Origin of the sequence: Variovorax sp. VNK109 (assembly GCF_049445855.1) — a bacterium.
Classification (GTDB): domain Bacteria; phylum Pseudomonadota; class Gammaproteobacteria; order Burkholderiales; family Burkholderiaceae_C; genus JAGOCV01.
The window spans coordinates 733151-790821 of sequence record NZ_JBMSDV010000001.1; the positions used below are offsets into that span (position 1 = coordinate 733151).

41 protein-coding genes are annotated in these 57671 nt (G+C 64.9%); 17 read left to right on the forward strand and 24 right to left on the reverse strand.

Annotated features, from left to right (window positions below):
• Positions 1–161: 161 nt before the first annotated feature.
• The 9 genes from ACO2Q9_RS03615 to ACO2Q9_RS03655 form a co-directional block, all read right to left on the reverse strand.
• Positions 162–530, reverse strand: a complete 369-nt coding sequence (locus tag ACO2Q9_RS03615) for a DUF596 domain-containing protein (RefSeq protein ID WP_423308396.1) — start codon at positions 528–530, stop codon at positions 162–164.
• On the reverse strand, positions 527–1597 hold the full coding sequence (locus ACO2Q9_RS03620; protein WP_423308398.1) for a hypothetical protein: 1071 nt from the start codon (positions 1595–1597) through the stop codon (positions 527–529). The genes ACO2Q9_RS03615 and ACO2Q9_RS03620 overlap by 4 nt, the downstream gene beginning before the upstream one ends.
• An 80-nt stretch (positions 1598–1677) precedes the next feature.
• On the reverse strand, positions 1678–2949 hold the full coding sequence (locus tag ACO2Q9_RS03625) for a hemagglutinin repeat-containing protein (protein ID WP_423308400.1): 1272 nt from the start codon (positions 2947–2949) through the stop codon (positions 1678–1680).
• Positions 2904–3515: a hypothetical protein gene (locus tag ACO2Q9_RS03630; RefSeq protein WP_423308402.1), complete on the reverse strand. Its 612-nt coding sequence runs from the start codon at positions 3513–3515 to the stop codon at positions 2904–2906. The genes ACO2Q9_RS03625 and ACO2Q9_RS03630 overlap by 46 nt, the downstream gene beginning before the upstream one ends.
• A 5-nt stretch (positions 3516–3520) precedes the next feature.
• Positions 3521–10330 (reverse strand): hemagglutinin repeat-containing protein, encoded by a 6810-nt coding sequence (locus tag ACO2Q9_RS03635; protein WP_423308404.1) that lies wholly within the window; start codon positions 10328–10330, stop codon positions 3521–3523.
• Positions 10331–10408: 78 nt separating this feature from the next.
• A complete protein-coding gene (locus ACO2Q9_RS03640) occupies positions 10409–11026 on the reverse strand; it encodes an outer membrane beta-barrel protein (RefSeq protein ID WP_423308406.1) in 618 nt (205 codons plus the stop codon).
• 66 nt (positions 11027–11092) lie between these two features.
• Positions 11093–12610 carry a ShlB/FhaC/HecB family hemolysin secretion/activation protein gene (locus tag ACO2Q9_RS03645; RefSeq protein ID WP_423308408.1) on the reverse strand — a complete coding sequence of 506 codons (1518 nt, stop codon included), beginning with the start codon at positions 12608–12610 and terminating at the stop codon, positions 11093–11095.
• Between the two features lie 328 nt (positions 12611–12938).
• Positions 12939–13394, reverse strand: a complete 456-nt coding sequence (locus ACO2Q9_RS03650; protein WP_423308410.1) for a DUF1854 domain-containing protein — start codon at positions 13392–13394, stop codon at positions 12939–12941.
• Entirely contained in the window at positions 13391–15682 is a 2292-nt protein-coding gene (locus ACO2Q9_RS03655; RefSeq protein ID WP_423309908.1) for an ABC transporter ATP-binding protein, read from the reverse strand. Before ACO2Q9_RS03655 ends, ACO2Q9_RS03650 begins: the two co-directional genes overlap by 4 nt.
• Positions 15683–15763: 81 nt before the next feature.
• Here ACO2Q9_RS03655 and cphA (ACO2Q9_RS03660) point away from each other — a divergent pair, with 81 nt between their 5' ends.
• The 3 genes from cphA (ACO2Q9_RS03660) to ACO2Q9_RS03670 all read left to right on the forward strand — a co-directional run bounded on the left by cphA (ACO2Q9_RS03660) (position 15764) and on the right by ACO2Q9_RS03670 (position 21482).
• On the forward strand, positions 15764–17965 hold the full coding sequence (gene cphA / locus ACO2Q9_RS03660; protein WP_423308412.1) for a cyanophycin synthetase: 2202 nt from the start codon (positions 15764–15766) through the stop codon (positions 17963–17965).
• A 1-nt stretch (position 17966) separates the two neighbouring features.
• Positions 17967–20561: a cyanophycin synthetase gene (gene cphA / locus ACO2Q9_RS03665; RefSeq protein WP_423308414.1), complete on the forward strand. Its 2595-nt coding sequence runs from the start codon at positions 17967–17969 to the stop codon at positions 20559–20561.
• 78 nt (positions 20562–20639) lie between these two features.
• Positions 20640–21482: an urease accessory protein UreD gene (locus ACO2Q9_RS03670; RefSeq protein WP_423308416.1), complete on the forward strand. Its 843-nt coding sequence runs from the start codon at positions 20640–20642 to the stop codon at positions 21480–21482.
• 7 nt (positions 21483–21489) lie between these two features.
• Here ACO2Q9_RS03670 and ACO2Q9_RS03675 read toward each other — a convergent pair whose 3' ends face one another.
• The 8 genes from ACO2Q9_RS03675 to urtA all read right to left on the reverse strand — a co-directional run bounded on the left by ACO2Q9_RS03675 (position 21490) and on the right by urtA (position 30217).
• The gene (locus tag ACO2Q9_RS03675) at positions 21490–22491 is read right to left on the reverse strand and encodes a transporter (RefSeq protein ID WP_423308418.1); all 1002 of its coding nucleotides are present in this window, start codon (positions 22489–22491) and stop codon (positions 21490–21492) included.
• A gap of 1 nt (position 22492) precedes the next feature.
• Positions 22493–23452: a polyphosphate kinase 2 gene (gene ppk2 / locus ACO2Q9_RS03680; RefSeq protein WP_423308420.1), complete on the reverse strand. Its 960-nt coding sequence runs from the start codon at positions 23450–23452 to the stop codon at positions 22493–22495.
• Positions 23453–23563: 111 nt separating this feature from the next.
• The gene (locus tag ACO2Q9_RS03685) at positions 23564–23959 is read right to left on the reverse strand and encodes an RcnB family protein (RefSeq protein WP_423308422.1); all 396 of its coding nucleotides are present in this window, start codon (positions 23957–23959) and stop codon (positions 23564–23566) included.
• Positions 23960–24117: 158 nt separating this feature from the next.
• Positions 24118–24810 (reverse strand): urea ABC transporter ATP-binding subunit UrtE, encoded by a 693-nt coding sequence (urtE, locus tag ACO2Q9_RS03690; RefSeq protein ID WP_423308424.1) that lies wholly within the window; start codon positions 24808–24810, stop codon positions 24118–24120.
• Positions 24811–25167: 357 nt separating this feature from the next.
• Positions 25168–26040 carry an urea ABC transporter ATP-binding protein UrtD gene (gene urtD / locus ACO2Q9_RS03695; RefSeq protein WP_423308426.1) on the reverse strand — a complete coding sequence of 291 codons (873 nt, stop codon included), beginning with the start codon at positions 26038–26040 and terminating at the stop codon, positions 25168–25170.
• Entirely contained in the window at positions 26037–27116 is a 1080-nt protein-coding gene (gene urtC / locus ACO2Q9_RS03700) for an urea ABC transporter permease subunit UrtC (protein WP_423309910.1), read from the reverse strand. The genes urtD and urtC overlap by 4 nt, the downstream gene beginning before the upstream one ends.
• Before the next feature lie 89 nt (positions 27117–27205).
• Positions 27206–28798, reverse strand: coding sequence for an urea ABC transporter permease subunit UrtB (gene urtB, locus ACO2Q9_RS03705; RefSeq protein WP_423308428.1), 1593 nt, complete (start codon positions 28796–28798; stop codon positions 27206–27208).
• Positions 28799–28945: 147 nt separating this feature from the next.
• Positions 28946–30217 (reverse strand): urea ABC transporter substrate-binding protein, encoded by a 1272-nt coding sequence (urtA, locus tag ACO2Q9_RS03710; protein WP_423308430.1) that lies wholly within the window; start codon positions 30215–30217, stop codon positions 28946–28948.
• Between the two features lie 208 nt (positions 30218–30425).
• Here urtA and ACO2Q9_RS03715 point away from each other — a divergent pair, with 208 nt between their 5' ends.
• Entirely contained in the window at positions 30426–32720 is a 2295-nt protein-coding gene (locus tag ACO2Q9_RS03715) for a molybdopterin cofactor-binding domain-containing protein (RefSeq protein ID WP_423309912.1), read from the forward strand.
• 240 nt (positions 32721–32960) lie between these two features.
• Entirely contained in the window at positions 32961–35687 is a 2727-nt protein-coding gene (locus ACO2Q9_RS03720; RefSeq protein ID WP_423308432.1) for a DUF1631 family protein, read from the forward strand.
• Positions 35688–35729: 42 nt separating this feature from the next.
• On the opposite strand, the gene ACO2Q9_RS03725 is transcribed toward ACO2Q9_RS03720, so the two are convergent.
• A complete protein-coding gene (locus ACO2Q9_RS03725; RefSeq protein ID WP_423308434.1) occupies positions 35730–36758 on the reverse strand; it encodes a response regulator in 1029 nt (342 codons plus the stop codon).
• Positions 36759–36763: 5 nt separating this feature from the next.
• Complete coding sequence (locus tag ACO2Q9_RS03730; RefSeq protein ID WP_423308437.1) at positions 36764–40345, reverse strand: ATP-binding protein; 3582 nt, start codon at positions 40343–40345, stop codon at positions 36764–36766.
• Positions 40346–40447: 102 nt separating this feature from the next.
• Between ACO2Q9_RS03730 and ACO2Q9_RS03735 the strand changes: the two genes are divergently transcribed.
• The 9 genes from ACO2Q9_RS03735 to ACO2Q9_RS03775 all read left to right on the forward strand — a co-directional run bounded on the left by ACO2Q9_RS03735 (position 40448) and on the right by ACO2Q9_RS03775 (position 48103).
• Entirely contained in the window at positions 40448–40750 is a 303-nt protein-coding gene (locus ACO2Q9_RS03735; RefSeq protein WP_423308439.1) for an urease subunit gamma, read from the forward strand.
• A gap of 35 nt (positions 40751–40785) precedes the next feature.
• Entirely contained in the window at positions 40786–41400 is a 615-nt protein-coding gene (locus ACO2Q9_RS03740) for a HupE/UreJ family protein (protein ID WP_423308441.1), read from the forward strand.
• A gap of 1 nt (position 41401) precedes the next feature.
• Positions 41402–41728, forward strand: coding sequence for an urease subunit beta (locus tag ACO2Q9_RS03745; protein ID WP_423308443.1), 327 nt, complete (start codon positions 41402–41404; stop codon positions 41726–41728).
• Entirely contained in the window at positions 41728–43446 is a 1719-nt protein-coding gene (gene ureC, locus ACO2Q9_RS03750; RefSeq protein ID WP_423308445.1) for an urease subunit alpha, read from the forward strand. Before ACO2Q9_RS03745 ends, ureC begins: the two co-directional genes overlap by 1 nt.
• 8 nt (positions 43447–43454) lie before the next feature.
• Positions 43455–44057 carry an urease accessory protein UreE gene (gene ureE, locus ACO2Q9_RS03755; RefSeq protein WP_423308447.1) on the forward strand — a complete coding sequence of 201 codons (603 nt, stop codon included), beginning with the start codon at positions 43455–43457 and terminating at the stop codon, positions 44055–44057.
• A gap of 17 nt (positions 44058–44074) precedes the next feature.
• Complete coding sequence (locus tag ACO2Q9_RS03760) at positions 44075–44743, forward strand: urease accessory protein UreF (protein WP_423308449.1); 669 nt, start codon at positions 44075–44077, stop codon at positions 44741–44743.
• Between the two features lie 18 nt (positions 44744–44761).
• Complete coding sequence (ureG, locus tag ACO2Q9_RS03765) at positions 44762–45412, forward strand: urease accessory protein UreG (protein WP_423308451.1); 651 nt, start codon at positions 44762–44764, stop codon at positions 45410–45412.
• A gap of 16 nt (positions 45413–45428) precedes the next feature.
• A complete protein-coding gene (gene nikR, locus ACO2Q9_RS03770; protein WP_423308453.1) occupies positions 45429–45935 on the forward strand; it encodes a nickel-responsive transcriptional regulator NikR in 507 nt (168 codons plus the stop codon).
• Positions 45936–46027: 92 nt separating this feature from the next.
• Positions 46028–48103, forward strand: a complete 2076-nt coding sequence (locus tag ACO2Q9_RS03775; protein ID WP_423308455.1) for a TonB-dependent receptor — start codon at positions 46028–46030, stop codon at positions 48101–48103.
• Here the strand turns inward: ACO2Q9_RS03775 and ACO2Q9_RS03780 are convergent.
• Both ACO2Q9_RS03780 and ACO2Q9_RS03785 read right to left on the reverse strand, forming a co-directional pair.
• Entirely contained in the window at positions 48100–50034 is a 1935-nt protein-coding gene (locus ACO2Q9_RS03780; RefSeq protein ID WP_423308457.1) for a PAS-domain containing protein, read from the reverse strand. The two genes, ACO2Q9_RS03775 and ACO2Q9_RS03780, sit on opposite strands and share 4 nt — an antisense overlap.
• A 129-nt stretch (positions 50035–50163) precedes the next feature.
• Positions 50164–51033, reverse strand: coding sequence for a helix-turn-helix domain-containing protein (locus tag ACO2Q9_RS03785; RefSeq protein WP_423308460.1), 870 nt, complete (start codon positions 51031–51033; stop codon positions 50164–50166).
• Between the two features lie 84 nt (positions 51034–51117).
• Here ACO2Q9_RS03785 and ACO2Q9_RS03790 point away from each other — a divergent pair, with 84 nt between their 5' ends.
• The 3 genes from ACO2Q9_RS03790 to ACO2Q9_RS03800 all read left to right on the forward strand — a co-directional run bounded on the left by ACO2Q9_RS03790 (position 51118) and on the right by ACO2Q9_RS03800 (position 54636).
• Entirely contained in the window at positions 51118–52128 is a 1011-nt protein-coding gene (locus ACO2Q9_RS03790; protein ID WP_423308462.1) for a Bug family tripartite tricarboxylate transporter substrate binding protein, read from the forward strand.
• Between the two features lie 40 nt (positions 52129–52168).
• Positions 52169–53593, forward strand: a complete 1425-nt coding sequence (locus tag ACO2Q9_RS03795) for an FAD-dependent oxidoreductase (RefSeq protein ID WP_423308464.1) — start codon at positions 52169–52171, stop codon at positions 53591–53593.
• A gap of 68 nt (positions 53594–53661) precedes the next feature.
• The gene (locus ACO2Q9_RS03800) at positions 53662–54636 is read left to right on the forward strand and encodes a Bug family tripartite tricarboxylate transporter substrate binding protein (protein ID WP_423308466.1); all 975 of its coding nucleotides are present in this window, start codon (positions 53662–53664) and stop codon (positions 54634–54636) included.
• A 48-nt stretch (positions 54637–54684) separates the two neighbouring features.
• Here ACO2Q9_RS03800 and ACO2Q9_RS03805 read toward each other — a convergent pair whose 3' ends face one another.
• The 3 genes from ACO2Q9_RS03805 to ACO2Q9_RS03815 form a co-directional block, all read right to left on the reverse strand.
• Entirely contained in the window at positions 54685–55260 is a 576-nt protein-coding gene (locus tag ACO2Q9_RS03805; RefSeq protein WP_423308468.1) for a recombinase family protein, read from the reverse strand.
• Between the two features lie 316 nt (positions 55261–55576).
• The gene (locus tag ACO2Q9_RS03810) at positions 55577–56809 is read right to left on the reverse strand and encodes a hypothetical protein (protein WP_423308470.1); all 1233 of its coding nucleotides are present in this window, start codon (positions 56807–56809) and stop codon (positions 55577–55579) included.
• Between the two features lie 127 nt (positions 56810–56936).
• Positions 56937–57341, reverse strand: coding sequence for a hypothetical protein (locus ACO2Q9_RS03815; protein WP_423308472.1), 405 nt, complete (start codon positions 57339–57341; stop codon positions 56937–56939).
• Between the last annotated feature and the right edge of the window lie 330 nt (positions 57342–57671).

The window sequence follows — 57671 nt, forward strand, 5'->3', positions numbered from 1 at the left end:
TTTCATCTCGAAAGCGGGCTCTTTTGCATTGGGCCGAAGGACATTGAGAGCCGGATTGTTTTTGACATCCACCGTCCACCTCCCCACATTGCTGCTGGAGACACTGCGCACGTTGATCGTCGTGCCGTTCGGGTCGCTCTCGGTAGCTCCAGATTGCTCGCTCAATCGGCAATGACGTAGTTGCCGTCTACATGGCGCCAAGCTACCCCTGCGGGACAATTCTCGTCAAAGAACCACCAGTAGAAATCCTCGTAGCCAGACGCCGCCTCACTAGCTGGCCAAGCCCGACGAAAAGCCTCCACCTGTTCCTCGATGCTGCCCTCAAGGAACACACCGTTCTTGTGCAGCTTGATCCGGCCTTCCCGGAGCAGGCGCTCAAACGCCCAGAGGAACACGTCACGATGTTCCTCGAACGTCGACCAGTGATAGGGAACGTTGGACCAAAGTAAGGCGAGAGAGCCTGAAGTCGAGTCGTCCGCATACTCTTTGAACAAGGCGTCGCTGATAGCCGAATTGAATGTGAAGCTCATTTGAATTTCATCTCGAAAGCGGGCTCTTTTGCATTGGGCCGAAGGACATTGAGAGCCGGATTGTTTTTGACATCCACCGTCCACCTCCCCACATTGCTGCTGGAGACACTGCGCACGTTGATCGTCGTGCCGTCGGCGAGCGTCGCCGACCAGCGCCCTTCCAGTGGAATTCCGTTTCGCATGACCGGTGAGATTGCTGCCCCACCGGCCAACTCCCCCGCATACGCGAACACCTGCCGCTCCAGTTCAGCAGGCGATAGTGCCGTCGTATCGAACACCTTGGTGGTCCCGTTCAGATTGCCTTCCGCTGTCGCCGCGTAGCTCTTGCCACCGATCGTCACGCTGTTCGCACTGCTCTGCCTGTTGAACAACTGCGTCAATTCTCCGACACGCTGTTCCTGCTGCAACAGCAGCTTCTGCTGGTTCACGGCTTTGAGCGTGGCCGTCAGTTCCTGCACAGCCGCCTTCTCTGCGGCGGTGAGCATCCGGCCTGCGCCCTGGCCCAGTCCTTCTGCCACGCTGGTGGGCGTGATGGCGCCGGTGGCAATACCCGCGCCGGTCTCTGCCGAGATCAGGCCGACCTGTACAGCCTTGTCGGGGTTGGTAAGCGCCCAGGTCAGCAGTGCCGGACTGACGCTGGCCAGCGCGATGACGCCCGAGGCCGCACCTGCACCCAGCGTGAGCGTGGTCAGAATCTCGCGGCTTTGCGTGTCCTTGGCATGTGCCGCAGCAATGGCATGCGCATCGGGCAATGCCTTGAGGCCCGCCTGGATGTATATGTCCGCCGTCTGTGGCAGTGAAGTTGCGTACATCAGGGTGTTGGCCTTCTGCGCCGGGGTGGCGAAGAACATGTAGCCCGGACCGCTCGCGCCTTCTGCGGGCAGCATGCCGTGGGCCTGAGACAGGAAGGCGCTGGCCGATGCATCCCACATACCCTCGGCACCGAATTGCACTTGCCGGTAGGCTTGCTGGGCGAGCCGGGCGACCGCTTCGTCCTCGCTGATGCCCTGTTGCTGGGCGTATCGCTTGGCGTTGTCCTTGATCCACTGGGCTTCTGTGGGGTGCAACTGGCGGCTGATGGCGTCAGCCGATAGCGGGGCGGCCGCAGCTCCGGCAGCGCCTCCAGCGCCGGCCGTCAGTCCCCCGATCAGGGTGTGGGCCAGCTGGAACGCCAGTTGGTGCTGTGCTTCAGGTAGTTGTTGACCGTGGCATTGAAGGCACTGGCCGCCCCTGCTCCATTGCCAACGGCTGCACCAACCAGTGCCCCCGCGCCTGCAATCAGCGTTGCGCGCAACTCGTCCGGGATATCCAGTGTTGCGATCTGGGTTGCAACTGCATCAATGGTCAACTGACTTGCAAATGCACCCGTAGCACCTTCGATTCCACCAGCCAGACCACCCACAAGCGCGTGCAAACCGACGCGGTAGATACCACCTTCAGCCCATTTGGCTGCTTCCTCGGGATCGACATCCTTGAGTTCGTTGAACTTCCTGGTCGCATAGTCCCCAATGGCCCTGGTGGCCTGCTTGCCGAACTCCATGGTGATGGCGACCTGGGCGTCGATCTCCTTCTGAACCTTGTCCTTCTCGAAGATCGGATCGATGCCGCTCCGGGCGTCTCCCGTCCGAACGCTCGTGTCTCCTGCAACACCCGAGATACCCGCCGTCGTCACGCTGCTGGCATTGCCGCTGTCTTCTCCGACACCCGCGCCCAGGCCGCTGACTCCGTAGTTCCCGTTGGACAGCTGCCCGACCCCGCCACTGATGCCAACCGCGTTGCCTTCGTAGCTGGCCGTGTTCTGGATGTCCGTCGCCGTGAGCGTGCCGCCGGTCGTGAAGCTGTTGCTGCTTTGGTCCACCGCCTGCTGCGTGCTGGCAATCACGCCGCCGTTGAGCGTCGTGTTGCCAGCCACACTCACCTGGAAGCCGCCGTCCCCCGCCTCGATGCCGCTTCGCTCGTTGACGCTGGCGTAGTCGCTGTCGATGCGGCTGTGACCAGCACTGAGGCTGGCGCCCGTGGGCACACCTGCGGGGCTGAAGGTGATGCTGCCTCCGCTGTTGCTGCTCCTGCTTTGGTAGGTGCTGGTGTCCTGCAGGCTTTCGATGCTGAGGTTGCCGCCCACGTTCGCCTGCGCCTGGTTGGCGCTGACGACAGCGCCGCTGAGCGTAGTGTCAGCACCACTCTGGATGACGATGGTGTTGCCGGCACTGACGTGGGTGTTGTCATACCAGGTGTCATTGCCCGCTTCACCGCCTCGGCCCCGGCTGGCAGCCACCGTCACGCCGTTCTGGGCGCCGAAGCTCACGCCCACACTGGCCGAGCTGGAACTGCTGCTGCCCGAGAGGTTGGCGTTGTTCTGAGCGGCCTGCAGGTTCACGTCGCCTTCGGTGGGTAGTCCGGTGGCAGGGGTAATCCCCACGGTTTCCATTGATACCAATGGTCGGGATTGCTACGTCGCCTGAACTCGTTGATGAAATCAGGCGGACCTACCAACGTGGTGTGGCCCTCACCTTCCCCTAGTTGAATAAGCCCAAACTGCAACGGCCAGGTGAAACAGAACAAAACTTCCCAGCCAAGCCAGAGCAAATCTAGCGGCTTAAGAATGTCACTCCAACCCGAGCGTGTCCAAAATCCTAAGCGAAGACATGCCAAGTCTTCTTTGGTGGGGTCAACTAGACGAGCCCCTAAGAACGAGTTGCTTGCTGACTTTCTAAGGTCCCGTCGTGAACTCGCCAGAACCTGACGAATCCCTCGCTCAGACAACATAGATGCCAGCAGAAGTTCGTCATCATCTTCCATCTGTCCATCAGTTTCTGCGTCAATGCCCGTCCATCCCAGCTTAGAAATTTCTTCAGCCTTGAATGTGAAGTCTGACTCGAATAGAGCTAGCAACTGTGCTGGGACTTGCTCGCCGAGATTCAGCCGTTCAATACATGAAGGAATGCGCCCCGCAACAGCCTCCGCAGAGCGAGGAGGAAATTCCAAGCAAATCATGGCTTTGTCCCAAAACGAATTTCACGCACCTTTCGCTCACCCCTTAAACGATTCCTATCGATTACCTCAATGGTGGGTCGACCGTCTTGGCTCGGCCGTACCGTCACAGTAGTTCCGTCTGGCAACGTACCTGATTGGCCCCAATTGCCATAGTCAGAATCGATAGAGTGCACTCCAGATAGCGGCAGCGAGTGGAATACTTGCTCGGCATCTGCCTGCGTTCCCTGTGGATACTCAGATATTTGTGTGGTCCCTGGTCTGGTCACAGTCGGCATTCCCCCCATAGCCCCAGTCAGTGCGTCTTCGATCGCCGACCTGTCGCCCGGCGGCACCGCCATCATGATGCCCGGCCCTTGCTGGACAGGCGTCGGACTTATCGTCGTATTGTTTCCTTCGGGTGCCTCGCCGATCTGGTTACCTCCGGTGTGATTCGGGGAATCGCTTCCCGGCGGAGTTGCTGGTGAAGGTGTGAGGGTTATACCTCCCGGACCGGGATCGGGCGTTCCCAGAGGCCCGTTGGCAACAGGCTGCGTGCCTGCACCGAACCCCGGAATCTGTGCCAAGTCCTCGGGCGTGAGCACGCTGGCCACCTTGGCCACCATCGCCGCGCCGCCCAGTTTCAATGTATTGAGACACGCGGGTGACATCAGGCACATCCGCGCAGCCGCAACCCCACCGGCCACCACCGCCTCGACCAGCAGCGGGATCGCCATGACGGCATTGTTCGATGCTTCATTGAATCCAGCCGCCGCGCCTGCTGTGCCGCCTACTGATGCCCCAAGACCCACGGCACTCAATTGAGTGAGCGCTTGCGCGGCTGGGGCGGGGATGCCTTGATCGATCAGGAACGCCTGGACATGAGGTGCTGCCGTGCTGCTCAGTCCCGCCGCAGCCGCGCCACCCAATCCGCCAGAGAGACCGCCAACAACGGCGTGCCCACCTGCACGACACGCACCATCAGGAGCCCAGCACTTCCTTTCTTCTTCGGTTGTTGCTTCGGCGAACCTTCTGTTCGCGTATGTTCCCCATGCACTGCTCGCCTGCCTCCCGAACTCCGCTGTGATCGTGACCTGGGCGTCGATCTCCTTCTGAACCTTGTCTTTGTCGAAGATCGGATCGATGCCGCTCTTTGCGTCTCCCGTCCGAACGCTCGTGTCTCCTGCAACACCCGAGATACCCGCCGTCGTCACGCTGCTGGCATTGCCACTGTCTTCTCCGACACCCGCTCCAAACCCGTTCAGTCCGTAGCTTCCGTTGGCCTGCTGTCCGACACCTCCGCTCACGCTTGCTGCGTTGCCTTCGTAGCTGGCCGTGTTCTGGATGTCATTCGTTGTGAGCGATCCACCCGTCGTGAAGCTGTTGTTGCCTTGGTCCACCGCCTGCTGCGTGCTGGCAATCACGCCGCCAGTCAGGGCGGTGTTGTTTGCCACGCTGATCTGGAACCCCCCATCCCCCGCCTCGATGCCGCTGCGCTCGTTGACGCTGGCGTAGGCGCTGTCGATGTTGCTGCGGCCTGCGCTGAGGCTGGCCCCCGTGGGCACACCTGCGGGGCTGAAGGTGATGCTGCCTCCGCTGTTGCTGCTCCTGCTTTGGTAGGTGCTGGTGTCCTGCAGGCTTTGGATGCTGAGGTTGCCGCCCACGTTCGCCTGCACCTGGTTTGCGCTGACGAGCGCGCCGCTCAAGGTGGTATCCGCACCGCTTTCGATGACGACCGTATTGCCGGCACTGACGTGGGTGTTGTCGTACCAGGTGTCGTTGCCTGCCTCATTGCCTCGGCCACGGCTTGCAGCCACCGTGACGCCGTTCTGGGCGCCGAAGCTCACGCCCACACTGGCCGAGCTGGAACTGCTGCTGCCCGAGAGGTTGGCGTTGTTCTGAGCGGCCTGCAGGTCCACGTCACCTTCCGCACTGAGCATGGCGTTGTGGCCTGCCGTGATGTCGCTGCCCTGCACGAGGATGTCGCTGCCTGCGCCCGCGCCTCTGGCAGTGATGCTGACGTTGCCACCCGCCGCCACGTTGCTGCCTCTGGCGGTGTTGCTGGTCTGGGTGGTCGTGCTCTGGCTGCGGCTTGAACCCACACTGAAGGTCACGGAACCTGCATCATCGAAGTCCCCGCTGGCCAGCGCATTGGCCGCCCCGGTGATCTCGCTGGCGTTGTTGTACAGGTTCAGCGCCGCCGCACCGCCGGCCAGCGCCTGCATCCGGCTGCTTCCCGTGTTGCCGGCTGCCTGCGCCATCGAATCCACGGTTTGCGCCGCACTGAGGATGGGGCTTCCCACAGAGACGCTCACGCCACTCTGCTTGAACTTCTGCACGGTGGTCGTGGTGCTCGTCTCCCTTGCCTCGGTGATGGCGACGTTGCGCGCTGCAATGTTGATGTCGCCTCCTGGCGAGAGCACATCACTGCCCGTCTGCGTGTAGTTCTGCCCGGCGATCAGGTTGACGTTTCCGGTGATCGCACCGACGGTCGAAGCTGCTGCATACGTGCCGCTGCCTTGCTGGTCCGTGCTCTGCATGCGGCTGCCCAGGGTGATGCTGTTGCCACTGGCGAACACGCCACTCTGGCTGGTGCGGCTGAAGCTGCTGCTGGTGGTGCTGTCAGTGGCCGCTTCGATGCTGAGGTTCTCGCCAGCCACGACGGTGGTGCCTTGGTCGCTCACCACGTTGGAACCACGGATGGTGGTATCGCCGCCCGACACCATGGTGACCGTGCTGCCACCGAACTCGCTGGCCACCGACGTATCGCCGGTCCCCTGATTGCGCATTTCCGTTGTCCAGGACGAGAGACCGCTGGATTCATTGGCGTACCGCGCATCGTCACTGCGGCTGGTGGCACGACCTTCGGTGATGCGGATATCCCGCTCAGCGCTGACCACGAGGTCTTCTTTGGCATCGACCTGAGCGGCCCGTGCATTGACGTCCCGCCCGGCGTCCAGGTAGACGCTGCCCCCCGCCACGATCTGGCTGCCCACTTCGCGCGTGCTGCTTTCGCGGATGTAGTTCCGATCGTCGGCCGTCAGGTCCTGGCTCGTCGCCGTGGTCACGGTGCCCAGGTTGATGTCACGGCCTGCCATCACGGCCATGTCACCATTGCTCGCGAGCACCCCGCCAATGACGTTCACGTCCTGCCCGGCGCTGGCAATGAGCACCCCTGCCGGGTCGCTCACGTACAGGCCCGCCACCCGGTCCACCTGCGTGAGGCTGCTGGACGAACGCCCGGCGCTTGCTGCTGCAGTGCTGGTGGTGCTCTGCACGTTGAGGTTGCGTCCGGCGTACACGTCCAGATAGCTCCCAGCCTGCACAGCGCCGCCGATGTTGTTCACATCCTGCGCGGCGGTGATGACGACCGCTTCCCCCTGGATATGCCCGCCCAGGTTGTTGACGTTGTTCGCGCTGAGGTTGACCACCCGGCGACCCGCCACCGTGCCCTGGTTCGTCAGGTCGCCCGACAGCTCGATGTTCACGTTGCGGCCGGCGAGCAACGCACCGCTTGCCGTCAGATCGCCCTCTTTGGCACGCACGTACACGCGCGGCACCAGCGCCGTGGTCCTGGTGCCATCGGGCAGTGTCACATCTTCGGCCACCAGCCACACGATGTCGCTGGTGAGCTGCGCCATCTGCTGGGCCGTCAGCGCCACGCCGGGGATGAGGTTCCACGCCTTCGCGTAGGTCACGCCCGCCTCCATCAGGGCGCGGTACTGCGCTTCATCGCTGGCGTAACCGTCCAGGAACCGCTGGCCCGTGAGCTGGCCAACCTGCTCGCGGATCAATCGTTGCTCGTAGAACCCGTCACCCAGGCGCTTGTGCAAGGTGACAGGGTCGTAGCTCAGCGCAGCGAGCAGGTAGTCGCTTGCGAGCCACTGGCGGTAGTCGGCGAATCGCGGATCGGTCTCGATCAGGTAGCCGGACGACGAATCGCCCGCCTGACGGTACAGGCTGGGTAGCCCCTGCGGGGCCCCGGGAATCGCGGTGCCGGGCGTTGGGACGCTTGTGCGGACTTGGACACTCGTGGTGCCCGTGGCGTTCGTCTGCGTCAGCACCTGTGACGTGTCCAGTCGCGTGGTGACGTGTTCACGCACTCCGACATACGAACCCCAGCCGTAGTACCCTTCACGTGGCCCGTACGGGTCATAGGAGACCGTGTCGCGGCGCAACGTGCCGAAGTCGGTGACTGTGCGCTCACCCGGCGTCTCGGTGTTCGTGAGGGTGCTGCCGGAGATGTCCAGGGTGCCCCCGGCAATGATCTGGCTGTTGTCGTTGAGGACCAAGCCGCCCGCAAGCCGCATATGGCCACCGCTCAGGATGCGCCCTGCCACGCCGGGGTTGTCCACACCGGTCTGCACCGTCTGCCGGCTGCTGATCCAGACGTGATCGAAGTCCCGGTAGGCCCGGTTCATCAGGTCGGCGTTGTAGTCCTTCAGGCGCGCAACCAGTTGCTCGTGTTGGCCGGCCGGCACACCGAACAAGGTCCACACCGGATCCGTGGCGGCGTATTCGTAGGGCTTGTAGACCGGATACAGCATCGTTCCCGCTTCGAGCTCCACCTCCTGATACCCCGCAATCTGCGTGAGTTGGTAGGGCACGCGCGAGTACCCCGCCTCGAACGGATACCGGCTGCTGGGCGCCACGTACTCCAGACGCCAGTGATCGATCCCCGCGTCGTAGCGGTCACTCGCGCACTTGAAGCAGTTGCCCAGCTCCCCAGGCAAGTACAACGTGCCGCCCAGCCGGATGTAGTGCTCGGCCACAGACTCGTTGCTCGTGTCCACGCGCGTGCTGAAGCCCTCGTTGAGGTTGTTCAGCTGCAAGGCTGCGATGCTCACGCTCCCCAGCGCCTCGATGGTGGAGGCGCGGTTGGTGACAGTCGTGGCGGCCCCCGTGGCATATCCCTGATCGTTCAGAGTGCCACCGATGGCGATGTCTCCCGCGCTGAAGAGCAGCGAACCGCCCGCGTTCAGCAGGTCCTGCGCACCGATATCGAGCCTGTCGCGTGCGGCCATCGTCGCCGTGCTGCTCACGCCAGCCACGGTCTCGGCAACGTTGCTCACCTGCTGCGCCTCGATCATGAGGTGGTCGCCGTAGATGCGCCCCGTGCCGGAGTTGATGAGCGTGGCTGCATCCACATGCACCGTGCCACCGTCGATCAAACCGCGATTGATGGCGTCGCCGGCCATCTGCAGGCTTGCGTTGCCGCCGACGATCTCTCCGGTGAGGGTGTTGTCCAGCGCCTTCGCCGCAATGACCAGATTTCCACCAGCGAGCACCGCCCCCTGGTTGGTCAATCCGCCATCGATCCGCAGGTTCAAATCCCCGCCAGAGCGGATCTCCTGCCGGTTGACCAGCCCGCTTGCGATCCCCAGCTCGAGCTGCTCCCCCGCAGCAATCCGGCCCTCGCCCGCGGGATCTGCCGCCGCCACCAGACCAGCCGCCTGGATTTGAGCGATTTTTTCTGCCGCGATGCTGCCCGCCGTGTTGCCAATCCCGCCAGCCACCTGCAGGCGCATCGAAGCCTGCGTCTCGATCGCGCCCGATGTGTTGTCGATGGCGGATGCGCTTGCATCAATATCACCACGCGCCTGGATGACACCCAGCCGGTTGTCCACACCTCCCGCATCGATCGTGAGCGCCCTCTCACTCCACAGCTGGCCCGACGCGTTGTTCAGCGCAGCGCCACGGCTGTCGATGCTCAACCCCTGCTCCAGCGAGGCCATGACCCCGCCAGCGTTGTCGATGCCTGTGGCCTGCACAGAAACATGGCCCTGCGCCTGGATGGTGTTGCGGTTGACGAGCTGCCCGTCGTTCAGCAGCACCAGATCGCCCATGCTCCCGATCTGCCCCGCGTTGTTCACCCCCAGCCCCGCTTCCGTGCCGATCAGGAAGATCTTGCCCGCGTACATGCCGCCCAGCGCGGCCACGTCCAGCGCGAACGCCGGCTTCTCTCCTGTGGCGGCGATGGGCGTTGCTTGTGGGGCACCAGAGGTAGAGGCAGCGCCTGCCTTGACTTCATTGGCGCCTGTGACGACTTTGAGTTCCTTCGCCCAGATTGACGCGTTCACCTGCATCGCCCTCGCAAGGATCGCCGTGTAGTCCGCATCCCGCGTGTCCAGACCCAGACCTTCCACGTTCACCCGCCCGCCTGTGACCCGGAACGATTCGAGGTTCCCGGCGTTCATCACGGGCGTACCCGTCGCGAGCGTCACGCCAGAAGCATTGATGAACCCCGCCCCGTCCACCTGGATGCCCGCCGGATTGGCCACGATCACTTCGGCTCTTGCCCCACCGACTTCCACCCAGCCCTTGAGCTGGCTTGGGTTGCTCGAGTTGATTTCGTTCAGGATCACCCGGGCGGAGCCTGTCGCCAACGAGGGATTTGCAGCGATCCACCCGCCTAGTTTGGTTGACGTATTGGTCCTGCTGTTGTTCAGGATCACGCCCTGGCGGTTCACGTCGAATTGCCGATACGTGTTGCGGGAGACACCTGCCGCAGACGGCGTTTGTATGTTGACGACGGGAACACCATTGGAGGCGGCAAGAACAATCGGGCGCTGGTTGCCCGGAGCACTGGGGTCCGCAATGATCTGCGCCTGGGCCGAAGCGATGAACAACGGATTGAACGCAAGCAAGACAGCACCCGCTATGCCACTCAATGCGATGCAACCCGCCAGCAATGCACTGCGAATGCCTCCGGAAGTTGGCTCGACCGTCTCGCCGCTTCCTGCACCGCCGGCCGTCTTCGCTACTTCCGACACCACCATCCGCTCGCCTCGCGCGGCGCTGAAGATCACACGGTGAATGTTCCGATTCATTCAAAACTCCCTGATTTGATTTGAGACTTGCTGCGTAGGACTTCTTGCGGGGCGACATGGCCGCCCCGCAGCGATTCATCAGAACCGGTAGTTCAGGCCAATGGAGAACATGTCCGAGCGGAATTTCACTTTCTGGTCCCCGTCCTTGAGGAAGGTCGGTACGCCCATGTACTCGTACTCGGCACGGACGGCCAGATTCCGGTTGATGGCGTACTCGCCACCGATCCCCAGCAGGGGAGCAGCCTTGTTGGTTTTGAGCGAACCGCTGCTCCAGCCGTCAGTTGCGAAGCCACTGAGGTTCTGGCTGGCGATGCCGACCTTGCCGAACACCGCGAACTCGGGAGTGAGCGGCAGGATGCCCAGCGCACTGATGGCGATACCCTTGACGCGCAACGTTCCGTAGCGGGTTTCGCTTTCGGTGTAGCTGTACTTCTTCAGGTCGTGATACTGGAGTTCAGCTGCGAAGTTCTCGTTGAACTTGTAGCCGCCGTAAATCTTGAAGCCCGTGCCACTGGTGTCTTCAGTGCCGGTCATTTCGACATCAATGTTGTCGGTGCGAAGCTTGTTGCCAGCCTTGCCGATGCTGCCACCGGCATACCAGCCGATATCGGTGGCCGGCTTCGTCTGCGCGAATGCAGAAGTGGCGCCCAAGGACAGGACAGTGATCAGGGCAAGGGTCGAATATTTGAAGTTCATGTTGAAGAAAAGGGAAAAAATTGGAAAACAATCCGGGCACGAGCCGATCTGCGTGGCGACACCTCTCTAGAAGCCATAAGTGATTTGGAAGCCGCCCACGACGTGAGCGGCGCGGAAGTACTCCGGCCTGCTAATGGGTCCACCGATGAAGAAGTCGTATCCGAAGCCCGCGGCGCTACCGCGAAGACCGATGACCGCGCCAGCGAGGGACTGCCCCGCCAGCCATTGCGCGGATGGCCCTCGGACGCGGCCGTAGTCGACGCCGAGGTAGAACTCGTGCTGCCCGCCCAGAACGACGGCCAGGTCATTCCGCAACAACCAGCCACGCTCGGCGGACAAGGTGCTTTCACCGTCGAAGCCACGCACCGTGTAGCGGCCTGCGATCGCGAAACGGTCTTGCGGTGACAACGGCGTGCGATTCCATTGCGCGCGCCAGTTGCCGACATAGCGCATGCGCAATCCGAAAATCGGGAACGGCACACTGGCCGTTGCATCGGCTGTGGTCAGCGCCAGGCGCGACGTGCCCTCGCCGAACAGCTCCTCCGGTGCGGGCGTCGAATGGAAAGCGCCAGTGCCCCGCCTGTGCGCCAACGAAAAGTCCAGCACGGCGTCGTCCACGTATTCGCGGTGAGCGACACCTGCTTCCCAGCCGCCAACCGATCGGCGCTGCACCTCGATCTCGGTGTCGTCGATGAAATTGCTGACACGCCGCTGCCAGCCCTTCAGGCTGACCGTCGTCTTGCGAAAGGCGTCGCGCCAAATGACACGAGACAGCCTGAGCTCGGCACTGTCGCTGCGACCGCTGTAGGTGTAGTCCTCAAACGGGCCGGCCACGCTCTGGTGATAGCGATAGGTGCTGGCAGTCGCGCTGGCCAGCCATGCACCCCAAGGTGCGGAGTAATGGACTGTCCGTCCACGCGTCCCGCGCTCGCCTCCGTCACCACCGCCCAGATCGTGGTTCCATGTGATGTAGAAAAGGTCGTTGAGCGTCCACCAATTGTCATAGCTGAGGGTGATGCCGCCCTGGTATTTGCCGGTGGATTTCGTGCCGCTGTCGTCGGCGGTGAGGGTCACCCGGAACGGAAAGGGTTGTGAGTACGAGACGACAAGGTCGCTGTCGCCGGGCTGGCCGTGTGGCGAGGGCTCGACCTGGATGTCCGCCTCGGCAGTCGGCGCCCGCTTGAGGTTGTCGAGGCCCTGTTCGATGTCCCGCAGGTTGAGCAGGTCGCCCGGCTCGAGGGGCAAGGCGCTTCGCAACCCGGCGCGTCGGCTCGCTTCATCTTTGAGCCGCACTGAATGAATGCGGCCGGGCAGCAGCGTCAACGACAAGTGCCCTCCGCGCAGATCCTGCGGTGCGAGCAGGACTCGCGTGGTCATCCAGCCGCGACGGAGGATCGCTTGCTGCACACGCGTTGCGACCACGTCGACGCCTTGGGCACCAAGGCAACGCCCGATGGCGGCGTCGTCACCCTCGATGACCTCCTTCAACGCCCATCGGAATTCGTCGGCCCGATCCCCTGTCAGCGAGATACTGTTGATCTCGAAGCACGGCGTTTCACCGGCAGGCCATGTTCGACGCTCCATGTCTGGCATTGCAGGCCGTACATCAGGGCGCTGCTCGATCAATTCGCGCCGTGCCCGCTCACGTTCCTGCGCACGACGCAGTTCGGCTGCAGGATCGGTTTGCGCAAGCGATTGCGCCGCGAAGGTTCCGGCCAGCGCGGTTGTGATGGCGACACGGCATGCGCGCGCCAGATATGTGGGGTTCAAAGTTCCTCTCCCGATGAAGAGGAACTAAGTTAGAAGGAGATCGATACTTCCGCGCTGCGACAGCGCCGAATTAACAAGACTTGACGATCTTGTTAAGGATGGTTGACAAAGCGTTGTGCCATACCAACCGAAGACTTGAGCGCTACAAAAACCGTTCGATCAACTTCCGCGAAGCACGATCCAGGGCTGTCAGGTCACTGATGCGGAAATGCACGCCGCTGGCCGATGCGATGAGCAGTGTGCGTCGCGTGAGGCGGCGGATGTCCTCCTCGCCTTCGAGCGTGAATTGCGTGTCGCCGCGGTCGGTCTCCACCTGCCAGACGCTGGGCGTGGCGAAGGTGGAGACGCTTTGGAGGCGGCGGATTTCGGGCACGAACTCGCGCAACGCGAGTTCTTCCGCCACGAGCGAACGTGCGGGTTCCACCAGCGCATCGAGCTGGTCGATCCATCCGACCTCGCGGCCTTCGACGTTCACGATGGAGATGCCGTTGTCCGGTGCTGCGATGGGGAACGCGCGGACCGGCGTGACGCCCACATGGCGCGTGCCGTCGCCCAGCGTCAGTTCCAGCCGGCCGGATGGATTGCGGACGATATTCATGGGGTGCCCGTGCGGTGTGCGGTGTGGACGGCCTGGGACGTTGCGATGGCGACGGTGCCGGACGTCTGCGATGTGCTGTCTTCCTCGTCGGTGTCCACCTGCCGCGCCTGCGCTTCATACAGGCGCCAGTACGCGCCCTGCTTGGCCATCAGCTCGTCGTGCGGACCGACTTCGACGACTTCACCACGGTCCATGACGACGAGGCGATCGGCTCTACGCAGCGTCGACAGCCTGTGCGCGATGGCAATGGTCGTACGGCCCTGCACGAGGTTGTCCAGCGCCTTCTGGATTTCCTTTTCGGTCTCGGTGTCCACGCTGGACGTCGCCTCATCGAGGATGAGGATGCGTGGGTCGATGAGCAGCGCACGCGCAATGCTGATGCGCTGGCGCTCGCCGCCCGACAAGCCCTGTCCGCGTTCGCCCACCAGCGAGTCGTAGCCGTGCGGCAACCTCAGGATGAATTCGTGTGCATGCGCCGCACGCGCCGCAGCGATGATTTCCTCGCGTGTGGCGTCCGGCTTGCCGTAGGCGATGTTCTCGGCAATCGTGCCGAAGAAGAGGAAGGGCTCCTGCAACACCAGCCCGATGTGCCGCCGGTAGTCCGCCACGCGGAAGCGCCGGATGTCGGAGCCATCCACGACGATCGCTCCGTCCGTCACGTCATAGAAGCGGCAGATCAGGTTGACCAGCGTGCTCTTGCCCGAGCCGCTGTGGCCGACCAGGCCGATCATTTCTCCGGGGCGGATTTCCAGGTCGAGCCCGCGGATGACCGAGCGGTTGCCGTAGCGGAAGCCGATGTTGCGCATCTCGATGCGCCCTTGCGGCGCGTCGATGGCGACCGGTTGCGCAGGCTCCGGCACGTCCGACACGTGGTCGAGGATGTCGAAGATGCGCTTGGCGCCCGCCGCCGCCTTCTGCGTGACGGAAACGATGCGGCTCATCGCGTCGAGCCGCGTGTAGAAGCGGCCGATATAGGCAATGAATGCAGTCAGCACGCCCACGGTGATCTGGTTGCGCGACACCAGCCAGATGCCGAAGGCCCACACCACGAGCAGGCCGATCTCGGTCAGCAGCGTCACGGTCGGAGAAAACAGCGACCACACCTTGTTGATGCGGTCGTTCACGGCGAGGTTGTGCTCGTTCGCTTCCCTGAAACGCTGCGCCTCCCGCCTTTCCTGGGCGAACGCCTTCACCACGCGGATGCCCGGAATGGTGTCGGCCAGCACGTTGGTGACCTCACCCCAGACGCGGTCGACCTTCTCGAAACCGGTGCGCAGGCGGTCACGCACGAGATGGATCATCCAGGCGATGAAAGGCAGCGGCAGCAAGGTCACGAGCGCAAGCCACGGGTTGATGGAGAACAGGATGGCCGCCGTCATGAGGATCATCAGCACATCGGTCGCGAAATCGAGCGCATGCAATGACAGGAAGACGCAGATCCGGTCGGTCTCGGAACCGATGCGCGACATCAGGTCGCCGGTTCGTTTACCACCAAAGTAGTCGAGCGACAGGCCGAGCAGGTGATCGAATGTTGCAGTGCGCAAATCGGCGCCGATGCGCTCGGACACGACGGCGAGCAGCCAGGTCTTGGCCCAGCCGAGAGCCCAGGCTGCCACCGACGACGCCAGCAGTCCGCCCAGCAGCCAGCCCACCAGCGATGCGCTGATCGCCTGCCCGTTCTGGTAGGGGATGAGCACGTCGTCCATCAGCGGGATCGTCAGGTACGGCGGCACCATGCTGGCGGCGGTGGACGCCAGTGTCAGCGCGAGCCCGGCGCCGAGCTCTTTCTTGTAGGGTCGCGCGAAACGCCACAGGCGCAGCAGCACCCAGGTCGAGGGCGGCGGCTCGGTCGCTTCGGTGTCGATGTCTTCCTGACCCTCGTCGACGGCGGGTTCGGGCAGGCTGGCCGCCGACTGGCCGCCGGCCAACCGGGCGACCTGTTGCTCCAGCAGCCGGGCCAGCTTGAGGGCCTGCGGCTGCTGGTCGAGCGTGAAACGCCAGACAGCCAGACGGCCCCGGGCATCGTGCAATTCCAGGCTGCCGACCCCGGCGTGGTCGAAGCTACGGATTGCCAGGCCGGGGACGAGCGGCCACACCTGTTCGACGGCCCCCCGGAAAACCAGCCGGGAGGGTGTCAGGACGAGCTGCTGGCTGGCAAACCGGAGCTGGTTGTCCAAGTCAACCAATACCGCAACCAAGACGTTTTCACCTGTTGCCATTTGTAAATGCAGGCCGGTCTGCGCCCCAGGGGACGCGCTGGAACCAGCCGCAGAAAGAAGGTTTCCCATGTTTTCGTTCACCGCATGGCCACCCGGGTGTGGCAACCGACGCGAACCGGTGATTCTCGCCGAAGCCATACTGCCATGCTCATGAAAGCTCAACGCACCATCCGGCTGCTGCGGATGACCTACCTGCGCGGACCGAATATCTGGACCTACCGCCCGGTCCTGGAGACCTGGCTCGACCTGGGCGTCCTCGAGGACTGGCCGTCCAACCTCATCGAGGGGTTCAACGACCGCCTGACCGGCCTGCTTCCCACCCTGATGGAGCACCACTGTGGCGTCGGCGAGCGCGGCGGCTTCTTCCAGCGCCTGGTGGAAGGCACCTGGATGGGTCACGTGCTCGAGCACGTCTGCATCGAACTGCTGAACCTGGCGGGCATGCCCACCGGCTTCGGCCAGACCCGCAGCACCTCGCGCCATGGCGTCTACCGCATGGTGTTCCGCGCGCGCGACGAGCAGGTCGCCCGCACCGCCCTGGAAGAAGGCCACGCCCTGCTGGTCGCCACCATCAACAGCACGCCCTACACCGCCCTCGACCTGCAGGCTGCCGTCGGCCGCATCCGCGCCAAGGTCGACGACTGTTACCTCGGCCCCAGCACTGCCGCCATCGTCAACGCGGCGTCAGACCGCCAGATTCCCCACATCCGCCTGAACGACGGCAACCTGGTCCAGTTGGGCTATGGCGCCGCGCAGCGGCGCATCTGGACAGCCGAAACCGACAACACCAGCGCCATCGGCGAAAGCATCGCCGGCGACAAGGACCTGACCAAGACCCTGCTTACCGCCTGCGGCGTGCCCGTGCCCGAAGGCGTGGTGGTGGACAGCGCGCAAGCCGCCTGGGAAGCCGCCGAAGACGTCGGCCTGCCGGTCGTCGTGAAGCCGCTGGACGGCAATCACGGCAGCGGCGTGTCGCTGGAAATCAGCAAGCGCGAAGACATCGAGGTTGCTTTCGCCGCCGCGCAGCGCCAGAGCAGCGACGTCATCGTCGAACGCTACATCCGTGGCCACGAGCACCGCCTGCTGGTGGTGGGCGGCCGCGTGGTGGCTGCCGCGCGCGGTGACCACGCCACGGTCACCGGCGACGGCAAGTCCACGGTGCGCCAGCTGGTCGATTCGCAGTTGCACACCGACCCGCGCCGTGGCGAGGAAGAGGATTTCCCGCTCGGCCTGATCGATTTCGACACTGACGATTCCTCGCGCCTCGAGTTGCAGCGCCAGGGCCTGACGCCCGAGTCCGTGCCCGCAGCCGCCCGCGTGGTCGTGGTGCAGCGCAACGGCAACCTGTCGATCGACTGCACCGACGACGTCCACCCCGAGGTGGACCACATCGTCAGCCTGGCCGCACGTGTGGTCGGGCTCGACGTCGCCGGCGTGGACGTGGTGGCGCAGGACATCAGCCGACCGCTGCACGAGCAGGGCGGCGCGATCGTCGAGGTGAATGCCGGCCCCGGGCTGCTGATGCACCTCAAGCCGGCCGTCGGCACGCCGCGCCCGGTGGGCCGCGCGATCTGCGACCACCTGTTCGCCGAAGACGAAAGCGGCCGCATTCCCGTGGTGGGCGTGGCCGGCACGCACGACACGTCCAGCATTGCGCAGGCCATCGCCTGGCTGCTGCGCCTGAGCGGCCGCTACACCGGCCTGGCCTGTCAGGGTGGCCTGTTCCTGGACGGCCGCCAGGTCGAGCGCGCCGACAGCGCCAATTTCGATGCCGGCCACCGCCTGCTGATGAACCGCAACGTACAGGCCGTCGTCATCGAGAACGGCCCGGCCAGCGTGTTGCGTGACGGCCTTGCCTACGACCGCTGCCAGGTCGGCATCGTCACCGACTTCGACGGTGCCGGCCAGCTCGGCGACTTCGACGTGCAGGACGATGGGCAGCGCGACGACCAGATGTTCAAGGTGCTGCGCACGCAGGTGGACGTGGTGCTGGGCAGCGGCAGCGCCGTGCTCAATTCCGCCCTGCCCCGCGTGGAAGAACTGGCCGAGTTGTGTGATGGCGACGTCATCCTCTACGGCAAGGACCCCAAGACCCCGGCCATCGTGGCGCACCGCGAACGCGGTGGCCGTGCGGTGTTCGTGCGCCAGCAGCAGATCGTGCTGGCCACGGGCAGCAGCGAAGCCTTCCTCCCCGACCTCGGAAAAATCGTCAACGGCCACGGCCGTGGCCGCACGCTAACCGTGTCGCTGCTGGCTGCCGTGTCTGCGGCCTGGGCCCTGGGCATTGCGCCGGCGCTGATCGGCGCCGGCATCGAGGCCTTCGAAGAACACGCTGCGCAAGGAGCGCACTGACATGGAAGTCACCCGCATCCGGGCCCTGCGTGGCCCCAATCTCTGGAGCCGTAACACGTCGCTGGAAGCCGTGGTCCGCTGCAGCGAGGAAGCCCGCTCCATCGCCGGCATGTCCGGCTTCGAGGTGCGCCTGCGCGAATTCTTCCCGACCATCGGCGCCATCCGCCATAGCGGCTATGAAGGTCCGGTCTCGCTGGCCCACGTGCTCGAAGCCGCTGCGCTTGCGCTGCAGGCGCAGGCCGGATGCCCCGTCACCTTCAGCCGCACCACCGAGACGGTGGAAGCCGGTGTGTACCAGGTGGTTGTGCAATACACAGAAGAAGCCGTCGGTCGCAAAGCGCTGCAGGCAGCCGAAAAGCTGATCGCCGTGTCGCTGCGCGGCGGCGAGTTCGATCTCGCTGCCACGCTGGCCGAATTGCGCGAGCTCGACGAAGACGAGCGCCTGGGTCCGAGCACCGGCAACATCGTCGACGCCGCCGTCGCACGCGGCATTCCCTACCGCCGCCTCACGCGCGGCAGCCTGGTGCAGTTCGGCTGGGGTTCGCGCCAGCGCCGCATCCAGGCGGCCGAGGTCGACGCGACCAGCGCCATTGCCGAATCCATCGCGCAGGACAAGGAACTCACCAAGCAGTTGCTGCGCGCCGCCGGTGTACCGGTACCGCTCGGCCGTCCGGTCACCGACTTCGAAGACGCCTGGGCCGTGGCGCAGGAAATCGGCCTGCCCGTCGTCGTGAAGCCGCAGGACGGCAACCAGGGCAAGGGCGTGACGGTCAACATCGTCGACCGTGACCATCTGGCCATCGCGTTCCGCGCAGCCACGGAGTACGGCAGCACGGTCATGGTCGAGAAGTACCTGCCGGGTAACGACTTCCGCCTGCTGGTGGTGGGTGATCGGCTGGTCGCCGCGTCCCGGCGAGATCCGCCGCAGGTCATCGGCGACGGTGAGCACACCGTGCGCGAACTGGTGGACATCGTCAACCAGGATCCGCGCCGTGGCGAAGGCCACGCCACCTCGCTCACCAAGATCCGCTTCGACGACATCGCCGTCGCGCGCCTGAAGGTGCAAGGGCTCACACCCGAATCCGTGCCGCCGAAGGGACAGCGCGTCGTGCTGCGCAACAACGCCAACCTGTCCACCGGCGGCACCGCCACCGACGTGACCGACGACGTGCACCCCGAAGTGGCCGCACGTGCCGTGGCCGCCGCGCAGATGGTGGGCCTGCACATCTGCGGCGTCGACGTGGTCTGCGAAACCATGCTCCGCCCGCTGGAAGAACAGCACGGCGGCATCGTCGAGGTGAACGCCGCGCCCGGCCTGCGCATGCACATTTCGCCTTCGTTCGGCAAGGGCCGCAACGTCGGCGCTGCCACCATCGACCAGATGTTCGTGCACGGTGACGACGGCCGCATCCCCATCGTCGCGGTCACCGGCACCAACGGCAAGACGACGACCACGCGTCTCATCAACCACATGCTGGGCGCCAGCGGCCTGCGCACCGGCATGACGAACACCGACGGCGTCTACATCGACGGCCGCCAGACCGACAGCGGCGACTGCTCCGGCCCGCGCAGCGCACGCAATGTGCTGATGCACCCGGACGTGGACGCTGCCGTGTTCGAAGTGGCGCGTGGCGGGGTTCTGCGCGAAGGCCTCGGCTTCGACCGCTGCCAGGTGGCCGTGGTCACCAACATCGGCGTGGGCGATCACCTCGGCCTGAACTACATCACGACGGTGGAAGACCTCGCCGTGCTCAAGCGCGTGATCGTGCAGAACGTGTCGCCCTCGGGCTACGCCGTGCTCAACGCGGCGGACCCCCACGTGGCTGCGATGGCCGCCACCTGCCCCGGCCAGGTGATCTACTTCGCACCCAGCCGCCTGCACCCGATCATGTCGGCGCACCGTGCGCAGGGCAAGCGCACTGTCTACCTGGACGGCGACGCCATCGTCGCGGCCGAAGGCTCGTGGCGCGAACGCGTGCTGCTGCGCGACGTACCCATCACGCGCGGCGGCACCATCGGCTTCCAGGTGGAGAACGTCATGGCCGCCATCGCTGCAGCCTGGGCTGTCGGGCTCGACTGGGATACGCTGCGCAGCGGCCTGGCCAGCTTCGTGAATGATGCCGACAACGCGCCCGGCCGCTTCAACGTCATGGACTACCGTGGCGCAACCATCATCGCCGACTACGGCCACAACCCCGATGCGATGCGCGCCCTGGTCTCCGCCGTGGACGCCATGCCGTCGAAGCGGCGCAGCGTGGTCATCAGCGGTGCGGGCGACCGGCGCGACAGCGACATCAGCGACCAGACCGTCATCCTCGGCGATGCGTTCGACGACGTGATCCTCTACCAGGACGCCGCCCAGCGCGGCCGCGCCGATGGCGAAGTCATCCGCCTGCTGCGCGAAGGGCTGGTCAACGCCAGGCGTACCAAGTCGGTGGACGAAATCAATGGCGAATTCATCGCCATCGACAGGGCGCTCGAACGCCTTCAGCCCGGCGACCTGTGCCTGATCCTCGTGGATCAGGTGGAGGAAGCACTGGCGCACATCGCCATGCGCGTCGAGGAATCGCGGCATCCGGCCGACGCCGTCGCATAAACTCCACGCATCCTCGGCGCAAGGTCGGCACATCGCCCGTCCGGCATGAATGCACGGGGCCCTTGCCCCTGCATTTCCATGACCTGGCACGCCTCACTGCAACTGGACTACAAGCGCGACGCTTCGAGCGCTGCGCCACGGACCGTGGCTCACTTCCGCCACGACGGTCCGCTGCGCATCCTGCAAAGCCTCTATCCCGAAGGCGACGCCATCTGCCACAACGTGCTGGTGCACCCACCCGGCGGGCTGGTGGGCGGTGACACGCTGGACATCCGCGTGTCGGTCGGCGAGAACGCGCATGGCCTCGTCACCACACCCGGCGCGACGCGGTTCTACCGGAGCGATGCCGATCTGGCCGTGCAGCGCGTGCGGGTCGACATGGCGAGCGGCAGCCGCCTCGAATGGCTGCCGCTCGAAGCGCTGGCCTACAACGATTGCAAGGCGCTCAACGAAGCCACATTCGCGCTCGCGCCCGGCGCCGAACTCATCGGCTGGGACGTCACGGCCTTCGGCTTGCCTCATGCGCAGCAACCGTACCTGCGCGGACGCTTCCAGCAGCATCTGGAAATTCCCGGCGTCTGGCTGGAACGCGGGCGGGTCGACGCGACGGATGCGTCTCTGATGGACGGACCGCTGGGCATGGCCGGTCATCGATGTCTCGCCACGCTGTTCTTCGCGACGGGCACGGCGCTCACGCGCGAGCGTCGTGAAATCGCCCTCGATGCCGCACGCCGTGTGATGGACATGCACGGGCTGCGCGACACCGCCGGTGCCACCAGCCCGCATGACCAGGTGATTGCCGTGCGCGTGCTCGCACCGGTGGTGGAGCCGGCGATGGACCTGCTGCGGCAGGTGTGGCGTGCATGGCGTCGCGAGCTCTGGCAACTCGGCGGCGAGCAGCCGCGCATCTGGTCGACCTGATTCCGTCTCAGCGGTCGTCGCCGTTGCGGAATGCGAGCCAGCCGGCAATCGCGGTGAACGCGATGACGATGCTGACCACGATCCAGAAGCCGTGATCGTTGCCGCTCCACGGCACGCCGCCCACGTTCATGCCGAACAGGCCGGCAAGGATGTTGATCGGCAGCGCCAGCACCGTCACCACCGTCAGCACGAACAGGCTGCGGTTGTTGTCCTCGTTCACGCTGGCGGCAATTTCTTCCTGCAGCAGCTTGATGCGTTCCTGCAGCGCATGCATGTCGCGCAGCGTCACCGAGAACTCCTCGGTCGCCTGGCGCAGTTCTTCCACGTCGCGCTCGGCCATCCAGGCATGCGGATGCTGCAGCAACCGGAACAGCGCCGCAGGTTCGGGCGCGAGCAGGCGCTGCAGGCGCACGAGCAAGCGCCGGAGCACACCCAGTTGCGCGCGCTTGTGATGCCGCCTGCCAGCCAGCAGGTCGTCCTCGATCGCGTCCACGCGCGTCGTGACGCCACGCACGATGTCCACCAGCACATCGGCCTGTGCCTGTAGCAGCCGCTCGAGCAGTTCGACGCTCGATCGCAGGGGCATGCCGCGCCGCACGTCCGCGCGCAGCCGGTCGATGGAGCGCAGCGGCTTCTGCCGCGCCGTTACCACGAGGCGTGGCGTCACCGCGATCCACAAGGTCGCGATGTCGGACGATTCGAACGAGAAATCGAAATGCGCGTCGTTGATGACGGCCACCAACGCTTCGTCGGTGCGCTCGATGCGCGTGGAATGCACGCCGTCCTTCAGCGCCTCGAAGAACTCCTCGGGCAGTTGCGCAAGGCGCTCCAGCCAGCGCTGGCTGGCCGCGTGTGCAAGGTTGAAGTGCAGCCAGACGAAGCTGTCGCCGTCGCCCGCGAGTTCGTCCAGCGCCTGTGCCGTGCCGATCTCGCGCACCGGCTCACCACGGCTGAAGCCGTAGCCGCTGATCAGGCCGGACTCGTCACCGCCGTAGTTGTGCTGGAACACATCAGTAGCGCTCGGGCACGAACAGCTCCGGCGGCACCGGATGACGCAGGTAGTCCGGGTTGCGCACGCGTTCGGGCAGATGCACCGCGTCGTGCGGTACTTCGCCGTAGGGCACCTGCTCCAGCAGGTGGCTGATGCAGTTCAGGCGCGCCTTCTTCTTGTCCACCGCCTGCACCACCCACCACGGCGCTTCGGCAATGTGGGTGCGCTCCAGCATGATTTCCTTGGCGCGGGTGTAGTCTTCCCAGCGCACGCGCGACTGCAGGTCCATCGGGCTCAGCTTCCACTGCTTGAGCGGATCGTGGATGCGCCCGAGGAAGCGCAGGTGCTGCTCCTCGTCGGTGATGGAGAACCAGTACTTGATGAGCTGGATGCCCGAGCGCACGAGCATGCGCTCGAACTCGGGCACGCTGCGGAAGAACTCTTCGTACTCATCGTCGTTGCAAAAGCCCATGACGCGTTCGACGCCGGCCCGGTTGTACCAGCTGCGGTCGAACAGCACGATCTCTCCGCCTGCAGGCAGGTGCGACACATAGCGCTGGAAGTACCACTGCGTGCGCTCCCGGTCGTTCGGCGCGGGCAACGCCGCCACGCGCACGACGCGGGGATTCAGCCGCTGCGTGATGCGCTTGATGACACCGCCCTTGCCAGCGGCATCGCGGCCTTCGAACAGGATGACGACCTTGTGGCGCGACTTGACCACCCAGTCCTGCAGCTTCACCAGCTCGGACTGCAGGCGGAACAGCTCCTGGAAGTACTGCTTGCGCGCCTTGCGGTTGGCATCGGTATGGTCCTTGCGCTCGATGCCCGCTTCGCGGGCGATGTGGTCCTCGGTCTGGTCTTCGAGCTCCATCTCGAGCTCTTCGTCATAGCCGTCGACCATGTCCAGATAAATGCGCTGGAGGAGTTCGTCGTCGACGGTGGGTGTGATGGAAGACGTGGGGGGCGTACGGTCGGACATAGCTTCCCACCTTGCCACGCCTTCATGGCAAATTCGTGACAGCCGGTGACGGCTTCGCATGAATCGTCACCGGACTGTCACATCCACGCGCCCACAGTGGAGCGGCGGCGGTCAGCGCGCCAGGATCAGGCTGGCGATCACGCCGGTGGCGATGGCCACGAGTGCGAAGTCGTTGCCGTCCTTCACCCACTGGTGGCCGCGCGGGGGTGCGGACAGGTGGTAGGCGCGGTAGTCGTTGACCACATAGCGCTGGCCGCGGTAGGCCGCCGGCATGCGGTCGCCGCGGTGGTAGCGCACGAAATGACGGTTGTCGTAGCGGCGATGGTCGTCGACGCGGACATAGCGCACCGGCGGCGGCGCATGGCGTGCGTCGCGCACCACCACCACGCGGTCAGGGCCGCGCCCGTTGTTGCCGTGGCCATGGTCGTAGCGCGGCTGGGCAGAGGCCACGGCGGTCACGCCCATGGTCATGGCGAGTGCCAGTGCGATCTTGCTCGAGGTCTTCATATCAGGCTCCTTTCGGTGAACGTTCGGTGTGAACGAGCCTTCATGGTGGCCGGCGCATGTCAAGCGCAGGTAAACGGCCGGAAAAGCTGTTTGATATCTGCGCTCGACCTGTTGCACAGGTAAAGCGTCTGTGAAAACGCCGCGCAGGGCGTTGCAGATCAGATCGCCACGAGCTGGCGGATGCCCTTGGCTTCCATCTCGCTGCCGGGGCCGCGCGCGATGAATTCGCCGCGTTCCATGACGAGGTAGTCGTCGGCCAGCTCTTGCGCGAAGTCGTAGTACTGCTCGACCAGCAGGATGGCCATGTCACCCCGGTCGGCCAGCATGCGGATGACGCGGCCGATGTCCTTGATGATGCTCGGCTGGATGCCTTCGGTCGGCTCGTCGAGGATCAGCAGTTTGGGCTTGGGCGCGAGTGCGCGCGCAATCGCCAGTTGCTGCTGCTGGCCACCGGACAGGTCGCCGCCACGGCGATGCAGCATCTGCTTGAGCACCGGGAACAGTTCGTACAGCTCCGCAGGCACCGGCGTGCTGCCCGGCTTGTAGGCCAGGCCCATGCGCAGGTTTTCTTCCACGGTCAGGCGCGCGAAGATCTCGCGGCCCTGCGGCACGAAGCCGATGCCGGCACGGGCACGTTCGTAAGGGGTCGAGGCCTGGATCGGCTTGCCGTCGAATTCGATCGTGCCGGTCTTGATCGGGATGAGGCCCATCAGGCTCTTGAGCAGCGTCGTCTTGCCCACACCGTTGCGTCCGAGCAGCACGGTGACCTTGCCCAAGTGCGCTTCCAGGCTCACGTCGCGCAGGATGTGGGAGCCGCCGTAGTACTGGTTGATGTTCTTGACTGTCAGCATGGTTTTGCCTTCCCGTGCGGGATGCGATTCGTGGGCGACGCGATGGGGAGGAGGCCGTGTGGGGCCGGCTGTTGGCGTTCAAGAGAATCATTCCGCCCGCACCAAGAGGGCTGGTGGGGCTGCGCCCTTGGCTCCGCGTGTGCGGGCTCCGTCGCCGCATGGCTTTGGCGCTTGGCGCGCCGCAGGCGCGCTTCGTCAACTGGCTCATCGCGGCTGTCTGAGCGCAGCGGATCAAGTGATCCGCGTAGCGAGTTCCGCGACGCAAGCGCCAAAGCCATGCGGTGACGGACCAAAGCCCGTACCCGCGGAGCCAAGGGCGCAGCCCCATCAGCCCTCGCTCCCCGAGAAAGGAAGCCGTCACCGCCCAAGATACACCTCGATGACCCGCTCATCCGCCTGCACCTGATCCAGCGTTCCCTGCGCCAGTACCGAGCCATCGCACAGCACGGTGACGATCTCGCTGATGGTCCGGATGAAGCTCATGTCGTGCTCCACCACCATCAGCGAATGCTTGCCCTTGAGCGTGAGGAACAACTCGGCCGTGCGTGCGGTTTCCTCGTCGGTCATGCCGGCCACGGGTTCATCGAGCAGCAGCAGCTTCGGGTCCTGCATGAGCAGCATGCCGATCTCCAGCCATTGCTTCTGGCCGTGGCTCAGGTTGCCTGCCATGCGGCCGACACTGCCGGCCAGATGGATCGTGTGCAGCACCTCGGCCAACCGGTCGCTTTGCCCCGAATCGAGGCGGAACAGCATCGAGGCCTTCACGCCCTTGTCGGTCTTGAGCGCGAGCTCGAGGTTCTCGAACACCGTCAGTTGCTCGAACACCGTCGGCTTCTGGAACTTGCGGCCGATGCCCAGTTGCGCGATCTGCGGCTCGGTGTGCGCCAGCAGGTCGATCGTGCTGCCGAAGTACACCTGCCCTTCGTCGGGCCGCGTCTTGCCGGTGATGATGTCCATCATCGTCGTCTTGCCCGCGCCGTTGGGGCCGATGATGCAGCGCAGCTCGCCCGGCGCGATGTCCAGGCTCAGCTTGTTGATCGCCTTGAATCCGTCGAAGCTCACGCTCACGTCTTCGAGGTACAGGATGCGGCCGTGCGTGACGTCCACCTCGCCCGGCGTATGAATGCGCGAATAGCCCGCCGCGCGTCCGCCGGACTCGGTCTGCGTCTTGACGGCCTCCATGCGCGCGGCGATGCGCTGCGCGCCCTGTTCGAGAAGGTCGGGGGTCATTCCGCGCCTCCGTTCTTTTTCTTCGTGAGCTTGCGGACCAGCCCCACCACGCCCTGCGGCAGGAACAATGTGACAGCAATGAAGATCGCGCCGAGGAAGTACAGCCAGTACTCGGGGAAGGCCACGGTGAACCAGCTCTTGGCACCGTTGACGATGAAGGCACCTGCGATCGGTCCGATCAGCGTGGCGCGACCGCCCACGGCTGCCCAGATGGCGATCTCGATCGAATTCGGCGGCGACATCTCGCTCGGGTTGATGATGCCGACCTGAGGCACATACAGCGCGCCGGCCACGCCGCACATCATGGCCGAGATGGTCCAGATGGTGAGCTTGTAGGCGACCGGGTTGTAGCCCGAGAACATCACGCGGCTTTCCGCGTCGCGGATGGCCTGCAGCACGCGGCCGAACTTGCTTTGGACCAGCCAGCGCGCGAACAGGAAGAAGCCCAGCAGCACCACGCCCGTCAGCACGAACAGGAACATGCGCATGTTGGGCGTTGCGATCGGGATGTCCAGGATGCGCTTGAAATCGGTGAAGCCGTTGTTGCCGCCGAAGCCCGTTTCGTTGCGGAAGAACAGCAGCATGGCGGCGAACGTCATCGCCTGCGTAATGATGGAGAAGTACACGCCCTTGATGCGCGAACGGAACGCGAAGAAGCCGAACACGAACGCGAGCAGGCCGGGCACCAGCACCACCAGCAGCATCTGCAGGATGAACGAGCCGCTGAAAGTCCAGTGCCAGGGCAGTTCCTTCCAGTCGAGAAAGACCATGAAGTCCGGCAGCTCGCTCTTGTAGTTGCCGTCCAGACCGATCTGCCGCATGAGGTACATGCCCATCATGTAGCCCCCCAGCGCGAAGAACAGGCCGTGCCCGAGCGACAGGATGCCGGTGTAGCCCCAGATCAGGTCCATGGCCAGCGCGGCGATGGCGTAGCACATGATCTTGCCCAGCAGCGCCACGTAGTAGTCGCTCATGTGGAAGATGCTGCCGTCGGGCACGACCAGATTGAGCAGCGGCGCGACGGCGCAGATGACGACAAGCGCGACGAGGTACGCCGTCCAGCCCTTCGCCGACATCAGCGGTTTGCGACCGGGCAGCACGAGTTCCGGCGTGACGACAGGTTGCGCGGGCGCCTGCACGCCGGCTTCGTTGGTGGTGAGTTGCGTCATGCTTCGGCGCTCCGGCCCTTCACGGCAAAGATGCCTTGCGGACGCTTCTGGATGAAGATGATGATGAACACGAGCACGGCGATCTTGGCCAGCACCGCGCCGGCCCAGCCTTCGAGCAGCTTGTTCAGGATGCCCAGGCCCAGCGCGGCGTAGACCGTGCCGGCCAGTTGGCCGACGCCGCCCAGCACCACCACCATGAACGAATCCACGATGTAGCCCTGGCCGAGGTCGGGGCCGACGTTGCCGACCTGGCTGAGCGCACAGCCCGCCAGACCCGCAATGCCCGAGCCCAGCGCGAATGCATAGGTGTCGATGCGCGCCGTGTTCACGCCCATGCACGAAGCAATGGGACGGTTCTGCGTGACACCCCGCACGAACAGCCCGAGGCGCGTGCGGCCGATGAGGAACGCCATGCCCGCGAGTACCAGCCCTGCAAACACGATGATCAGCACGCGGTTCCACGGCAGCGTGAGGTTGGACAGCACGGCGAAGCCACCGCTCATCCACGACGGGTTTTCCACGCCGACGTTCTGCGCGCCGAAGATGGTGCGCACCAGTTGCATCAGCATCAAGCTGATGCCCCAGGTGGCCAGCAGCGTCTCGAGCGGACGGCCGTAGAGGAAGCGGATGACACTGCGTTCGAGCGCCGCGCCCACCAGCGCCGACGACAGGAACGCCACCGGGATCGCCGCGATCAGGTAGGCGTCGAAGATGCCCGGGAAGTATTTCTGGAACACGCCCTGCACCACGTACGTGGCATAGGCGCCGATCATCATCAGCTCGCCGTGCGCCATGTTGATCACGCCCATCAGCCCGTAGGTGATGGCCAGGCCCAGCGCGACCAGCAGCAGGATGGAGCCGAGGCTGATGCCCGTGAATAGCTGGCCGAGACGCTCGCCCCACACCAGCGCGGCATTGATGGCGGACAGCGACGACTGGATCTGCGCCTTGACCTGCGGATCGGATTCCTCGCTCAGGCGCTCGTTGAGCAGCAATTTGGTGCTGGGGTTCTTGCTGCCTTCCAGCGCCTTGGCTGCGGCAATGCGCCTGGCCGGATCTTCACTGCCCAGCAGCGCTGCGGCCCGCGCCAGTTCGAGCTGCGCCTTGATGCTTTCGTTCTTCTCGGCGGCCAGCGCCTTCTCGATGATCGGCAGGCGCGATTCGGAAGGGTCTTTCAGCAGGGACTGCACGGCCGCAGCGCGCACGGTGTCATCCGTGCTGAAGAGCTTGAGCGCAGCCAGGGCCGTGTCCAGCTCGCTGCGCATCAGGTTGTTGTTGATGATGTCTTCCGCATCGTCGGGCACCTTCACTTCTGCGCCCGACACCGGGTCGTAGCCCTTGTCGTCCCTGACGACCACGGGTTTGCCGTTTGCGACCTTCACTTCATCGTCGGCCAGCGCCTGGATGAAGGCCGCTGTCTTGTCATCGGCAGCCTGGATGGCCTTGCCGAGCGCCTGGATGCGGTCGGCACTCTCGCCCACCGCCATCGCCTTGGCTTCGTCGTCCGTCAGTGCGAATGCGGGTTGCACCACGGCACCCAGCAACACCAGGGCGGCGCAGGCCAAACGACTGGCCACCTGACGGACCATCTGAATGCAGCGTCGCGTTGTCAAACGGAAATCTCCAACAGCTTTTCGGGCGTCATGCATGGCAATAGCAACATCCGCGCCCGCTTCTCGTAAAAGGAGGGGCGCGTGGCCCCTCCCATTCCCTCTGCAGCAATCAGCAAGTGCCGATCACTTCTTCTCGGGCTCGTCCTTCTTCTTGTCGTTGCCTTCGATGTACGGGCTCCAGGGCTTGGCCTTCACGGGACCCGGCGTCTTCCACACCACGTTGAACTGGCCGTCGGCCTTGATTTCGCCGATGAACACCGACTTGTGCAGGTGGTGATTCTTCTCGTCCATCTTGGACACGATGCCCGACGGTGCCTTGAAGGTCTGGCCGGCCATGGCGGCGATGACCTTGTCGACGTCGGTCGACTTGGCCTTCTCGACGGCCTGCTTCCACATCATGATGCCGATGTAGGTGGCTTCCATCGGGTCGTTCGTCAGCGGTTTGTCCTTGTGGCCGGCGATGTTCTTGGCCTTGGCGTAGTCGCTCCACTTCTTGATGAACTCGGTGTTGGCCGGGCTCTTGATGGACATGAAGTAGTTCCAGGCAGCCAGGTGGCCGACCAGCGGCTTGGTGTCCACGCCGCGCAGTTCTTCTTCGCCCACGGAGAAGGCGACGACCGGCACGTCCTTGGCCTTCAGGCCGGCGTTGCCCAGTTCCTTGTAGAAGGGAACGTTGGAGTCACCGTTGATGGTGGAGACGACAGCCGTCTTGCCACCGGCGGAGAACTTCTTCACGTCGGCAACGATGGTCTGGTAATCGCTGTGGCCGAACGGGGTGTACTTCTCGTCGATGTCGCTTTCCTTCACGCCCTTGGACTTCAGGTAGGCACGCAGGATCTTGTTGGTGGTGCGGGGATACACGTAGTCGGTGCCCAGCAGGACCCAACGCTTGGCGCCGCCGCCTTCCTTGCTCATCAGGTAGTCGACAGCGGGAATGGCTTGCTGGTTGGGAGCAGCACCGGTGTAGAACACGTTCTTGGAGAGTTCTTCGCCTTCGTACTGCACGGGGTAGAACAGCAGGCCGTTCATTTCTTCCACGACCGGCAGCACCGACTTGCGCGACACCGAGGTCCAGCAGCCGAAGATCACCGAGACCTTGTCCTGGCCGAGCAGTTGCTTGGTCTTTTCGGCGAACAGGGGCCAGTTGGAAGCGGGGTCGACCACGACGGGTTCGAGCTTCTTGCCGAGCACGCCACCCTTGGCGTTGATCTCGTCGATGGCCATCAGGATGGTGTCCTTCAGGACGGTTTCGGAAATGGCCATCGTGCCCGACAGGCTGTGCAGGACACCGACCTTGATGGTGTTGCCCGACTGCGCCAGGGCAGGCATGGCACCCGCTGCGCCAGCCAGCGCGACGGCAGCCGTCAGGGCCTTGAGTGTGAAACGACGTTGCATGTGTGCTTCTCCGCAATGATTGAAATTCGCCAACCTCGCCGCGCCGCCTCCCCCTCCGGGTCCGGCCCCTGCACGAACGATGGGATGGATTCTGGGTAGCGGCGGTCAACCCGGAAATACGCCGGGTGGCGTATGGCACCGCGGCGGGCGATGCGGGGTTAGGATTCGCGGCAACACATTCATTCGTGCAACGCACCGGGAGTCCGCCATCGTCAAACGGAGAATCGTTCTGCTGGGCGGCGCCGCTGCCGCGGGCGCGCTGGCGCTGGGCTGGGCGGTCGCGCCGGTCCGCCAGCGCCTCGTGACGGCAGAGGCACCGCCCGTGGCAGGAGGTGAGCACGCACTCAATGGCTGGGTGAAGGTCGGCAGCGACGGCAGCGTCGTCGTCTGGATGAGCAAGTCCGAAATGGGCCAGGGCGTGCACACGGGCCTGGCCGCCGTTCTGGCCGAGGAACTCGACGCCGACTGGGATCGGGTGCGTGTCGAGATGGCACCGCCCGACCGCATCTACAACAACCTCACCGTGGCGACCGACGGCCTGCCCTTCCATCCTGACGAGGGTGGTGCGGTGAAGTCGGTCGCGGTCTGGCTCACCGGAAAGACGATGCGCGAGATCGGCACCAGCGTCACCGGCGGCTCCACCAGCATCAAGGACCTGTGGCTGCCGATGCGCGAAGCCGGTGCCAGCGCGCGCGCCATGCTGGTGGCGGCTGCGGCGGCACACTGGAATGTGCCCGCGCGGGAATGCAGCGCCAAGGCGGGCATGGTGTCGCATACGTCGGGCAGGCGCATGGGCTTCGGTGAACTGGCGGAACACGCGGCGCGCCAGCCCCTGCCCCGTCGTGTCCCGCTGAAGGACCCGGCGACCTTCGTGCTCGCGGGCCGTCCGTTGCGACGCATCGAAGCGGCAGGAAAGGTCCACGGAAGCGCCCGGTTCGGGATCGACGTGCGCCCGCAAGGCCTTCTGTATGCCAGCGTGAACATGTGCCCCACGCTGGGCGGAAGCGTAGAGCGTTTCGACGCAACACACGCGCAGGCCATGCCGGGCGTGCGCCACGTGCTCGCAGTCGACGCGCACAACGGCGGCACCGCCGGCGTGGCCGTCATTGCCGACACGTATTTCGAAGCGGTGCGCGCACTGGCCAGGGTGCAGGTCGAATGGTCGCACGGCCCCGCGTCGGCCATATCCGGCGAGGCGGTGCTCTCGCGCCTGTCGCAGGCGCTGGACAGCAACGACGGCCTTGCCTATCACGCAAGCGGCGACGTGGACGGCGCGTTCGCCAAGGCAGCGCGCGTGGTCGAGGCCGAATACCGCGCGCCGTGGCTTGCGCACGCGGCGATGGAACCGATCAACTGCACGGTGCAACTGACGGGGCAGGGCAAGGATGCGGGCGCCACCGTCTGGGCGTCGACACAGGTGCCCGACATCGCACGCCAAGGGGTGGCGAAGCTGCTCGGCGTCGACGCAAGCCAGGTGGACATGCAGGTGCAGTTGCTCGGCGGCGGCTTCGGCCGTCGGCTGGAAGCGGACTACATCGTGCAGGCGGCCGCGATCGCGCGCGCCGCAGGCGGCAAGCCGGTGCAGACGATCTGGTCGCGCGAGCAGGACATCCGCCATGACTTCTATCGGCCGGCCTGCGTGTCGAGGTTCCGCGCCGGCCTCGATGCGGATGGCCGCCCGGTCGCCTGGCACAACGTGTCGGCCGGCCAGGCGATCGTGCCGCACGTGCTTGCGCGCAGTTTTGGCTTGCCGGAACTGACGTCACCGCTCGTGCCGGACAAGACATCGTCCGAAGGTGCCTTCGACCAGCCCTATGAATGGCCGGCCTCGCGCGTGGCCCATGTGCGGGTGACGCTGCCCGTGCCCGTGGGGTTCCTGCGCTCTGTCGGCCATTCGCACCACGCCTTTTTCAAGGAAAGCTTCGTGGACGAACTGGCCGCTGCGGCCGGGCAGGACCCGGTGGCCTTCCGTGCCAGCCTGCTTGCGCGGCATCCGCGCCATCTGCAGGTACTGAAAAAAGCAGCCGAACTGTCGGGCTGGGGGCAGCCGCCCGCGCCGGCCGCCGACGGCACACGCGTCGCGCGTGGTGTGGCGCTGCACGAGTCGTTCGGCTCCATCGTGGCGCAGGTGGCGGAAGTGTCGCTCTCCGCAGAGAAGGCCATCCGAGTCCACCGGGTGATCTGCGTGATCGACTGCGGGTTTCCACTCAACCCGAACCTCATCGCCCAGCAGATGGAAAGCGGCATCGTGTTCGGGCTGTCGGCCGCACTGTACGGCGAGATCACGATCCGGGACGGGCAGGTGCAGCAGTCCAACTTCCACGACTACCCGGTGCTGCGCCTGCCGCAGACACCCATGGTTCAGACGCACATCATCCCGTCGACCGCCCACCCCCAGGGTGTGGGTGAGCCCGGCACGCCGCCGGTGGCACCTGCGGTGGCCAATGCGCTGTACGCCCTGACCGGGCAACGTTTGCGCTCGCTTCCCTTGCGTCCGGGCTGAGCCAGCCCCTGGCTGGGCCGGCCGGACTGCCAACTTTTCGCTGTTCCTGCCGCATGGCGCAGTTGTGCCGCACCAACGGCACGACAGACATGGCGGGGGCATGCGCCACGAGCCGATTCCCGTGCATAGAATAGGCATTGCGCAACCCGTTCAGGTTGGCGATGAGGCATGATGTCGGCCTGCCCTGAGGGGGCAGCTGTCCGGCATTCGCAGACCCGGGCGGCGCACTAATCAAAACACATGGCCACGCAGTCGTCGACTATCCGAAATTGCCTCCAGTTCGCGGCTGATGGTGCGCAGCAGTTCTTCATCCGCTGCGTGGACAACACGGTCAGCGCCCTGCAGGACGCAGAAGGCAAGGCCTTGTCCAGCGCCAAGCGCAACGAGCTCACGCTCGCCTGGCGCATGCTGCTGAACTACAAGGACCCGATGGCGCGGCGCTTCCCCGAGATGCTCCGGGGCGCGCTGGACGGCGAGACCGCCAACGCCTCGCGCGCCGCCGACAATCCGATGGACGACCGGCTGGCCAATGCCTTCAAGCCGTCCCAGCTGGGCGACGACGACGAGGACTCGGGCTTCCTGGAAGACAGTTTCTCCCTGGTGGACGACACGCAGCTTTCGCAGGCCATTGAAACGTCCCGTCTTCTGCAGCGCGTCTCGGCCCAGGTCGAGGGCATCCTGCCCCAGCTCGACGGCCTGATGAGTTCCGCGCTGGGCCTTCCCAACATCGCCCCCGGTCTGAACCCGGTGCGCCCCGACGTCTACGTGCGCACCCTGCAGACGCTGATGAACGAGTCGGGTGCCGACGGCCCGGTGGTCGTTGCCTGGTTCGCCCATGTCTCGGCCCCGTTTGCCAGCGAACTCAAGGCGCTGTACGAAAAGCTGATCCAGCAGCTCAAGGCCGCGGGCATCCAGCCGGTCAAATACAAGGTCGGCATGGCACCGGACGCTGCAGCGGCCGGCGGTTCCGGCCCCCAGGGCGGCGAAGGCGGCGGCACGGCCACCGGTGGCGGGACCGGTGGTCCTGGCGGTGGTGGCGGCGGCGGGGGTGGTCCCGGCGGTGGCCCGGGTGGGCCTGGCGGATTCGATGGTTTCGGCGAGAACATGGGCGGCGAAGGCGTCATGGTCGTGGATCTGTCGGACCAGCAGGTCAGTCAGGACCTGTTCCGCCAGTTCTTCAGTGGCACCGGCGGATTCGGCCCGGGCGGCGGTGGTGCCGGCGGCGGTTCCGGCCCGCGTCCACGGCGCGGTCTGGCCCCTTCCTTCTATGCCGCAGTGGACCAGGAACTGGCCGCGCTGCAGGACGAGCAGGACACCGAAGTCCTGCCCGATTCGCCCGAAGACTACGTGGACATCCCGGTCGTCGACCGTCCGGCGCGCTATGTGGACGCGTCGATGGCGCTCAATTCGCCCATGTGGGGCGACTACGCGCGTGCCAAGGAACGCGCGCTGGTCCGCACGCAGCTCAAGAAAGACGCCACCGACGTCGACCAGGTGATGGGCCTCGAACTGGTCCGCCAACTGGTGAACCAGGTCGCCCAGGACGTGCGCCTGCTCGGCTCCATGCGCGAAGCCATCGTGGCGCTCGAGCCGGCGCTCGCGCGCCTGGCGATGATCGACCCGCGCTTCATCTCCGAGTCGGCGCATCCCGGCCGCAAGCTGATCGAACGCGTCGCGCAGCGCAGCTTCCGCTACAACGATGAACTGGCACAGGACTTCAACCAGTTCTTCGAACCTGTCGGCGAGGCATTCAACAAGCTCAACCAGATCGAGGAAGTCGAGAACGACGTCCCGTTCAGCGAAGCGCTGGTCGAGCTCGAGAAACTCTGGGACGAAGAGGACCGGGCCGAGCTCGATGCACGCAACGCCGTCGTCGACGCCATGCGTTTCGCCGAGGAACGGCAGGCCATGGCCAACCAGCTGGCCTACGAGATCAGCCAGCGTACCGACCTAGACCTCGTGCCCGCGTCGATCCTGGACTTCCTCTACAACCGCTGGACGCTGGTGATGGCGCATGCGCGCCTCAAGGACACCAAGGCGCAGATCGACCCGGGCGGCTACGGCTCGCTGATCTCCGACCTGCTGTGGAGCACCAAGCACGACCTCACCCTCAACCAGCCCGCCAAGCTGATCCAGCTGATCCCGCCGATGGTCCGCAAGATCGTCGAGGGCCTGGACATGCTGGGCGCCGATGCCGCCGAGAAGCAGGCCTTCTTCGACACGCTCGAGCGCCTGCACAAGCCGGTGCTGGAGCTGTGCCGCACGCGCAACCGGGCGGAGTGGGCGCGCGACGGCTTCCAGGACACCCGCCCTGCCGCGCCCGAGGCACCCGCCACTGCCGAAGAGCGCGTGGCCAAGCCCAAGAACATGCCCTGGCTGGGCAAGCAGTTCCTCGACGCCGTCGGCTTCGAGGAGCCGCTGGCCACCAACAGCGAATTCTCCAGCAGTGAGTTCTCCAGCAGCATGCTGCCGGACAGCAACTTCGATTCCAGCAGTTTCGATTCGAGCAGCATGCCGCTCGAGCCACCGCCCACGGAACCGCCGGGCGCCACGACCGACGGTGCGGATGGCGCAAGCGCGCCGGCCACGCCGGCAGAGCAGCAGGTCCAGCTCACGCCTTCGCAGGTCATCAAGGGCCTCAAGCTCGGCGGCTGGGTGGACCTGTACTCCAAGGAAAACTGGCTGCGCGCACAGCTCATCTGGGCCAGCACGCGCCGCACGCTCTTCATGTTCGAAAGCCACGGCGGCAGCCCGCACTCGATGACGCGCCGCAGTTGCGAGCGCCTCATCCGCACGCGCATGCTGCGCCCGGTGGACATGCACGAGGTGGTGAACCGCGCGCTCGAAGCCATCGCCAAGGAAAACTCGGTCGATGTACCGCCGGACAGCGCCTATTCCGAATCGCAGTACTCCGGCACCGATTCACAATTCGCCGCACAGGCGGAAGATCTCAAGCTCGCGAACTAGCGCCCAAACCGGAGGGGCGTCACCCTTCGAACTGCGGATGCGTCATCCCTCGAACTGCGGATGCAGTTGCCGGATGCGGTTCATCGCCATGGCGGCTGCGGCCGTGCGCGTTTCCACGCCGAGCTTGGCGAACACACGCTCCAGATGTTTCTTCACCGTGGCGGGGCTGGAACCGAGGATGTCACCGATGTCGCGGTTGATCTTGCCCTTCAACACCCAGTAAAGCACCTCGGCCTCGCGCGCGGTGAGCTTGAACGACAGGCTCATCGACTCGATGATCGCCGCGTCACTGACCTCGCGCATGATGATCAGCCAGTCGCCGCCCCCGCCCGTTTCACCCGCCGGGTCGTCGCCCGTCTGCTGGTGCAGGCTGAAGGACAGGCGGCTCGGCCCCTGCTCGATGGACAGCCTCGGCGGCTCCACATTGGCGCGGGCGTCGGCAAGATGCCGGCGCAGCCAGTCGATCACCGGCTTGGGCGTGGTCGGCGCCGACGTGCCGTAGTAGCGCATCAGCAGGTCGCGCGCGAGCGGCGTCTGCCAGACGAGGCGGCCATCGCTCTCACGCACCGTGATGCTCGCGTAGCCGAATGCGTCCAGCGCGTTGCGCGCCTGTCCTGCCTGCTGCACCGCCTGCCGTGCACGCCGCGCGCCACCCAGATGCACGCCCATGCGCGCCAGCACTTCCTTGGGCTTGATCGGCTTGGTGACGTAGTCCACACCGCCCGCGTCGAGCGCGGCAACCAGATGCTCGGTCTCGGTCAGACCGGTCATGAAGATGATGGGAATGTGCGCAGTCCCCGCCGAGGCCTTGAGCTGCCGCGCGACCTCGAAGCCATCCATGCCGGGCATCATCGCGTCCAGCAGCACGATGTCGGGCAGCGCCTGCGCGGCACGCTGCAGCGCTGCTTCGCCCGAGGTGGCGACCAGCACGGTGTAACCCGATTCGTCGAGCGCATCGTGCAGGACCGAGAGGTTGTCGGGCACGTCGTCCACGATCAGCACGACGTCGCTGTTGCCGCGGTCGAGCGCGGCGGCAGCGACGGCAACAACGGGACGCGAGTCGGGTGTCATGGTGATCACGTGTCGGTGGCGGATTCGCTGGAAGCCATGCCCAGCTGGCCCAACTGACGGCTGATGGCCTCGAACTGGAACTGCCTTGCCATTTCGCGCCATTGCGCCACCAGCGGCGCGCATTCGGGCTGCCCGGCTTCCAGCACGTCCAGCTGGTTCAGGATGCCGCGATAGTAGCCGAGCGTCACCACCTCCTGCAGCGCCGCCAGACGCGCAGGTGACGGGACGGCAAGCGGCAAGCCCGGCTGCAACGGCTGCCTGGGCACGGCAGGCTCCGCCTGCAGCCCGGCAGCGGCATCCCGCGCATCTTCACCCGCCGTCCACACGATGGCGAGATGCCGCTCGATCCAGTCGAGCAGTTCGCTGTGGCGCACGGGTTTGGGGATGAAGTCCTCGTTGCGGATGCCCACATCGTTTTCCAGGCCCTTGTCGAACGCATTCGCCGACACGATGGCGATGTGGATGCCATCGAGACCGAGCTTGCGCACGCGGCGGATGGTCTCCCAGCCGTCGATGCCCGGCATCGCCAGATCCATGAAGATCGCATCGGGCCGGTAGCCTGCGGCGAGCAGGTCGAGGCAGTCGTGGCCGCTCGCGGCGGTGCGCAACTCGAAACCCAGCGGCTCCAGCAGGTTGACCAGCAATTCGCGGTCCGGCTCCTCGTTGTCCACCACGAGCAGCTTGCGCCGCTCGCCCACGTAACCGCGCCGGTGCTGCACCGCAGGCGACTTGCCGGGCGGCGGCATGACCTGCCGCATCTCCGGCAGGAACAGCTTCACGCGGAAGACGGAGCCCACGCCCGGCGTGCTCGACACTTTCAGTTCGCCGCCCATCAGGTCGGTCAGCATTTTGGCAATCGTCAGGCCGAGGCCCGCACCGGGCGCTGCCTGCGAGGAACTGGTGCCACGCGCGAAGGGTTCGAAGATGGCTTCGAGTTCCTGCACCGACAGTCCGGGGCCGGTGTCCTCGATTTCAAGCCATGCCATCTCGCGCGCGTAGCGCACGCGGAAGGTCACCCTGCCTTCACTCGTGAACTTCACCGCGTTGCCCAGCAGGTTGATCAGGATCTGGCGCACGCGCTTCTCGTCCGCGCGCACGACTTCCGGCACCGCGCCTTCGCTGACGAAGTCGAACGCGAGACCCTTGCTCACGGCCTGCGGCTCGAACATGCTGGCCATCTCGTGCACACAATCGGCAAAGTGCATCGGCTTGACGTTGAGCGTGAGCTTGCCGGCCTCGATGCGCGCGATGTCCAGCGTGCCTTCGATCAGCGAGAGCAGGTGCTCGCCGCCGCGCCGGATGATGTTCACCGCATGCTTGCGGTGCGGGGGCACCGACGCGTCCTCACCCATGAGCTGCGCATAACCCAGGATGCTGTTGAGCGGCGTGCGCAGCTCGTGGCTGATCGCACTGATGTAGCGGCTCTTGGCGTGGTTGGCATGCTCGGCCGCGCTGCGGGCCTGGTCTGCAATGCGCTTGGCCTGCTGCAGCGCTTCGTCGGTCTGGCGGTGCGAGTCGATTTCGCGCATCAGCAGGTGGGTCTGGCGGTTCGACTCTTCCTGCGCCACCTGCCGGCTCTTGTGCGCGAGCACCAGCCACCAGGCGACGATGCCGGCGATGAGCAGCAATGCAAGGTAGGCCTTGAGAAAGCCCGCGCGCAAGGCAGATTCGGACAGGACCGATGCCTCCACCGACTCCTGCACCGCGCGCAGTTCCTGGTGGTAGAGCAACCCGAATACCGCGCCGAGCAACGGCATGATGACCAGCATCAGCAGCAGGTAGTGCCCGAGGCCGGTATCGAGGTATGGCCAGATGCGGCGCGGCAGCAGCCAGCGCAGCGCGCCCGACCACTGGGCCGACAGACTCGCATGCGGCTTGCACAGGTCACCGCAGCGCGCGTCGAGCGTGCAGCACAACGAGCAGATGTGCCCCTGGTAAGCGGGGCAATGCGCCATGTCCGGGCCTTCGTAGTCGCGCTCGCAGATGACGCAGCGCTTCACCACGATCTGCAGTGGCGTGCCGGCGTCGATGTCTTCGCGCCGGTGCAGGATCACCGCCTGCGCCGCGGGCTCATCGCTGGTGCGCGCGATGTAGTAACGCCCCTTGGTGAGCCAGGCAATGACCGGCGCGGCAACAAAAGCCGTGCCCAGCGCGATCACCGCGGAAAACGCCTGCGCCAGCGGCCCGAACAATCCCAGATGCGCCGTGATCGACAGCGCCGATGCCAGCACCATCGCGCCCACGCCGACCGGGTTGATGTCGTACAGGTGCGCACGCTTGAACTCGATGCCCTTGGGAGAGAGGCCCAGCGGCTTGTTGATGACGAGGTCCGCGACGACCGCCATCATCCAGGCGATGGCGATGTTCGAGTACAGGCCGAGCACGTCGCCCAGCGCTTCGAACACATTCATCTCCATCAGCATGAACGCGATGAGCGTGTTGAATACCACCCACACCACACGTCCCGGATGGCTGTGCGTGAGGCGCGAGAAGAAATTGCTCCACGCGAGCGAGCCCGCATAGGCATTGGTCACGTTGATCTTGAGCTGCGACACCACCACAAACAGCGCGGTCGCCGCGACGGCCCAGCCGTAATGCGGGAACACATATTCGTAGGCGGCCAGGTACATCTGGTTCGGGTCCACCGCGCGGTCGATCGGCACCATGTGGCGGATGGCCAGGTACGCCAGCAGCGCGCCGCCGAGCATCTTGATCACGCCCAGCACCACCCAGCCCGGTCCGCCTGCCAGCACGCCCGCCCACCAGCGGCCGCGCGTGCCGGGCGTTTTGGCCGGCATGAAGCGGAGGTAATCCGCCTGCTCGCCCATCTGCGTGATGAGCGCGATGCCCACCGTCAGAGCCGCACCAAACAGGGGCAAACTGAATTCACTCGTGCCGCCCTTTTCTCCTTTGTAGTGCGAAATTCCGGAGAATGCACCGGGATCGAGCGCCAGCACGTACGCAAATGGGACGATCAGCATCAGCAGCCACAACGGCTGCGTCCACACCTGCAGCCGGCTGATGGCCGACACGCCGTGCGTGACCAGGGGGATGACGACGAGCGCGCAGATCAGGTAACCCCAGCTCGGCGGGATGTTGAGCGCGAGTTCCAGCGCGTAGGCCATGACGGCCGCCTCGAGCGCGAAGAAGATGAAGGTGAACGAGGCGTAGATCAGCGAGGTGATGGTCGAGCCGATGTAGCCGAAGCCCGCGCCACGCGTGAGCAGGTCCATGTCCACGCCATGGCGGGCGGCATAGATGCTGATGGGCAGGCCCGCCAGGAAGATGATCAGCCCGGTGGCGATGATGGCCCAGAACGCATTCATGAAGCCGTACTGCACCAGCAGCGTGGCGCCGACGGCTTCGAGGATGAGGAACGACGCGGCGCCGAAAGCCGTGTTCGCCACACGCCATTCCGACCATTTGCGGAAGCGCTGCGGCGTGTAGCGCAGCGCATAGTCCTCCATGGTCTCGCTCGCGACCCAGCTGTTGTAGTCGCGCCGCACCTTCACGACGCGTTGCGGCGCGTCGTTTTCCGGCGCCGCGTCGGCGGGGACGATGGGGAGGGGAGAGACGGCCTCGTTCACGGCCTGAAGCTGCAGATTTCATGCCATTGGAGGCCGTGCCATGGGCCATCCGGCGTACGGCTCCCGGTTGGACCGGCACAGGCCTTGCAACATAATGAAATCATGGAACTCACGCCTCGCGAAAAAGACAAGCTCCTGATCTTCACCGCCGCCCTGCTCGCCGAGCGGCGCAAGGCCCGCGGGCTCAAGCTCAACTACCCCGAAGCCGTGGCGCTGATCTCGGCCGCCGTCATGGAGGGCGCGCGAGACGGCAAGACCGTGGCGCAGCTCATGAGCGAGGGGCGTACCGTGCTCGGCCGCGCCGACGTGATGGACGGCATTCCGGAAATGATCCCGGACATCCAGGTCGAAGCCACCTTCCCCGACGGCACCAAGCTGGTCACCGTGCACCAGCCGATCGTCTGAAAACTCGGAAAAGAACACACCGGAGAACCGAAGAAATGAACGCAAGCAATGTCTCCCGCCGCATCGGCACCACGCTCGCGCTGCTGGCAGCCGCCGCACCGCTGGCCGTCATGGCCCACACGGGCACCGACGACGGCGGCCACCACGGCTTCCTGGCCGGCGCGCTGCACCCGCTGACGGGCGCTGACCACCTGGCAGCCATGGTGGGCGTGGGCCTTTGGAGCGCGCTGATCGCACGCCGCGCCTTTCCCGACCTGATCTGGGCGCCGCTGGGCTTTGCCGGCATGCTGCTCGTGGGTGCGCTGATGGGACTGGCTGGCGTCGCCATGCCGGCGGTGGAGCCGATGATCGCCGCCTCGCTGCTTGTGATCGGCCTTCTCGTGGTCACGCGGCTGCGCATGCCGGGGGTTGCAGCAGCCGCGCTGGTGGGTGTGTTCGCCATCTTCCACGGCGTGGCGCACGGCAACGAGCTCGCAGGCGAATCGGAGGCAGCGGCCACGCTGGCCGGCATGCTGGCCGCGACGGCACTGCTGCACGGTCTCGGCATCGGGCTGGGCTGGGCAGTGCGCCGCATGGGCGCTTGGGCGCCACGTGTCGCGGGCGCTGCCGTCGCGATCTTCGGCCTGACGCTGCTCGTACGGATGGCCTGACATGATTCCCGGCGAACTTTTCCCCGCAGACGGCGAGCACGCGCTCAACCCGAACCGCCGCACGCTCACGGTGGTGGTGCGCAACACGGCGGACCGGCCGATCCAGGTCGGCTCGCACTATCACTTCGCCGAAACCAACGGCGCACTCGAATTCGACCGCGCCGCCGCGCGCGGCATGCGCCTGAACATCGCATCCGGCACGGCCGTGCGTTTCGAGCCGGGCCAGCAGCGCACGGTCGAACTCGTGGACTACTCGGGGGCCCGCGTGGTCTACGGATTCCAGGGCAAGGTGCAAGGCCCGCTGGGTGCATCGAAGGGAGCTGCCTGATGGCAAGCATCGGACGCCGCGCCTACGCGGAAATCTTCGGCCCCACCGTGGGCGACCGGGTGCGCCTGGCTGATACCGAGCTGCTGATCGAAGTCGAGAAGGACTACACGCTCGCTGCCGGTGGCTATGGCGAGGAAGTGAAGTTCGGCGGCGGCAAGACCATCCGCGATGGCATGGCGCAGAGCCAGCGCACACGCGCCGACGGTGCGATGGACTGCGTGATGACCAACGCGTTGATCCTCGACCACTGGGGCATCGTGAAGGCCGACATCGGCATCAAGGGTGGGCGCATCGCCGCCATCGGCAAGGCCGGCAACCCCGACACGCAGCCGGGCGTGGACATCATCATCGGCCCGGGCACGGAGATCATCTCGTGCGAAGGCAACATCGTCACGGCTGGTGGCATCGATTCGCACATCCATTTCATCAGCCCGCAACAGATCGAGGAAGCGCTGTGTTCCGGCGTGACCACCATGCTCGGTGGCGGCACCGGTCCGGCGACGGGCACCTTCGCCACCACGTGCACACCCGGCCCGTGGAACATGGAGCGCATGCTGCAGGCCGCCGATGCATTCCCGATGAACCTCGGATTCCTGGGCAAGGGCAACGCCAGCCTGCCGGCCGCGCTGCATGAACAGATCAGCGCGGGCGCCATCGGCCTCAAGCTGCACGAAGACTGGGGGACGACGCCGGCGGCCATCAGCAACTGCCTGGACGTGGCGGAAGAGACGGACACGCAGGTCGCCATCCACTCCGACACGCTCAACGAATCGGGCTTCGTGGAGAACACCATCGAAGCGACCAAGGGCCGCAGCCTCTGCGCGTTCCACACCGAAGGCGCGGGCGGCGGCCACGCTCCGGACATCCTGAAGGTGGTGGGCGAGGCGAACTTCCTGCCGTCCTCCACCAACCCGACGATGCCCTACACCGTGAACACGCTCGACGAACACGTCGACATGCTCATGGTGTGCCATCACCTCGACGCGGCCATCGCCGAAGACCTGGCCTTCGCCGAAAGCCGCATCCGCAAGGAAACCATCGCGGCGGAGGACATCCTGCATGACCTCGGCGCGATCAGCATGTTCAGCTCCGACAGCCAGGCCATGGGCCGCGTCGGCGAAGTCGTGCTGCGCTGCTGGCAGACCGCACACAAGATGAAGCTGCAACGCGGCACACTGCCTGAAGACAGCAGCCGCAACGACAACTTCCGCGCCAAGCGCTACGTGGCCAAGTACACCATCAACCCCGCCATCTCGCACGGCATCAGCCATGAAGTGGGCAGCATCGAAGTCGGCAAGTGGGCCGACCTCGTGGTGTTCAAGCCGGCGTTCTTCGGCGTGAAACCGGCGCTCATCCTCAAGGGTGGCTTCATCGCCTTCGCTGCGATGGGCGACCCCAATGCATCGATCCCCACGCCGCAGCCGGTGCACTACCGCCCGATGTTCGGCGCGTTCGGCGGTGCGATCGCGAAGACCTCGCTGACCTTCGTGTCGCAGGCCGGCGTGGCCGCAGGTGTGAAGGAACGCTTCGGTCTCGCCAAGAACGTGGCTGCAGTGAAGAACATCCGCCAGGTGCGCAAGCAGCACCTGATCCACAACAGCTACCTGCCGAAGATGGAAATCGACGCGCAGACCTACGCCGTGCGCGCCGACGGGCAACTGCTCACCTGCGAGCCCGCCGTGTCGCTGCCGATGACGCAGCGGTATTTCCTGTTCTGAGAGTTCCCATGTTGCAGGTTTCCAAACTGATTGCCGGCGGCAAGGGCCTCGCGCCCGTGCTCGTCAAGCGCGCCTCCACGATCGAGCTCGATTGGGACGTTCGCCAGAAGAGCCGATTCGACGCGACCGACAGCCTGGGCCGGCATCTGGGCATCTTCCTGCCGCGCGGCACGCTGGTGCGCGGTGGCGACGTGCTGGTGGCGGAAGACGGCACGATGATCCGCGTGATCGCGGCGCCGCAAGCCGTGCTCGTCATCACGCATTGCACACAGCACGGCACGCCATTCGACCTGATCCGCGCCGCGTATCACCTGGGCAACCGCCACGTGCAGATCGAGCTCACGCCCACGCACCTGAAGATCGAGCCCGACCATGTGCTGGCCGACATGCTGCGTGCGATGCACCTGATCGTGAACAAAGCGAGCGAGGCGTTCGAACCCGAAGGCGGCGCGTACTCGTCGGGCGGGCATTCGCACGGCGGCGGGCATTCGCACGGCGGCGGGCATTCGCACGACCACGGGCACGACCACGGGCACGACCACGGGCACGACCATTCCCATGATCACGACCACGCGCATCATCACCATGGTCATGGCGGTCATTCGCACTGACATGCCGATGCATTGATATGGACGGCCCGAGTCTCCTGCAGTTGATCTGGCTGGCTTCGCCGGCCCTGCCGATCGGCGGCTTCTCGTATTCCGAAGGCGTCGAGCCAGCCGTGGAATGGGCCGGCGTCGATTCGGAGGCGGCTGCAGCACGCTGGATCGGCGAGCAGCTTCATCTGGGCCTGACGCGGGCCGACCTCGCGGTCGTGGCGCAAGCCATTCCGGCCTGGCGCGAGGGCGACCTCGCACGCATCCAGGCACTCAACCAGTGGGTCCTCGCCACGCGCGAAACCGCCGAACTGCGCCTGCAGACCGAGCAGATGGGCCGCTCCTTCGTGGAATGGCTGAAGCTGCATCACGACGACGCCGTCGAATCGTTCGCCGGCCTGCAACCCACCTACCCCGTGGCCTTCGCCTTTGCCGCCGCGCGCACGCAAGCCAGTGTGCATGACGCCGCGCTGGCTTTCGCCTTCGGCTGGGCCGAGAACATGGTGGCTGCCGCCGTGAAAGCCGTGCCGCTCGGGCAGAGCGCGGGACAGCGCATCCTCGCCCAGCTCGCCGCGTCGATCCCCGCTGCCGTGAACACCGCCACGCGGCTGGCTGACGACGAGCGCCAGGCCTTTTCGCCCATGCTCGCGATCCTGTCTTCGCGGCATGAAACACAATACTCGCGACTTTTCCGCAGCTGACTTTCCACAGGCACACACATGAGCTCCGCACTGCACCACATCGCCAACCGCACCAAGAAACTGCCGCCGCTTCGCGTGGGCATCGGCGGGCCGGTCGGCTCCGGCAAGACCACGCTGCTCGAAATGCTGTGCAAGGCGATGCGCGCGAAGTACGACCTCGTCGCCATCACCAACGACATCTACACCAAGGAAGACCAGCGCCTGCTCACCGTGAGCGGCGCGCTGCCGGCCGAGCGCATCATGGGCGTGGAGACGGGCGGTTGCCCGCACACCGCCATCCGCGAGGACGCATCGATCAACCTCGAAGCCATCGACCGCATGCTGGTGGACTTCCCGGATGCCGACGTGGTGTTCGTCGAATCCGGCGGCGACAACCTGGCGGCCACCTTCAGCCCCGAACTCTCCGATCTCACCATCTACGTGATCGACGTGGCGGCCGGCGAGAAGATCCCGCGCAAGGGCGGCCCCGGCATCACCAAAAGCGACCTGTTCGTCATCAACAAGACCGACCTTGCTCCGTACGTGGGTGCCGATCTCGGCGTCATGGAGTCGGACACGCAGCGCATGCGCCAGAAGAAGCCGTACGTCATGACCAATCTCAAGACCAACAGCGGCCTGGCCGACGTGGTGTCGTTCATCGAGCAGCGCGGCATGCTGCAGGCCGCCTGAACGCCGCGCCATCACCATGCAGCGCTTCACGATTTCTCTGGACGACACGCTGGCCGCGCAGTTCGACGAACTGATTGCGCAGCGTGGCTACGGCAACCGCTCGGAAGCCGTGCGCGACCTGATCCGCGAAAAGCTCGGCACGGCATCGCTCGACAGCAAGAAAGCCAAATGGTGCGTGGCGAGCGTGAGCTACGTGTACGACCACCACGAGCACACCGTCACCGGCCGGGTGCTCGGCCTTCAGCACGATCACCACGACCTGGTCATCACCAGCCTTCATACCCATCTGGACCACGACCATTGCCTCGAGACCGTGGTGCTGCGCGGCCCTTCCGCCGCGGTGACGGCCTGCGCACAGCAACTGATTGCCCTGCGCGGCGTGCGGCACGGCAACATCCACATCGTGCCGCTCGCGCACGAGCCACACGCGCACAGCCATCCTCACGGGCATTCCCACGGCGCATCGAAAAGCGCGATGGGGCCCATGGGCGACCGGCACACCCACTACAAACCCATCGCCTGACGGGCTTTGCGCCCTCGCCTGCGTCCAAAGGCGTATGGCTTGGCGCGGTTCTTGTATGAACAATCTCGAATTATTCATACAAGGAGAGAAGGATGAAGCTGAAGCTCTGCATGCTGTCCACAGCCCTGGCCTGCGCTGGCCTCGCCAGCGCACAGACGGGCCACCTGCCTGAGGTCACCATCGAAGGCCCGCGCGATGCGAGCATCGGCAGCGCCGACAGCGCCAGCGAAGGCGCGGCAGAGCGCGAGTCCTACCAGTCGAGGCCCAAGCTGCGGCCGGGCGACATCGTCGAAGCCGTGCCGGGTGTGGTCGCCACACAGCACTCGGGCGATGGCAAGGGCAACCAGTACTTCCTGCGGGGTTTCAACCTCGACCACGGCACCGACTTCGCCATCACGGTGGACGGCATGCCGGTCAACATGCCATCGCACGGCCACGGGCAGGGTTTCGCGGACCTCAACTTCCTCATTCCCGAACTGGTCTCCGGGGTTCGCTATCGCAAGGGCCCATACGCCTTGGACAACGGCGACTTCTCCCTCGCGGGCAGTGCGTCCATGGACTACTTCAGCGCGCTGGACAAGCCTTTCGGCGAGCTCACGCTCGGTGGCAACGGCTACCGGCGCGCGCTGCTGGCGGGCTCGCGCACGCAGGATGACCGGACCTGGCTCGCTGCGCTCGAACTCATGCACAACGACGGTCCGTGGGTCCGGCCCGAAGACCTGAAGAAGGTCAATGCCGTCCTGCGCTACTCGCAGGGCACCAGCCAGCGCGGCTGGCGCATCACCGGCATGGCCTACGACAGCGACTGGAGCAGCACCGACCAGATTCCGATGCGCGCCGTGGACAGCGGCGCGCTCCCGCGCTTCGGCACGCTCGACCCCACCGACGGCGGCAGCACGCGCCGCGTGAGCCTGTCGGGCCAGTGGTTCGAGTCGGGGCCGAATGGCAGCACCGAGATCAGCGCGTACGCCATCGACTATTCGTTCGACCTGTTTTCCGACTTCACCTACTTCCTCTCCAACCCCGTTCAGGGGGACCAGTTCGAGCAGACCGACCGCCGCCGTATCCATGGCGCGCAGGCCACGCATCGCATGCCCAACCGGGTTGCTGGTCTCGACGGCCTGCTGAGCATTGGCGCTTCGTGGCGCGGTGACCGCGTCGGCGAAGTCGGGCTCTACCTCACCGAGTCGCGCAACCGCTACGCGACGGTGCGGGAAGACTCGGTCTCCCAGGACCTGCTGTCGGTGTTCGCGCAACAGCTGGTCAACTTCAACAGCCGGTGGCGCGCCTACGCAGGCCTGCGCGGCGACTCGATGCGATACCGTGTGAGCGGCCACGAGCCCGTCTTCGGCGCCGTCAACAGCGGCAAGGGCAACGACACGCTCATCAGCCCCAAGGCCGGGCTCGCATGGACTTTCTCGCCCACGAGCGAGTTCTACGCCAATGCAGGCACGGGCTTCCACAGCAACGACGTGCGCGGCGCCACCATCACGCTCGATCCGCAGACCGGGTTGCCGGCCGAGCGCGTTCCGGCGCTGGTGCAGGGCCGGGGCGCAGAGCTGGGCTGGCGCTTCGCGCCTTCTGCCGAGACCACATTCACGCTTGCACTGTGGCGTCTGAACATCGACTCGGAACTCGTCTACATCGGCGACGCGGGCGCGACCGAGGCCGGGCGGGCGAGCACGCGGCGCGGCATCGAAGCCGCGCTGCGCTGGAAGCCTGCAGGCAACTGGCGTGTGGAACTCGAAGGCGCCGTGTCCCATGCGCGCTTCAAGGGCCAGGCACCCGCCGGCGAAGGCAACTACATCGACAACGCAGTGGAAACCGTGCTGGCTGCGGGTGTGACGTGGACCGAAGGCCCGTGGACCGCCACCGCGCGCCTGCGCCACATGGGCGCGCGCGCACTCGACACGTTGAACACGGAACGCTCCAAGCCGTCGACGCTCGTCAACGCCGGCATCCGCTACGCCATCAGCCGGGATGTGTCGCTGGGCCTGGACATCTTCAACCTGACCAACCGCAAGAGCAACGACATCGAGTACTTCTATGCGTCATGCACGGCGGAGGAGGTGGCGGGTGGATGCAACGGCGGCGCAGGTTTCGATGACAGGCACGTGCACCCGATGGAGCCGCGCACGGCCCGGTTGTCGCTGAAGGTGAGCTTCTAGTCCGGAGGCGGGGCGTCGCCCAACGTGAACCAGAAGGTGGCGCCGTCCCCCTCCTTGCCGGTGGCCCATACGCGGCCGCCGTGTCGGGCAATGATGCGTTGCACGGTGGCCAGGCCGATGCCTGTGCCCGCAAATTCGCCCGGGCTGTGCAGGCGGTTGAACGCGCCGAACAGCTTGTCGACATAAGCCATGTCGAAACCGGCACCGTCGTCCCGCACGAAGTAGGCGGTTTCGCCGCTTTCCAGCTTCTGGCTGCCCACGACGATGCGCGCGGCGCTCCTGCGCGCGGTGAACTTCCATGCGTTGTTGAGCAGGTTGTCCACCACCTGGCGCAGCAGCACGGGCTCGCCATGCACCCAGAGGTTCGGTTCGATCTCGAAATTCACCACGCGGCGCGGGTCGCGTTCGCCCAGCTGGGCCGCGACCAGTCGCGCTTCTGCGGCCAGGTCGAACTCGCGCCATTCGAGCTTTGCGCGGGAGAGTTGTGCCAACGCGAGCAGGCCATCGGTCAGCGCGCTCATCTGACGGATGCCCGAGCGTATGCGTCCCGCATAGTGCGCCGCCTTCTGCGCCACGTCGCCTTCGGGGATGTTGGCCGTCAGGCCTGTCAGGAGCGTGCTGAACCCGTCGATGGACGTGAGCGGCTGCCGCAGGTCATGTGCGATCGAATACGAGAAAGCTTCGAGCTCCTTGTTCGCCGCTTCCAGCTCGGCCGTGCGCAGGCGCACGCGCTCCTCGAGCCCCGTGTTCAGCCGTTCGATCTCGTCGCGTGCGCTCACGTAGTCGGTCACATCGGTAAAGGTCCGCACCATGCCACCCGAAGGCAGCGCCTGGGTCTTCACTTCGAGCACGCGGCCCAGTCTGGTGCGGCGCAGGTAGTGCTCCGGAATCTGGGTCATGCCCGCAGCCGCCACATGTCCACGCGCGTGCAACTGCACCAGCCGCTGGCCGTCGCCGAAATCCCCGCGTGCGAGCTGGTGGTTCGTCATCTCGGAGAGCGTCGGTCGCGTCTCCATCAACTCGCGCGGCAGGTCGAGCAGTTCGAGCAGCCGGTCGTTGTACGTGGTCAGCCGGCCGTCCGGCCCCAGCATGAAGATGCCCTGCGCGATGCTGGCGAACGTGGTCTCGAGCTGGTGCGATTTTTCCTCCAGCGCGCGGCGGCTGCGCTCCATCTCGGTGATGTCCACGCTCGCGAAATACAGTTCACCCGTGCTGGCGCGCTGGGCCGCCACGCGCAGCCAGCGGCCGCCGGGCAGTGGCAGCTGGAACGGCGCGCCGGTGAAGTTCAGGGCCTCCATCAGCGTCACGCGGCCGGCCTCGTGGATGTGGCGCTCTTCGTCCGCCGCGCCGGACCAGGCCAGCGCATAGACGTCCTCGAAGCGACGGCCCGTCATGAGACCCTTGCCCATCACGCCGTAGACCAGCACGAAGCGGTCGTTCACCCAGGAGATGCGGCCGTCGGTGCCCAGCACCATCATGCCGTCCGACAGGTGCTCCACGAAGTCGGGCGATTCCCTGCGCGCCGCGGCACTCGCCGCCATGATCTCATCGGTACTGACGGGTGATGCGGTTTCCGTCCAGAAACGCATGCGCGTGCCGTCGGCCAGATGCATCGTCGCCACACGCAACCAGCGGCCGCGATGCTGGAACGAGATCGGCTGGTTCTGCACGCGGTGGCGCGCCAGAGCCGCCTCGATGTACTGCGCGATCTGCGGCATCTCCTGCGCGTTCAACCGCACGCGATAGAAGCGGTGCAGGTTGTCGACATAGGGCTCGCCGACGCGGATGAAACCGTCATGTTCGGGAAAGAAGCTGAGGAAGGTGCCGTTCCACAGCACGGCGCAGTCATTGCCGTCGTAGGCACAAACGGCGATGCCGAGACTGTCCAGCGCAGCGGCTGACGCCTTCAGCGATTCCGTCGTGTCGTTCATGCGCCTCTGTGCCCCCGGCGTTGCCCTCTGTCTGCCGCCAGCATAGCGCCGGGCAGGCTGCCGCGCCTTCGGGAATGCACGCGAAAGCCGAAAACGTGGCGGGAAGGGTACGAACGGCGCAGGCTGCCGCTACGGCGCGACGCCATCGGGCCAGTTGTCCGCCCGTTCCAGCCCGGGCAGGTCGGCCAGCAGTCCGTTGGCGACCGCGTCGGCAGCGATGCCTTGCGCGGCCTTCTGCAACGCGGGCAGATGGCGGCGCACCATTTCCCTTTCAGTGAACGCAGCGCGGTTCCAGTTGATGTTCAGCGCGCCGAGCACCTGCCCTTGCCCGATGATCGGCACGGCGATGGCCTGCAGCGAATCGTCGCGCGCCGCGCCGTTGTATCCGCCACCCCGGTAGACCGGGTGCCGGGATGCGTAGCCGCGGCGGCGGGCCTCTTCCACGCGCGCTTGCGCATCGTTCAACGCAATGGCTTTGGCATTGTGCACATCACGGCCCGACCGCGCGGCGCGCACCAGCGCCATCCGGCGCTCCGGCGTCAGCGCCGACAGGAATGCCGAGCCCGCGGCCGACGCCATCAGGTTCACCCGTATGCGGCCATAGCGCCTGCGCACATAGAAGCGCGACTGCCGCAGGTTGGACTCGAGCACCATCATGAAGTCGTCGTCACCCACGTGGACCATCAGGTCCGACGGCCATTCCACCTGCTGGCAAAGCTGGTCGAGCCAGGGCGCGGCGACGTCGGCCAGACGGTCGGCGGGCGCGATGGCATGGGCCAGCACCTGCAGCTGCACGCTGTTGCGATACCGCTGGTCCGTCATGCTGCGGCGGACCACGCCGGCTGCGATGAGTGTCTTGAGCATGCGCAGCAAGGTCGGCCCCGACAGGCCGGTGGCCGACTGCAGTTCGATGAGCGTGGCGCCGTCGGGCTGGGCCTGCAGGGCGCGCAGCACGTCGAACGCGCGCTCGACAGCGCGGATGGTCTTGACGCTTTCCATGTGATTTCACCTAGTGTAATTCGTGTCCGTTCCGCTGGCGGGCCAGCGGGGCAGGCGGTACCTTCAGCGCAAAAGGAGACAGACATGAAAACCGATTCCCGAACCGGCCTTCGCCGCCGGCTGTTGCTGGGCGCGGGTGCCGCCCTCGCCACCACGGGCTTTGCCCTGCCCTTCGCGGCGCTCGCGCAGCCGCGCCTGAAGCTCGCCACCATCACTACCGGCTTTGCGGCCGGGGGTTCGTCCGACGTGACGGCGCGGATCCTGGCGGACTACCTTCGCGGCAAGTTCGCTGAAGCCGTGATCGTTGAAAGCAAGGTCGGCGCGAGCGGGCGTCTCGCCGTGGAGCACGTGAAAGCCGGTGCGGCCGATGGCAGCAGCCTGCTGGTGAGCCCGAGCGGCATGATGGTGCTGTTCCCGCACATCTACAAGAGCCTGCGCTACGACCCGATGAACGACTTCGCGCCGGTCACGCCGCTGGCGAAGTTCCCGTTCGTGCTGGCCATCAGCACGCAGGTGCCGGCCGAGGTGCGTACGCTCAAGGACTTCATTGCCTGGTGCAAGGCCAATCCGAAACAGGCCTCGTTCGGTTCGCCGGGCGCGGGCACCAGCGCGCACTTCTCCGGCATCATGCTCGGCCGCCGCGCCGAGATGGAGTTCACGCACGCGGCTTATCGCGGCATGGCGCCGCTGGTACAGGACCTGATGGGCGGGCAGATCGCCTCCGGCGTGCTCACTCCCGCGGATGCACTGCCGCTGATGTCGTCCGGCAAGCTGCGCCTGCTGGCGACCACTGGCACCACGCGCTCGCGCTTCCTGCCCGACGTCCCCACCTACACCGAGCTCGGGTTCACCGACATCGTGATCGAGGAATCGTATTCGCTTTACGCGCCCGCTTCGCTGAATGCCGAGACGGTGAACCAGCTCGCAACGCTTTCGCACCAGATGCTCGCCTTGCCCGAAACGCAGCAGCGCTTTGCGCAGATGGGTCTGGAAGTCGCGCCGCAGCAGCCCGCACAGTTCAAGGCGGCGCTCAAGGCGCTGACCGAGCGCTGGGGCGGCATCGTGAAGGCTTCCGGCTTCACGCCGCAGGACTGAGGCCCCAAGGATTTTTTTGACTGAAGGAAAGAAGTACCCCATGCAGAAGCAACAGGCGCCCGAGCAGAAGGCGCTCGGCACCAGCAAGGCCGGAGTGCCCGTCGTCGCCGAAGCCGATGTCGTCGTGATCGGCGCGGGCCCGGGCGGATTCGCCGCTGCGCTGCGCGCCCGGCGCGAAGGCTGCAGCGTCGTGATCGTCGAGAAGTTCGACATGCCCGGCGGCGTGCACACCTCCGGCCTGCAGGGCGCGGCGAACACCGGCGTCGGCGGCATCCACACCGAGCTGATGGAGCGCTTCGCGCGCGAAGGCTGCATCTACGCGCCCACCGAAAAGGATTTGCCCGACTGGGCCGGCAATGCGCTCTCGCACTACGACTATTACCTGAAGCCGGGCAGCCCGTTCCGCCGCGAATCGTTCAACCCCGATGCGGCCGGCAACATCATGGTGCGCATGCTCGATGAAGCGGGCGTGCACTCGATCTACGGCGCGTCGTTCGTCGATGTCGAGATGGAAGATGACCACGGCGAGCGTCGCATCACGCACGCGATCATCGAGACCGTGGAAGGCCGGCAGGCCGTGCGCGGCCGCATCTTCGTGGAAGGCTCGGGCACGGCTGAGGTCGTGGCCCGCGCAGGCGCGCCCTTCGTCTCCGGCGGCGGACGCCAGCACGAAACGGTGAGCCAGGACCCCGAGAAGCGCCCCATCCCGGGCGGCCTGCTATGGATCATGAGCGGCATCGACTTCGCGAAGACCGCCGAGTACCAGCGCAACGCAGACGATCCCGCCCTCAGCAAGCTGATCAACAAGGCCCGTGCGGCCGGCGACATCCCGCCCGAGCTGTACCGTCCGCGCATGGCCGACCAGGGCGTGTACGGCGACCACTACATCGGCCACCCGACCATCGATATGAGCCCGATCCAGGGGCCGGGCACTTTCATCCTCTGGCAGAACGTCCCGTACGAATGGGCACTGCATATGGACGAAAGCGCCGAGCATGCGTCGCGCGCCAAGACCGAACTGCGCCGCCTGATCGACATCGAGGCTCAGTTCCTGCGCAAGTACGTGCCCGGGTTCGAGAACGCATTCATCGTGCACGTGGGCCGCTATGTCGGCGTGCGCGACGGTCGGCACCCCATTGGCGAGTACGTCTTCTCCATCGATGACGCGCGCGAAGGCCGCAGCTTCCCCGATGCGGTCACGAAGCCGATGACCAAGACCTTCTTCTGGGACGCCTACACGAAGTACACGTTCGAAGTGCCATTCCGCAGCTTCCTGCCCAAGGAAGTGAACAACCTGCTGCTCACTGGTGCATCGCTGTCGTTCACCTTCGAGACGATCTTCATGGTGATGCGTAATTTCCCGTGGTGCACGCAGACCGGTGAGATCGCAGGGCTTGCCGCTGCACGTTGCGTCAAGGAAGGCGTGAACACCAAACAACTGAAGTGGACGGAACCCCTGTTCTAGGCCCTTCCGGCGAGAGGTGCGGACCACCGTCCCTCGCCCTGTTTTCAAGAAGCATACGGAGACAAACCATGCTCAATCGCCGCCAGATCGTCAAAGCCATTTCCGCCGCCGCCACCGTGGGGGCCACAGGCTTTGCCCATGCGCAGCAACTGCCTTCCACCGTGAAGATCATCGTGGTGGTGCCGCCCGGCGCCAGCATGGACAACGTGGCACGCCTTGTCGCCGACCGTCTCAAGGACGGCATCAAGCGCAACGTCATCGTGGAATACAAACCCGGGGGCACCGGCCTCGTGGCCGCCCAGTTCCTCAAGAGCACCGAGCCCGACGGCTCGTACGTGATGTTCGCGCCGATTGCCGTGGCCGCGTTCTTCCCGTTCCTCTACAGCAAGCTGCCCTACGATGCCGACAAGGACCTCGTGCCCGTGTGCGACGGTGTGCACATCCCGCACGCGCTCACCATCAGCCCGGGTTCCGGCGTGGAGAACCTTCAGCAGTTCCTGGCCGCCGCAAAGGCAGACCCGCTCAAGGCGAACATCGGCACGTCCAGCATGGGCAGCGTCGGCGCGCTGCTGATCCTGCGCCTGCGACAGATCACCGGCATCGACCTGCAACTCGTTGCCTACAAAGGCGGCCAGCCGCTGCTCACCGACCTCATGGGCAACCAGGTCCCGGCAGGCGTCTCCGTCATCTCGGACTACCTCGCGCAACACAAGGCCGGCCGCGTGAAGATCATCGCGGCGGGCAGCCGCACGCGCACCGCGCTCGCGCCGGAAATCCCGACGCTCATCGAATCCGGCTACCCCGACCTGTACGGCGCTTCGTCCATCGGCTTTTTTGTTCGCGGTGGCACCGCGCAACCACTGGTGCAGCAACTGTCGGACGAAATCAATGGGGTGCTGAAGAACCCGGACGTTCGAACCCGCCTACTGCAGATCGGCGCAGAGCCGATGGGCGGGTCTGCGGAAGACTTCAGGAAGCTGGCGCTGTCGGAGCGCGCAAGGTGGGAGCCGGTGGCAAGGGCGGCGAATATCAGGATCGAGTGATCGCAGGGCGGGTCGCCATCTGGCGGAGGCGGTTGCTTTCGAACAACACTATCGGAGAGAAGAGTGCCCAGGTTTGTGCACGCGATAGATCGTGCGCTTCACCACCGACTCGGAAACTCCGAACACATGCGCAAGACTTCTCAGCGTGTAGTCACCGGTATCCCAGAACAGCAATATGTCCTCTTCGGTCTCAGCGTCAATGCTGCGGCGCTTCCCGCAATGGACACCACGCTCCATAGCGGCGCGCTGACCGGCCATAGATCTTTCCCGGATCAATGACCGCTCAAATTCAGCGACTGCACCTAGGACCTGAATCATCAGGCGCCCCGCGGCACTAGATGTATCGATGGGCTCGCTCAGGCTACGAATGCCAGCGCCAACCGCTTCAATGCGCTCAAGGATATTCAGCAAGTCCCGCAAGCTTCGGGCGACCCTATCAAGCTTATATACGGCCAAAACATCGCCTGGCCGCAGACTGTCGAGCGCGCGTTGTAACTGAGGACGCGAACCAACACTACTCTGCTTTTCGTGAAAGACTTTCAGGACACCTGCTCGACGCAACTGCTGTAGCTGCATAGCCGCATCCTGATCGTTAGTGCTAACTCGCGCGTAGCCAATCAGCATTCGGAGAGTTCACAACAAGCGTGCTGCGACTCTCTAAGTAATCTCGAAAATACAAGCGAGATCAAGGCGTAGCGCCAAAGTGGCCGTGCCACGGCTTGCCTGATCGGCGTGATGGACGCACTACCATCGCCCCCAGTTGCGAAGCGTTCAACTACAGCAGCTTGGGCAGTAGTCCACATCCATTTACTCAACCACGGGTGCACGATGCTCAGACATGGCATCATCAGAAAACTCCTAAACTTCTGTTTTCGGCCCCTTAACAGGATTGTCCACTAAAATCTGCCCCGTGGTCGCTTCGGAGTGTCCACCCCATGGATCAGGCTTTACTACCCAAATCAAACGCCAGAACGGCGATTGTTATCTGTCTCTCGTTGTCTTGAGGTAGCGAGAACGTATAGCTATCGCTTGTCTCATCCAACCGCAATGGGCCACTAACGTAGTTCGAGTGCGTCTTTATAAGAGCGCGCATCTTGTTCACAACGCTCGTAAATCCCACATTGCGATTGAATATAACGATCGCCGTCTTGGTATCCCGCCAAGACAAGTAGCTGAGAAGTTGGTCGATGGTTTGAAGAAAGAGCTTATCGCCACCCCAAATTTTGAACTCAGCCACGAAGATGTTTCCTGCCTCGTAGCGAATCAAGATATCTGTTTTTCCCGTGACATTAAAGGCCTCGCCTGTCGCGTTGCCGAAGTGCGCGTTGAGCGGAACAAGGAACATATCTCGCAAGGCCTCCTCGTCAAGACTACGCGTCCTAGATGAGCTCTGCTCAATGCTGCGTCCTGCGCCGCGAATCAGTCCGAGTATCTTTTGATATACGTCTTTGTCTAGGGTTGGCTCGGGCGGCGTTGCGGGTCGCATAGGGGGAAGCTGAGGCTGAATCTTTTGCTTCACAGCCGGTGGGACGTACGTGCGAGCATCACCGGCCTTTTCCATGATTTTTATTCCCAGCCCTGCAAGGGCTGCCACTGAACTCTTCTGCTGCAAAAGCCTAGCGGTGCGCGCTTCGATTTGCTGCCTCACTTTACGACCCAGTTCATCGGGGTAGCTTGACCACATTGACCGATGCCACCCAAGGTACTGGTCAATTGAGTCGAGCAATGAATTCACTTTCTGCCTCACCTCCTCTGGTGACAAGGTTCGACCTGCAATCGTGAACTTCAGTTTGTTGCCTGCGACCTCAGCGACTGGAGGGTTGGTGTCGAAAGTATTAGATTGCATCTGAAAAATGCTAGCTTCACCAGCGAAGGGGACCTCAAAGTCATACGCTTCGCCTGGGACACGGACCGTTCGCCTTTCCCATTGATCGTAGGCTTCATACGGACGCTCATGATGACTTCCCTCCACCCCACTTCGATCGAGTGTGGGCACTGTCATCGAGTATTTATCAAGGAAGTACTGGACGAGGGCATCAACATCTGTATTGAGCAACCGCTGCTCAGGCAATCTATCAACCTCCGAGAGCGCTGCCTCGACCTGCGCCCTCATAGCAGCATTTCCGTCAGCACGGGAGAAGAGATACTCCCGTTCACGCTTCGACCCGTACATACTTTCTCCTCACTGGTTCAAACATGTCTGCGTCTGGTTGCAGCATCACGACCGGTTTGGTTTCGCGTGCGAAAGTGATCCAAAGCCGTTCTGAAGCGAATGCTTGTACCAAAGTTGCAAACAGCGATCACTGCATGGGGCACCTTAGCGTCTGCTGCTCTGCCTGTATAGCAAGCGTCCGTTGTCGGTCTGGTCCGATAACTTCGGGGGGTTGATACTGCCAGTTGGAATATCGGCTCCAGATTCTTTGACGCTCGGCCTGGAGCTGCGCGCATCGCTGCGCGGTTGAGACTTGCGGGACGGCCTGACTTTGCAGCGCTTGACCTTGCTGGTGTTGTGCCCGGGCGATATCGACTTGTTGCTCCCATGTCATATCGTCGGGGACTGTCACGATGCGTTCTACGGTCGCATTGCGCTGGCTGCAGTGCGTGTTGGTCCAGAACGTTCCGCCGCTGTATGCCTTGCACAAATACACGGTGGCACCTGACGCACCGAACGGCATCAGCAGCAATAAAAAGGCGATCTTTCGCATTAACTTCTCTCCTCGCCCGAGTCTGCCGGAAAGTTTGCGGTTCGCCAAGTGCAATGAGGCGTGCCCCAAGGGTCGGGCTCTATCGCTACGCGACCATGCCTGTAGTCATGGCCCATACGGGTAACGATCCCTCACGCAAGCTCACCGTGGTCCTCGATCTTTGTTGGCGTTGAATCCGGATCTGCTGCATTGGCCACGCCAGTCGCTTCGCTTGGTGTCATGTCCACTGCGGCCGCAGTTCCTACATCCTGAAAAATCCGGCCTGGCCGATCTGCGAAGCCACCCCCGTTAACCCCGCACGGGAGTGAGGGGCGTAACGGGGGTGTCTTT

Coding starts and splice junctions, on each gene's coding strand:
- nikR (WP_423308453.1), top strand. CDS start 45,429: ATGCAGCGCTTCACGATTTCTCTGGACGACACGCTGGCCGCGCAGTTC.
- ACO2Q9_RS03670 (WP_423308416.1), top strand. CDS start 20,640: ATGACCTGGCACGCCTCACTGCAACTGGACTACAAGCGCGACGCTTCG.
- ACO2Q9_RS03725 (WP_423308434.1), bottom strand. CDS start 36,758: ATGACACCCGACTCGCGTCCCGTTGTTGCCGTCGCTGCCGCCGCGCTC.
- ACO2Q9_RS03780 (WP_423308457.1), bottom strand. CDS start 50,034: ATGAACGACACGACGGAATCGCTGAAGGCGTCAGCCGCTGCGCTGGAC.
- ACO2Q9_RS03735 (WP_423308439.1), top strand. CDS start 40,448: ATGGAACTCACGCCTCGCGAAAAAGACAAGCTCCTGATCTTCACCGCC.
- urtD (WP_423308426.1), bottom strand. CDS start 26,040: ATGACCCCCGACCTTCTCGAACAGGGCGCGCAGCGCATCGCCGCGCGC.
- cphA (WP_423308412.1), top strand. CDS start 15,764: ATGAAAGCTCAACGCACCATCCGGCTGCTGCGGATGACCTACCTGCGC.
- urtA (WP_423308430.1), bottom strand. CDS start 30,217: ATGCAACGTCGTTTCACACTCAAGGCCCTGACGGCTGCCGTCGCGCTG.
- ACO2Q9_RS03760 (WP_423308449.1), top strand. CDS start 44,075: ATGGACGGCCCGAGTCTCCTGCAGTTGATCTGGCTGGCTTCGCCGGCC.
- ACO2Q9_RS03805 (WP_423308468.1), bottom strand. CDS start 55,260: ATGCTGATTGGCTACGCGCGAGTTAGCACTAACGATCAGGATGCGGCT.
- ACO2Q9_RS03720 (WP_423308432.1), top strand. CDS start 32,961: ATGGCCACGCAGTCGTCGACTATCCGAAATTGCCTCCAGTTCGCGGCT.
- ACO2Q9_RS03615 (WP_423308396.1), bottom strand. CDS start 530: ATGAGCTTCACATTCAATTCGGCTATCAGCGACGCCTTGTTCAAAGAG.
- ACO2Q9_RS03795 (WP_423308464.1), top strand. CDS start 52,169: ATGCAGAAGCAACAGGCGCCCGAGCAGAAGGCGCTCGGCACCAGCAAG.
- ACO2Q9_RS03740 (WP_423308441.1), top strand. CDS start 40,786: ATGAACGCAAGCAATGTCTCCCGCCGCATCGGCACCACGCTCGCGCTG.
- ACO2Q9_RS03685 (WP_423308422.1), bottom strand. CDS start 23,959: ATGAAGACCTCGAGCAAGATCGCACTGGCACTCGCCATGACCATGGGC.
- cphA (WP_423308414.1), top strand. CDS start 17,967: ATGGAAGTCACCCGCATCCGGGCCCTGCGTGGCCCCAATCTCTGGAGC.
- ppk2 (WP_423308420.1), bottom strand. CDS start 23,452: ATGTCCGACCGTACGCCCCCCACGTCTTCCATCACACCCACCGTCGAC.
- ureE (WP_423308447.1), top strand. CDS start 43,455: ATGTTGCAGGTTTCCAAACTGATTGCCGGCGGCAAGGGCCTCGCGCCC.
- ACO2Q9_RS03745 (WP_423308443.1), top strand. CDS start 41,402: ATGATTCCCGGCGAACTTTTCCCCGCAGACGGCGAGCACGCGCTCAAC.
- ACO2Q9_RS03790 (WP_423308462.1), top strand. CDS start 51,118: ATGAAAACCGATTCCCGAACCGGCCTTCGCCGCCGGCTGTTGCTGGGC.
- ACO2Q9_RS03635 (WP_423308404.1), bottom strand. CDS start 10,330: ATGAATCGGAACATTCACCGTGTGATCTTCAGCGCCGCGCGAGGCGAG.
- ureG (WP_423308451.1), top strand. CDS start 44,762: ATGAGCTCCGCACTGCACCACATCGCCAACCGCACCAAGAAACTGCCG.
- ACO2Q9_RS03800 (WP_423308466.1), top strand. CDS start 53,662: ATGCTCAATCGCCGCCAGATCGTCAAAGCCATTTCCGCCGCCGCCACC.
- ACO2Q9_RS03645 (WP_423308408.1), bottom strand. CDS start 12,610: ATGGAGCGTCGAACATGGCCTGCCGGTGAAACGCCGTGCTTCGAGATC.
- ACO2Q9_RS03775 (WP_423308455.1), top strand. CDS start 46,028: ATGAAGCTGAAGCTCTGCATGCTGTCCACAGCCCTGGCCTGCGCTGGC.
- ACO2Q9_RS03815 (WP_423308472.1), bottom strand. CDS start 57,341: ATGCGAAAGATCGCCTTTTTATTGCTGCTGATGCCGTTCGGTGCGTCA.
- ACO2Q9_RS03640 (WP_423308406.1), bottom strand. CDS start 11,026: ATGAACTTCAAATATTCGACCCTTGCCCTGATCACTGTCCTGTCCTTG.
- ACO2Q9_RS03655 (WP_423309908.1), bottom strand. CDS start 15,682: ATGGGAAACCTTCTTTCTGCGGCTGGTTCCAGCGCGTCCCCTGGGGCG.
- ACO2Q9_RS03810 (WP_423308470.1), bottom strand. CDS start 56,809: ATGTACGGGTCGAAGCGTGAACGGGAGTATCTCTTCTCCCGTGCTGAC.
- urtC (WP_423309910.1), bottom strand. CDS start 27,116: ATGTCGGCGAAGGGCTGGACGGCGTACCTCGTCGCGCTTGTCGTCATC.
- ACO2Q9_RS03785 (WP_423308460.1), bottom strand. CDS start 51,033: ATGGAAAGCGTCAAGACCATCCGCGCTGTCGAGCGCGCGTTCGACGTG.
- urtE (WP_423308424.1), bottom strand. CDS start 24,810: ATGCTGACAGTCAAGAACATCAACCAGTACTACGGCGGCTCCCACATC.
- urtB (WP_423308428.1), bottom strand. CDS start 28,798: ATGGTCCGTCAGGTGGCCAGTCGTTTGGCCTGCGCCGCCCTGGTGTTG.
- ureC (WP_423308445.1), top strand. CDS start 41,728: ATGGCAAGCATCGGACGCCGCGCCTACGCGGAAATCTTCGGCCCCACC.
- ACO2Q9_RS03650 (WP_423308410.1), bottom strand. CDS start 13,394: ATGAATATCGTCCGCAATCCATCCGGCCGGCTGGAACTGACGCTGGGC.